Source organism: Pseudomonas sp. LH1G9 (genome assembly GCF_002949975.1).
In the GTDB taxonomy this organism is placed as follows: Bacteria; Pseudomonadota; Gammaproteobacteria; order Pseudomonadales; family Pseudomonadaceae; genus Aquipseudomonas; species Aquipseudomonas veronii.
Genome location: NZ_CP026880.1, coordinates 4,595,001 through 4,651,781, shown reverse-complemented (window position 1 = coordinate 4,651,781; position 56,781 = coordinate 4,595,001). Strand labels below are relative to the sequence as shown.

Here is a 56,781-nt window from a genome sequence, read left to right as displayed (position 1 = left end):
AGTGACGGAAGTGGCGCATGCCGGTGAAGACCATGGCGATGCCGGCTTCGTCAGCCGCAGCAATCACTTCGGCATCACGCATCGAGCCGCCTGGCTGGATCACTGCGGTGACGCCGGCCTTGGCCGCGTTGTCCAGGCCGTCGCGGAACGGGAAGAACGCGTCGGACGCCATCACCGAGCCCGCTACCTGCAAACCGGCGTGTTCAGCCTTGATCGCGGCGATGCGCGCCGAGTTCACACGGCTCATCTGGCCGGCGCCGACACCGATGGTCTGGCGGTTCTTAGCGTAGACGATGGCGTTGGACTTGACGTACTTGGCCACTTTCCAGGCGAAGATCAGGTCGTTGATTTCCTGCTCGGTCGGTGCGCGCTTGGTCACCACTTTCAGGTCGGCGCTGCTGATCATGCCGATGTCGCGGCTTTGCACCAGCAGGCCGCCGTTGACGCGCTTGTAGTCCCAGGCAGGGGCACGTTCGGCCGACCATTCGCCGCAGGCCAGCAGGCGCACGTTGGCTTTGGCGGCCACGATGGCGCGGGCTTCCTCGCTGACGGACGGGGCGATGATCACTTCGACGAACTGACGCTCGACGATGGCCTTGGCGGTCGCGGCGTCGAGTTCGCGGTTGAAAGCGATGATGCCGCCGAAGGCCGATTCGGTGTCGGTGGCGTAGGCCAGTTCGTAAGCCTGGCGGATGCCGCCTTCAGCGTCCGGGCTCACGGCCACGCCGCACGGGTTGGCGTGCTTGACGATCACGCAGGCCGGCTTGACGAAGCTCTTCACGCATTCCAGCGCGGCGTCGGTGTCCGCCACGTTGTTGTAGGACAGTTCTTTGCCTTGCAGCTGGGTCGCGGTGGCGATGCCCACTTCGGCCGGCTTGGCTTCCACGTAGAACGCCGCGCTCTGGTGCGGGTTCTCGCCGTAGCGCATTTCCTGGGCCTTGATGAACTGGCTGTTGAAGGTCCGCGGGAACTGGCTGCGACCTTCTGTGCTGAGGGTCTCGGCGGCCTGGTTCACGGTGCCCATGTAGTTGGCGATCATGCCGTCGTAGGCGGCGGTGTGTTCGAACGCCTTGAGCATCAGGTCGAAACGCTGGGCGTAGGTCAGGCCACCGGCTTTGAGGTTTTCAAGCACCTGGGCGTAGTCGCTGGCGTTGACCACGATGGCCACGTCTTTGTGGTTCTTGGCGGCCGAGCGAACCATGGTCGGGCCGCCGATATCGATGTTTTCGATGGCGGTCGGCAGGTCGCAGCCCGGCTTGTTGATGGTGGCTTCGAACGGGTAGAGGTTGACGGCCACCAGATCGATCGGCTTGATGCCGTGCTCGTTCATGATGGCATCGTCGATACCGCGACGGCCGAGGATGCCACCATGGATTTTCGGGTGCAAGGTCTTGACCCGACCGTCCATCATCTCTGCGAAACCGGTGTAGTCCGCGACTTCTACTGCGGCCACGCCGTTGTCTCGCAGCAGTTTGAAGGTCCCGCCCGTGGAGAGGATTTCCACGCCCAGGGCTTCCAGCCCCCGGGCAAATTCGAGAACCCCGGTCTTGTCGGAGACACTGATCAAGGCGCGGCGGATCGGCAGGCGGGTAGTCTGGTCGGTCATTTCAATTTCCATCAAAAGCAAAGGAGTCAGCAAAAAAGGCGACCGGTTTTACGCGGGCGCCTTTCTGGTCGGATTGAATGCTTACAGCAAATCGTATTGTTTGAGCTTTTTGCGCAAGGTGCCACGGTTGAGGCCCAGCAGCTCACTGGCTTTGGTCTGGTTGCCCTTGACGTAGTTCATCACGCTTTCGAGCAAGGGCGCCTCGACTTCGGAGAGCACGAGGTTGTACACGTCCGTGACGGAAGCGCCCTCAAGGTGGGCGAAATAATTGTGCAGCGCCTTCTCGACACTCCCGCGAAGGGTCTGGCCTTCTTCGCTCGGCGTGTTGAGGTGCTGTTTCAAATTGACGTTGTCGCTCACGGGTGTTGTTCCACTCACTAAAGTCTCGGTCATCATCGTCATGCGGCCACCCCCTCTCCGTCCCCTGTCACCAGGCTCTTGTCACGTTCGCTGAAGAACTCACGAACGTTGGCGCACTGTGCTTCCGTATCATCCAAACGATTGAAGTGGGCGCGAAACTCCCTGGCGCCCGGCAGGGTTGCGAGATACCAGCCGACATGCTTGCGAGCAATGCGTACTCCCATCACGTCTCCGTAGAAGGCGTGCAGGGCGGCCAGATGCTCTAGCAGAATACGTTCCACCTCGATCAACCCCGGTGCCGGCAACAGCTCGCCGGTACGCAGAAAGTGTTCGACTTCACGAAAAATCCATGGCCGCCCCTGGGCGGCCCGGCCAATCAACAGGCCATCGGCACCGGTCGCATGCAGCACGCGCCGGGCTTTCTCGGCTGAGTCGATATCGCCATTGGCAAATACCGGCATCGACACGGCCTGCTTGATCGCGGCAATGGTGTCGTACTCGGCTTCGCCGGTGTAAAGATCGGCGCGGGTGCGGCCATGCACCGCCAGCGCTGAAATACCCGCCTGTTCGGCGATCTTCGCCACCGTCAGGCCATTCTTGTTGTCCCGGTCCCAGCCGGTACGAATCTTCAGGGTGACCGGTACATCCACTGCGGCGACAACGGCCTGCAGGATCTCGGCGACCAACTGCTCATCCTTCAACAGCGCGGAACCGGCGGCCTTGTTACAGACCTTCTTGGCCGGACAGCCCATGTTGATGTCAATGATCTGCGCGCCCAGCTCCACGTTGGCCCGGGCCGCCTCCGCCAGCATCTGTGCGTCGCCACCGGCGATCTGTACCGAGCGGGGCTCGGGATCACCTTCGTGGATCATGCGCAGCCGCGATTTGCGGGTGTTCCACAAGCTCATGTCGCTGGTGACCATTTCCGAGACTACTAGACCCGCGCCCAAACGCTTGCACAGCTGACGAAAGGGCTGGTCGGTGACCCCCGCCATTGGCGCGAGAATCAAACCATTGTGCAATGTGTATGGGCCGATGCGTACCGCCGACATAGGACTTCCCTGTTGTGGGGCCGGATCATTAGAGTTCGAAAAAGGGTTGGCATGATACCCGCTCTCGATGACTGGATAAAGGCTGAATTGGATAAAATCTGAACAGTTATTTCTTTATCGCCACCGGTTTGGTTGCCGGCGGTCCAGTCAATAATCCGTCGTCAAACCTCGATGACCGCGCCGATTCACTCGGGCGAATGAAAGCTCAGGCTGTAATTCACCGCTTTGTTGCCGGGGTCGAGGATGTCCAGGGAGATATGGATCGGCGTCTGCGACGGCATTTCACTGACCCCGGCCAGCTCACCGCTCAGGTATTCGGCGGGCTTGAAGCGCCGGCTGGCGATCAGGTTGCCGTTCAGGTCGGCAAAGCGCAGTTCCAGCAACGGGAACGGCTGGGAGAACGTCGCGCGGTTATAGATGATTGCATCCACCACCAGCGCGCCGGCGAATTCAGGATGGCTGCGCACCACCAGGTTGCTGCTCTTGATGTGCGCGATATCGACCCGTGATGGCACCGTGCAGCCCAATGTCGGGCACAGTTGCTGGAACCACGGGCGATAGGCGTCCTGGCGCGCCAGGTCGTCGAACTGGTAGGCAATGTACTGGCCAGCGAGGCCTGCGGCGGCGATCAGCACCAGCAACAGCCAGAGCAGGCGACGGCCCCAGCTCGACGGGCGTTTGCCGGCGTACAAGTGCAGCGGGTCATCTTCGAGGTCCTGCAGCAGCTCGTCGTGGGCGCTGGCGGCGCTGCGCGAACGCTTGCGGCCTTGGGGGCGCTCGTCGGGTTCCGGCGCGTCCACGTCGTCGCTGACCGCGCTCACGGGTGGGTCGAGTTCGTCGTCTTCATCGGCAGGCGTGGAGCGCAGCGGCGGTTCATCGTCGATGTCGTCGGTGGCGAGGGACATCGACGGTTCGGTGCGCTGTTTAGTCGCAGGGGCATTTGCCGGTTCAGGTTCGTCTTCGGGCGCTTTGGCGCGTTCTTCAGGCGGTTCGCTGAAGAGGCTGGCGGCCCATTTTTCTTCCTCGGCCTTGATCGTGTCGCGGCTGGCGCTGAGGGCATCTTCCTTTTTGCGTCGGTCGGCGCTGCCTTGCCGGCGTTCCGCGCCCAGCGGCTGGGTGTGTTGAATCTCGCGGCGTTCCAGCTTGGCCAGTTCTTTGTCCAGGTCCAGGTTGTCCAGGTCCAGCTCTTGCGCGGTCCACTGTTTCTGGCTGATCGCCCGCGGCGCCTCGGCGGCGTGCTCCGCTGCGGCCGGCTGTTCAGGCTTCGGCGCTTGCGCGTGGGCGCGCTGCTCCAGCAACTGGCGCGCGGCGTTGAACACTTGCAGGCACGAGCCGCAGCGCACCACGCCGCGCGCCACGTTCAACTGAGCGTGGCTGACGCGAAAGCGCGTTTGGCAATGGGGACACTGGGTGACGAAACTGTCGGTCATGCGGCCATCCGATTCAGGCAAGCGCTCATTCTAGCGCCGACGCCCGCTGATGCGTACCCAGCCATCACGATTGGCGATCGGGTCGAGCTCGAAATCCTGGGCGTAGGCTGCAGCCACGTCTTCACCCTGTTCGGCGAGGATGCCCGACAGCGCCAGGCGGCCACCCGGCTTGACCAGGCTCGACAGCTGCGGCGCCAGGGCCACCAGCGGGCCGGCGAGGATATTGGCGACCAGCACATCGGCCTGCACCTGGGGCAATTGCTCCGGCAGGTACAGTGGGAATTTGCCTTCAGCAATGTGGTTGCGCCCGGCGTTATCGCGGGAGGCTTCCAGGGCCTGTACGTCGATATCGGTGCCGACGGCTTCCTTGGCGCCCAACAACAGGGCGGCAATCGCCAGAATCCCCGAGCCGCAGCCGAAGTCCAACACGTGGCAATCGTTCAGGTCCTGGCCGTCCAGCCATTCCAGGCACAGCGCGGTGGTCGGGTGCGTGCCGGTGCCGAACGCCAGGCCCGGGTCCAGCAGCAGGTTCACCGCGTCCGGCTCGGGGGCGGCGTGCCAGCTCGGCACGATCCACAGGCGCTGGCCGAAACGCATCGGCTGGAAGTTGTCCATCCAGCTGCGTTCCCAGTCCTGGTCTTCGATAATTTCGCTGTGGTGCTCGGGCAGCGGGCCGCCGGTGAGCAGTTCCATATGGGCCAGGACGCTGGCGGCATCGGTGCCGTCTTCGAACAGGGCCAGCAAGTGGGTGTGGGACCACAGCGGGGTGGTGTTGAGTTCCGGCTCGAAGATCGGCTGGTCTTCGGCGTCCATGAAGGTCACCGAGACGGCGCCCACTTCAAGGAAGGCGTCTTCGTAGGTTTCGGCTTGTTCTGGGCTGATGGCGAGACGGACTTGCAGCCAAGGCATGGCGGGCACCTTTGAAAAAAATGAGTGTGCAGCGGGGAGGGGCTGCGAAAGCGCGCAAGTTTACGCGAGCGTGGAGAAGAAGACGACTGTACTGACAGTACGCCGACCAAATGTGGGAGGGGGCTTGCCCCCGATAGCGGTGGGTCAGTCACCTAATCTATGGCTGAGCTGCCGCCATCGGGGGCAAGCCCCCTCCCACATTTGGACTGTGTACATCTTCAAAATGGAGGGGGCACAAACAACAAAGCCGCCCGAAGGCGGCCTGGTTGGGTGGAGCACTTACTGGTTGGCCAGCTTGTGTTCCAGGTAATGAATGTTCACACCACCTTCGCAGAAGCCTTCATCGCGGACCAGATCCCGATGCAGCGGGATGTTGGTCTTGATGCCGTCGACCACGATTTCGTCCAGGGCGTTACGCATGCGGGCCATGGCCTCATCGCGGGTGGCGCCCCAGGTGATCAGCTTGCCGATCAACGAGTCGTAGTTGGACGGAACCTTGTAGCCGCTGTACAGGTGCGAATCGACGCGAACGCCGTTGCCGCCTGGCGCATGGAAATGCTTGACCAGGCCTGGACTCGGGATAAAGGTTTTCGGGTCTTCGGCGTTGATCCGGCACTCCAGGGAGTGGCCGTGGATCTTCACGTCGTCCTGGGTGAAGGACAGCTCGTTACCGGCGGCGATGCTCAGCATCTCCTTGACGATATCGATACCGGTGACCATCTCCGAAACCGGGTGTTCTACCTGCACGCGAGTGTTCATCTCGATGAAGTAGAAACGGCCGTTCTCGTAGAGGAACTCGAAAGTGCCGGCGCCACGGTAGTTGATGTCGATGCACGCCTTGACGCAACGCGCCAGGACTTCCGCACGGGCTTTCTCGTCGAGGCCCGGTGCCGGTGCTTCTTCCAATACCTTCTGGTGACGACGTTGCAGCGAGCAATCGCGGTCGCCCAGGTGGATGGCGTGGCCCTGGCCGTCGGACAGCACCTGCACTTCCACGTGACGTGGGTTGGTCAGGTACTTCTCCAGGTAGACCATCGGGTTGCCGAACCAGGCAGCCGCTTCGGAGCGCGTCTGCTTGGCCGCTTCGATCAGGTCTTCTTCCTTGTGTACCACGCGCATGCCGCGACCACCGCCGCCGCCTGCGGCCTTGATGATCACCGGGTAACCGACTTCGCGACCGATGCGCAGCGCAGTGGTCTCGTCCTCGGGCAGCGGGCCGTCGGAGCCTGGAACGGTCGGCACGCCGGCCGCGATCATGGCGTCCTTGGCCGAAACCTTGTCACCCATCAGGCGAATGGTCTCGGCTTTCGGGCCGATGAAGGCAAACCCGGATTTTTCCACCTGTTCGGCGAAATCGGCGTTTTCCGCGAGGAAGCCGTAGCCCGGGTGGATGCCATCAGCGCCGGTCACTTCCGCAGCGGCGATGATGTTCGAGACTTTCAGGTACGAGTTCGCAGCCAGTGGCGGGCCGATGCAGATGCTTTCGTCCGCCAGTTTCACGTGCATCAGTTCGGTATCGGCCGTCGAGTAAACAGCGACGGTCTTGATGCCCTCTTCCTTACAGGCGCGCAGGATACGCAGCGCGATCTCGCCGCGGTTGGCGATCAGGACTTTTTGCAGTTTCTTCGCAGGTTTCAACATCGAAGGCGCTCCGCGGTTCAAACGATGGTGAACAGCGGCTGGTCGTACTCAACCGGCTGACCGTTTTCTACCAGAATGGATTCGATGACACCGGCTTTTTCGGCCGTGATGTGGTTCATCATTTTCATCGCTTCCACGATGCAGATGGTGTCGCCTTCTTTCACGGTTTTGCCGACTTCAACGAAGGCTGGCGAACCCGGTGCCGGGGTGCGGTAGAACGTACCGACCATTGGCGACTTGGCCACGAAGCCGTTCAGCTTGGGCGCAGCAGGCTCGGCGGCGGCGACAGGCGCAGCGGCGACCGGAGCGGCAGCGGCAGGTGCCGGTGCTTGCATCTGCGGCGCGTAGAATTGCTGGGCCGGGGTCTTGCTGTGGCGGCTGATGCGTACAGACTCTTCGCCTTCCTTGATTTCCAGCTCGTCGATGCCGGATTCTTCCAGCAGTTCGATCAGTTTCTTAACTTTACGGATATCCATGAATCGTCAACTCCCAAGGGTCGGTCAGGGGCGCTTGGCCGGTTGTTCAAGTTGTTCCAGGGCGGCCTCCAGGGCCAGTCGATAACCGCTGGCGCCAAGGCCGCAGATCACACCTACCGCTACGTCGGAGAAGTAGGAGTGATGGCGGAAAGGTTCGCGTTTGTACACGTTCGACAAATGCACTTCGATGAATGGGATGCTCACCGCCAGCAGCGCGTCACGTAATGCAACACTTGTGTGCGTAAAAGCGGCGGGATTGATCAGAATAAAGTCCACGCCTTCGCCGCGCGCGGCATGGATGCGATCAATCAATTCGTACTCGGCATTGCTTTGCAGGTACAGCAAATGGTGGCCGGCTTCACGGGCCCGTCGCTCCAGATCGAGGTTGATCTGTTCCAGGGTCACTGCCCCGTAGACGCCCGGTTCGCGGGTGCCGAGCAGGTTCAGGTTGGGTCCGTGAAGAACCAGTAAGGTCGCCATCGGCTGTTCCTTGTTATTGATGTGGGTACGGCAGAACCCGGCGACTATGCCGCAAAGCGTTTATGACTGTCCAGTTCTATGCAGTAGGCAGCACGATTAGCGAGGATTGCGCGAAATTTGTGACTGCGGCCCAAGATCCGGTCATTGGTAATACCGTCTTGAAACCTGTGGCGATCAAATGTGGGAGGGGGCTTGCCCCCGATAGCGGTGGATCAGTTACAGATATTGAGACTGGCACACCGCTATCGGGGGCAAGCCCCCTCCCACATTGGTTCTTCGCGTGGCGCTAGGTCGGGTCAGACGCGGAAGGCTTGCACGGCGGTGTTGAGTTGGCCGCCCAGCACCAACAGGTGTTCACCCTGGCTGCGGCCCTGGCCGATGCGCAGCAGGTTGTCCTCACCCAACTGATGAATCCGTTCGCTGTTATCGCGAATCTCACTCACCGCACCGCTCTGCTGCGCGGTCACATCGGCGATACGCACGGAGGTGTCGGAAATGGTCTGGATCGCCCCGACGATTTCATCCAGCGCGCCGTCGGCCGCTTGTGCTTGCTGGGCGGTGGCTTCGGCGTGTTCGACCTGCGCGCGCATGCCTTCCACCGACTGGCGGGCGGCGGTTTGCAGGCCGGCGATGAGGCCCTGGATTTCGGCGGTGGCGCCAGCGGTGCGCTGGGCCAGGGAGCGCACTTCGTCGGCGACCACGGCAAACCCCCGCCCGGCGTCTCCGGCGCGGGCGGCTTCAATGGCGGCATTGAGCGCCAGCAGGTTGGTCTGGTCGGCGATCGAGCGAATCACCGTCAACACGCCGCCGATGGTCGCGGACTCTTCGGCGAGTTTCTCGATCATCTGCGCGTTTTGCTGCACTTCGCCCACCAGCGCATGCAGCCCGGTCAGGCTCAGGCCGATCACCCGCTGGCCGTGCTTCACCGCCTGGCCCGCGCTGCGGCTGGCGCCGGCGGCCTGGCTGGCGTCCCCGGCGACTTGTTGAATGGTCGCTTCCAATTCGCCCAACGAATCGCGGATCTGCGCGGTGTCCCCGGCCTGCCGTTCGGCGCCATCATGCAGGCCGCTGCTCAGCTCGGCCAGGGCGCGGCTGCTGCCGGCGACTTCCTCGGCATTGCCGCGAATGGTGCCCACCAGGTCCACCAGGTAGGCGCGCAAGCGGTTGAGGGAGGCTTCGATGTCGCGCAGTTCGCGGTTGGTCTTGCCCAAGGCAATCGGTTGGCTGAAGTCGCCTTCGCCCCAGGTCGACAGGGCCGGTGCCAGGTTGGTCAACACCCGTGCCAGGCGCCGTTGCAGAGTATCGATCAGCAGGGCGATCAGCAGGATCAGGCCGATCATCACCCCTTGCATCAGGCGCACTTCGCCCTGGATCACGGCGTGCTGCGCACGCACGACCGGCTCCAGGCCGGCGATGGCCTGTTGCACGGCGGCGATTTTCAGTTGGGTGCCGGCGGCGAGGTCGGCGCGCCGCTGGATCTGCTCGCGGGTACGCTTGAGTTCGGCCGGGTAGCGGGTCAGCAGGCTGTTGAGTTCGCGCTTGAGGTCGACGCCGGTGTCTTGTGTTTCGGTTTTTTCGCTGTTTTCCAGGCCCATCAGCGCCGAAAAGTCATCGGTGTTCGAACCGGCGTTGGCCTTGACCCCAAGTAAGGGCAGTTGCTCCAGCAGGTCGGCCTGGCCGCGGATATTGCTGACTTCGCGCTCCACATCGTCCGCCAGTTCGGCGCGCCCGCTGCTCACCAACTTGTCGCGGGCCAGGGACAGCTTGCCCAGGTGCTGGGACGCCGCCAGCAGCGGCGGCAGGTAGCGCGCTGCGGCGGGCGAATCGACGCCGATGGCGTACTGGCTCAGTTGCTCGAGGTTCGCGCCCAGTTCGCGCTCGGCCTGCAACAGCAGCGCTTGCGGGTCGCCGGCCAGTTTGCCGGCGGCGAGCAGGTCAGTTTTGCTGAAGGTGTCCAGCTCCTTCAGGCTGGGGCGCAGGCTTTGTGCGAGGTCGGCGGGCAATTCGTCCAGGTGCTGCAGCAGGCTTTCCAGGCTCTGGCTGGCGCTGCTCAAGCGCAGGGCGTCGCCGCTGGCGAGGTAGTCGTCGATGTTGCGTGCGGCCTGGTTCTGGAAGGTCTGCGACAACCCCAGGTAGCGTTCCATCAGCAAATAAGGCCGTTCCAGCGCGCGTTGCGACCACCAGAGCGTCGCCCCGAGTGCCAGGCACACGGCCACCAGAAGGAGGGTATTGAGATTGGTCAGCAGCTTCAGGCGCATGCGTGGTTTCAACCGACAGCAAAAGTTAAGTGCCTGAAGTTATTGCGTTTCTATTACAAAGTTATGACGGAGTCGCTGGATTCTGGTGAAAAGATGGCACTTTGACTTGATGTGTGCGCGGCTTGGACCCGATTGCGTCCGGCATCCTTGGCGCGGTACAGCGCCTCGTCGGCTTGGGCGGCCATCATCAGGCTGTCGGAATCGTCGCACAACTCCACCAGCCCGGCGCTGAAAGTACACCACAAGTCATGCGGCTGTGCCGGGTAGTGAATTTCGGCAAAGCGCCCACGGATTTCATCCAGCACCTTGCAGGCCGATTCCAGGTCGGTATCGGGCATCACAATCGCAAACTCTTCACCGCCGTAGCGGCCGATGTAGTCGGTCTTGCGCAAGCGCTGTTTGAGGAACAGCGCCAGGCTCTTGATCACGCGGTCGCCCATGGGGTGGCCGTGGCTGTCGTTGACGCGCTTGAAGTGGTCGATGTCGAGCATGGCAAAGCTCAACGGCTTATTCTCGCGACGAGCGCGGAAGGTGCAGTCTTCGAGCAATTGCAGGATATGGGTGTGGTTGTACAGGCCGGTCAGGCTGTCGCGCACCATCCGCGCCTTGAGGTTGCGCGCACGGGCCGCGCGGTTGCGCACGGTGGTGATCAGGTGGCGCGGCTTGATCGGCTTGGTGAGGAAGTCGTCGCCGCCTTCGCTCATGGCGTCCAGCTGTTTATCCAGGTCGTCTTCGGCCGACAGGTAGATGATCGGCACGCTGACGTACCGGTCGTTATGACGAATCACCTTGGCCAGTTCGGTGCCGGTGCAGGCGGGCATGTACATGTCGAGGATGATCAGGTCGGGCTGGAAATCCGCCAGCTCGGCCATGGCCTGGATCGGCTCGATCAGCGTGCGGGTGATGATACCGGCGCTGTTGAGCAGGCGCTCGGTGTGCAGCGCCTGGGCCCGTGAGTCGTCGATGATCAGCACTTTATAGGGGTCGTATTGGGCGACGCAGGTCAGCACTTCGATCTTTTCCAGCAGGCTCGAGGCTTCCAGCGTGCCGGTCAGGAACTCCTCGCCGCCGGCGCGCACGGCGGCGAGGCGGGTCGGGGTGTCGGTTTCATGCAGGCTGAAAAACAGCAACGGCAGCTTTTGTTCCAGGCCTTGCTGGGCCTCGGCGGCCAGTTGGAGGCCGAGGCCCGGGCCGCAGAAATCCACGTCCATCACAATCGCCGACGGCAGGCGCTCGGCCATCGCCACGCGATACGCCGCCACGTCGTCCAGGGACTGGGCGCTCAGGCCAAAGAACTCCAGCTGCTTGGCCAGACGCTCGGCGCGATCATGATCGGCCAGCATCACGTAGATCGGCTTGCGCATCGGCGGCAGGAAGGTTTGCTCAAGCTGATCGCCCTGGCGCAGGCCGGTGCGGGACAGGCGTTGCATCAAGCGGTTGATTTCGGTGATCAGTTGACTGCTCAGGCGGCCGCGATTGGCGTCCACCGCTTTGAGCGACTCACCGATGTGCTGCGCCAGTTGGCCGTGTTCGGGCTGTTCGAAGCGTTCGGCGAAGCGCAGCAGGCGCAGGTTGGCTTCGCTGAGTTCGGAGAAGTCGGCGTCGGACCATTCGCTGCGTTGCAGGCGCTGCCAGATCTCAAGAATTTGACGTGCCTGATGAATTACCCGCTGGGCAAAGTGCTGCTTGAGACGCTCACGGCTGGGGTCTTCTGGCTCGGTCATATCCTGACTACTAGTGAAGGTGCGTGCTGAGGTCGACTGGTGGCTCTATGCTAGCACCTCTTTTCGGTTACATGAGTGTCATACGTCAATTAACTGCGAGTCCCTGGCATTCATTTAGTGACTAATTGGTCGTGCAGCGGAAAAAGCGCGCATCCTTTATAGTCGAATGCCCCCTGGGCGTCCGTTGGATCATAGTTGTAGGGCGAAAAGCCCGCATTGACGGGCACGATGGGGTAGGGTTGCTGTCGGAGTGTTTGAACGCACGCCGTCGATTGAAGTGCATGAACTCAAGTGATTGAAAGGATATCGCCATGCTGGACTGGAAAAACCGTGCAGGCAGTGCCAAAGGCCCCGCCCCTGAACCCAAGTCGGCCAACCGCAGCTATTTGCGTAGCGTGCTGATGAGCCGAGCGGTGCTTAGCGTACTCGGCTTGTATCTGTTGGTCACCGGTGCTTTGGGTTGGTACTGGAGCGAAGAGCCGGCGCTGTTCCCGGTCCAGCAGAACGCCCAGCTTGCCGCTGAAAAGGAAGGCAAGCAGATGGTGTTGGGTTACACCACCGTGGAAACCCTCAAGACCGTGGCCGGCACCTTGCTCAACAAGCCCGGTGGCTATATTTCCAACGACCGTTTCCCGCCGGGCCTGTGGATGGACAACATGCCGAGCTGGGAATACGGCGTACTGGTGCAGGTGCGTGACTTGACCCGCGCCTTGCGTAAGGATTTCGCCCGTTCCCAGTCGCAGTCGGCGGAAGACGCCGACCTGGCGAAGGCCGAGCCGCGTTTCAACTTCGACAACAAGAGCTGGGTGCTGCCTTCCAGCGAGTCGGAGTACCAGGAAGGCATCAACTCCCTGAATCGCTATGAAGTGCGCCTGTCCGACCCGAACCAGCGCGGCGCCTTGTTCTATGCGCGTGCCGACAACCTCAACAACTGGCTGGGCGATGTCGCCACACGCCTGGGTTCGTTGTCGCAACGTCTGTCGGCCAGTGTCGGCCGGGTCAAGCTGAACACCTCACTGAAAACCGAAGCGCTGGCGCCGGGTGAAGTGCCGCAGCTCGATGAAGAAGTGGTGGAAACCCCATGGCTGCAGATCGACAACGTGTTCTACGAAGCCCGCGGCCAGGCCTGGGCTTTGTCCCACCTGTTGCGCGCCATCGAAGTCGACTTTGCCGACGTGCTGGCCAAGAAGAATGCGACGGTCAGCGTGCGCCAGATCATTCGTGAGCTGGAGGCTTCGCAAGAGCCGGTCTGGAGCCCGATGATCCTCAACGGCAGCGGCTTTGGCATATTGGCCAACCACTCGCTGGTGATGGCCAACTACATTTCCCGGGCCAACGCGGCCGTGATCGACTTGCGTCAGTTGCTTAACCAAGGGTGATGATGGACGTGACTCAAAAGGAGGCCGCGCACCGCGCAGCCTCTGATGCGGAACTGATCTGCTGGGTCGACGAGCACGACAACCCGCTCGGCGCCCTGGTGCGATCCGACCTGCGCCAGCGCGGCCTGATCGGCCGTTGCACCTTTATTTTCCTGTTCAACTCGGCAGGTGAACTGTGCGTACATCGACGCACCCTGAGCAAAGCCCTGTACCCCGGTTTCTGGGACACGGCGGCAGGCGGGATGGTGGCGGACGGCGAGAGTTATGCCGAGTCGGCCGCCCGCGAGCTTGAAGAAGAGCTCGGCGTGGGCGGGGTGGAGTTGGTCGAGCATGACCATTTCTACTTCGAGGACGGTGACAGCCGACTTTGGTGCAGATCCTACTCCGCCGTGTGGGACGGTGCGCTGTGCCTGCAGCCTGAAGAAGTCATGGAAGCGCGCTTTTTACCCCTTGAAGTTGTCCTGCAGGAAGCGCAACAAAAGCCCTACTGCCCGGACGCGCAAGAGGGCTTGCGGCGCTATCTGGCCTCACGTCGCTAAAGTTGTATAAATTGGCGCGATTTGGCTCTTAGCAAGTGAGCTTTTTGTGGTTACACTGCGCGACTTTTCACCCGAACCACCCTTGTTCCACCCCCTGATTCCTGTAGGAGCGAGCTCGCTCGCGAAAACCTCAAGCGCGCCGCGGGCATCCTGAATGCCCGCGTCATCGTTGGCGATCTTCGCGAGCTCGCTCCGGCAGGAATCGGGGGCAATGACATGGGGGGTTCGGTAGCGCTGCCCCTGCCTGAGTGGGGCTTCGCGGTCGGCAACCGCCTGAGCGTTTGCCGATCAGTCTTTGTCCTCACAAGAGGATTGCCGGTGGCCAAAAAAGCCGCATCCTTCGCCGCCCTCGGTGGCCTGGTATTTTCCACCGACGCAGGTCGACACTGCCCGGACTGTCGTCAGCCCGTGGACGCCTGTACCTGCAAACAAACCCTGATCCCCGAAGGCGACGGCATTGCCCGCGTGCGACGCGAGAGCAAAGGCCGTGGCGGCAAGACGGTGACCACCATCACCGGCGTACCGCTGGCCGAAGATGCGCTGAAGGAACTCGCCACCACGCTGAAAAAGCGCTGTGGCACCGGTGGCGCGTTGAAAGACGGGGTCATCGAGATCCAGGGCGATCACGTCGAGTTGCTGTTGGCCGAGCTGATCAAGCTCGGGTACAAGGCCAAGAAGTCCGGCGGCTGAAAGCCTCTTCCCAACCAGTGTCTAAACTCTGTCCTGCGAGTGGGGTCTGACCTTACTCACAGGCAAATCGTCATTTTCATTCTTTAGACTGCGCCAGCCTCCAACGAGGGGCGGCGCCTTCGACTTCATTTATAGGGGACTTCAATGTCCGTACGACGCACACGCAAAGACGATGGCAGCCAATGGACAGTTGCGGACAGCCGCAGTGTTTACGGGATTCGTCATTGGGGGGCCGGGTATTTCGCGATCAATGATGCCGGTCGCGTTGAAGTTCGTCCGAACGGCCCGAAAAGCACGCCTGTCGACCTGTACGAGCAAGTCGACGAGCTGCGCAAAAGCGGCTTGTCCTTGCCGCTGCTGGTGCGTTTTCCCGACATCCTGCAAGACCGCGTGCGCCAGTTGACCGGTGCGTTCGATTCGAACATCGAGCGTCTGGAATACCAGAGCAAATACACCGCGCTGTACCCGATCAAGGTGAACCAGCAGGAGGCGGTGATCGAAAACATCATCGCCACCCAGGACGTGTCCATTGGCCTGGAAGCCGGCTCCAAGCCGGAACTGCTGGCCGTGCTGGCCCTGGCGCCGAAAGGCGGGACCATCGTCTGCAACGGTTACAAGGACCGCGAATTCATCCGCCTGGCGCTGATGGGCCAGAAGCTGGGTCACAACGTGTTCATCGTGATCGAGAAAGAGTCCGAAGTTGAGCTGGTGATCGAAGAAGCCGCCAACCTCAAGGTCAAGCCACAGGTCGGCCTGCGCGTGCGCTTGTCGTCCCTGGCGTCGAGCAAGTGGGCTGACACTGGCGGTGAGAAATCCAAGTTCGGGTTGTCGGCGGCGCAACTGCTGTCGGTGGTCGAGCGCTTCCGCGCCGCCAGCCTGGACCAGGGCATCCGCCTGTTGCACTTCCACATGGGCTCGCAGATCGCCAACCTGGCCGACTACCAGCACGGGTTCAAGGAAGCCATTCGTTACTACGGCGAATTGCGCAACCTCGGCCTGCCGGTGGACCACATCGACGTCGGCGGCGGCCTGGGCGTGGACTACGACGGTACTCACTCGCGCAACGCCAGCTCGATCAACTACGACATGGACGACTACGCCGGTGTCGTCGTGGGCATGCTCAAGGAGTTCTGCGACGCGCAGAGCCTGCCGCACCCGAACATCTTCTCCGAGAGCGGCCGTTCCCTGACCGCCCACCACGCCATGCTGGTGGTGCAAGTCACCGACGTCGAGAAGCACAACGACGAAATGCCGCAGATCGAGAACAAGGACAGCCTGCCGGAAACCGTGCAATGGCTGGTGGACCTGCTCGGCCCGACTGACATCGAGATGGTCACCGAAACCTACTGGCGCGCCACTCACTACATGAGCGACGTGGCCACCCAGTACGCCGACGGCAAACTGACCCTGGCGGAAAAAGCCCTGGCTGAACAGTGCTACTTCGCCGTGTGCCGCCGCCTGCATAACTCGCTGAAAGCGCGCCAGCGTTCGCACCGCCAGGTGCTCGACGAACTCAACGACAAGCTGGCGGATAAATACATCTGCAACTTCTCGGTGTTCCAGAGCCTGCCGGACACCTGGGCCATCGGCCAGGTATTGCCGATCCTGCCGCTGCACCGCCTCGACGAAGAGCCGATGCGCCGCGCGGTATTGCAGGACTTGACCTGCGACTCCGACGGCAAGATCAAGCAATACGTCGACGAGCAGAGCATCGAGACCAGCCTGCCGGTACACGCGCTGAAAGAGGGCGAAGACTACCTGCTGGGTATCTTCCTGGTCGGCGCCTACCAGGAAATCCTCGGTGACATGCACAACCTGTTCGGTGACACCGACTCGGTGAACATCTATCAGCGTGAAGACGGTTCGGTGTACAGCGCCGGGATCGAGACCCACGACACCATTGAAGACATGCTGCGTTATGTGCACTTGTCGCCGGAGGAGTTGATGACGCATTACCGTGACAAGTGCGCCAGCGCGAAGATCAGTGCCAGCGAGCGCACGCAGTTTCTGGATGCGTTGCGCTTGGGCCTGACGCGTTCGTCCTACCTGTCCTCCTAAGCACCCATCCTTGTAGGAGCGAGCTTGCTCGCGAAGATCGTCAACGATGACATGGGCTGTCTGGATGCCCGTGTTGTCTGAACGTTTTTCGCGAGCAAGCTCGCTCCTACATTGACGGTGACAGTGACGGTGACGGTGACAGTGACAGTGAGGGGTGCTTATCCCAGCCACTGATTCTGTCGGTTCAAACGCCAGGCAATCGTCCAAAGCGTAAGACTGCGCAGGGCCATGAACAGCAGGAAGCTGATCCACAGGCCGTGGTTGCCGTAGCCCTGCAACAGCCAGGCGAATGGCAGCAGGATCAGCACCGTCAGCAGCATGCCATTGCGCATTTCCCGCGCGCGCGTGGCGCCGATGAACAGCCCGTCCAGCAGATAACTCCACACCGCAATCAACGGCAGAACCGCCAGGTATGGCAGGTAGATGTCGGCGGTTTCGCGCACGCTGGGAATGTCGGTCTGCATGGCGATAAACAGGTGGCCGGCGAAGGTGAAGAGCAGGGCGAAACCGACGCTGGCGATCAGCGACCAACCGCAGGCGACCACCAATGAACGGCGCAACGCCTGACGGTCGTGCGCGCCAATGGCATGGCCGCACAGGGCTTCGACCGCATGGGCCAGGCCGTCCAGGGCGTGGGCGGTCAGCAGCAGGCCGTTGAGCAACAGCGCGTTGGCGGCCACGGTGGCGTCGCCCAGGCGTGCGCCTTGCACCGTGATCATGAAAAACACCGACTGCAACGCCAGGCTGCGGATAAAGATGTCGCGGTTCACCGCCAGCAGCGGGCGCCAGCTGTGCCAGCGTTGCAAGGCGGCCCAGGCGATATGCCCGGGGTAGGCGCGCAGGGCTTTTTGCGTGAGGGCCAGGCCGAGCAGGGCACCGGTCCATTCGGCGATCACCGAGGCGCGTGCGGAGCCGACGACGCCCCAGTCCAGGCCGAGGACGAACCACAGGTTGAGGGCGATGTTGACCAGGTTGGTGGTCAGCAGGATCGCCAGCGGTGCGCGGGCGTTTTGCGTGCCGAGGAACCAGCCGACCAAGGCATAGCTGGCCAACGCGGCGGGCAGGCCGAACAGGCGGGTGTGGAAGAACTCGCGGGTCAGTTGATTGAGTTCGGCGGAGGGCTGCATCCATTCCAGGGCCAGGTGGCTCAGCGGGATGCCCACTGTACCGAGCAACATCGCCAGGCCCAGCGCCAACAGCAAACCTTGCAGCAGGATTTGCCGCAGCGCCGCGCCATCGTTGCGCCCGGCGGCCTGGGCGGCGAAACCGGTGGATCCCATGCGCAGAAAACCCATGGCCCAGGCCAGGAAGGTATACAGGCTGGCCCCGACAGCCACGGCGCCCAGTTGGTGGGCGTGGGGCAGGTGGCCGATGACCATGCTGTCGACCAGGGCCACCAGCGGTACCGAGATGTTCGACAGGATCATTGGCGCGGCCAGGGCCCAGACGCGGCGGTGGGTTGGGCGGTGGCGCCAGTCGGTCAGTAAGGTGGACATGCAGGCTCCTTGGGGGAGCGGCATTGTAACTGTCCCCCCAGCACGCCGCAGAACCAATGTGGAATGGGGGGCTAAATGTGGGAGGGGGGCTAAATGTGGGAGGGGGCCAAATGTGGGAGGGGGCCAAATGTGGGAGGGGGCTTGCCCCCGATTGCAGTGGATCAGCTACAAATAAGCTGACTGACTCACCGCCATCGGGGGCAAGCCCCCTCCCACATTTAGCTCTCATTCCACATTTGGCCTCATTCCACATTTAGTCCCCCATTCCACATTTTGATCTTCAGTGATTTTGATTTTTTGTGATTTTGATCTTTTGTGTTTGTGGGATTTGGCTTGGATCGCGTGACGCGAAGAACCAAACTGCCCTCCGTCGGTCAATGTGACCAGTGCCACATCGGCTTGGCCGGCGCTGATATATAGTTCATCCCTCGGTTCCCTCTGACGACGAGTGCCCCATGCTTAACAAAGGACTGTTCCTGGCTTGTGCGCTGGCCCTGCTGAGCGCCTGCGATTCTTCCGATAAACCGACTGCGCCGAGCGCGCCGGCAGCTGCGAGCAGTGTGGCGCCGAAGCCGGCCAAGGCGGTGGTGGATGTGGCGGCGCTGAAGCAGCGCTATGCCGGGCGCGAGTTGAGTGTGGTGGACCTGTCCGAGGTGCAGTTGGACGGCGCCAGCACCCTGTCGGTGAGTTTTTCCGTGCCGTTGGACCCGGAGCAGAAGTTCGCCGACAAGCTGCATCTGGTGGACAGCAAGTCGGGCAAGGTCGACGGCGCCTGGGAGCTGTCGGATAACCTGATGGAGTTGCGCCTGCGCCACCTGGAGCCGCAGCGCAAGTTGGTGCTGACGGTCGACCCCGGCGTGCGCGCCGTGAACAACAACCTGTTGCCCGCCGAGTACGTCGCCCGCCTGGAAACCCGTGACCTGCAAGCCACCGTCGGCTTCGCCAGCCGTGGCACGCTGTTACCCACGCGCCTGGCCGAGGGGTTGCCGGTGATTGCGCTGAATGTCGACAAGATCGATGTCGAATTCTTCCGGATCAAGCCCGAATCCCTGCCATCGTTCCTCGCCCAGTGGGGGCGCAATACCAGCCTGCAAAGCTATGAGTCCCGCGAGCTGCTGCCGCTGGCCGATCTGGTCTACGGCGGCCGCTTCGACCTGAACCCGGCGCGCAATACCCGCGAAACCTTGTTGCTGCCGATCGCCGGCCTCAAGCAATTGCAGCAGCCGGGCGTATACCTGGCGGTGATGCGGGCGTCGGGCACCTACAACTATTCGCAACCGGCCACGCTGTTCACCTTGAGTGATATCGGCCTGTCGGTTCACCGCTACGCCAATCGCCTGGATGTGTTTACCCAGGCGTTGGACGGTGGCAAGGCGCTGGATGGCGTCGACCTCGAAGTGCTCGATGCCGAGGGCCGGGTGGTGGGGCAGGGCAAGACCGAGCAGGGCGGTCACGCCGAATTGCCGTTGCCGAAAAAGGCCCAGGTGCTGCTGGCCAAGCAGGGCGAACAAACCAGCCTGTTGCGCCTGGACAGCGCCGCGCTCGATCTGGCGGAGTTCGATATCGGCGGCCAACCGTCGCACCCGCTGCAGTTCTTTGTGTTCGGCCCACGCGATCTGTATCGCCCTGGCGAAACCGTGCTGCTTAACGCCTTGCTGCGCGACAAGGACGGCAACGCGGTCAAGCCGCAGCCAGTGAGCGTCGAAGTGCGCCGCCCGGATGAGCAGGTCAGCCGCAAATTCGTCTGGGACGCCGACGCCTCTGGCCTCTATCAATATCAACTGCAATTGGCCGGTGAAGCGCCGACCGGGCGCTGGCAGCTGGTGTTCGACCTGGGCGACGGCAAGCCGCAGTTGTACGAGTTCCTCGTCGAAGACTTCCTGCCCGAGCGCCTGGCGCTCGAACTCAAGGGCAGCGACACGGCATTGAGCCCGGCGGATAACCCGGTCATCCAGGTCAATGGCCGCTACCTGTATGGCGCGCCGGCGTCGGGCAACCGGGTCAGCGGGCAGGTGTATGTGCGTCCGCTGCGCGAGGCGGTGAAATCGCTGCCGGGTTACCAGTTCGGCTCCGTCACCGAAGAAGAGCTGAGCCAGGATTTCGAACTGGATGAAAGCGTGCTCGACGCCAAGGGCCAGGAAGCCCTGACCCTGGAAAGCAAATGGGCCGACGCCAAGTCGCCGCTGCAACTGATCGTGCAAGCCAGCCTGCATGAGTCGGGCGGGCGGCCGATCACCCGGCGCCTGGTGCAGCCGATCTGGCCGGCCGAGCAGTTGCCGGGCCTGCGCGGGCTGTTTGACGGCAAGGAAACCAACGGCGACGGCCCGGCGGAATTCGAGGTGCTGCTGGCCAACCAGGACGGGCAGAAACTCGCCGCGAAAAACCTCAAGGTCCGCCTGGTGCGCGAGCGCCGTGACTACTACTGGAATTACTCGGACAGCGACGGCTGGAGCTACCACTACAACGAGAAATTCCTCAACCTCGACGAACAGAGCCTGGACATCAAGGCCGGCGACACCGCCAAAGTCAGCTTCCAGGTGGAGTGGGGCCCGTACCGCGTCGAGGTCGAAGACCCGCAAACCGGGCTGGTCAGCAGCCTGCGCTTCTGGGCCGGCTACCAGGCCCAGGACAACACCGAAGGCGGCGCCGTGCGCCCCGATCAGGTCAAGCTGGCGCTGGACAAACCCGCCTATGGCGATGGCGATACGGCCAATGTCACGGTGACGCCGCCGGCGGCCGGTAAAGGCTATCTGCTGGTCGAGTCCGCCGAGGGGCCGCTGTGGTGGCAGGCGATCGACGTGCCGGCCGAGGGCAAAAGCTTCGCCGTGAAACTCGACCCGAAATGGGCGCGCCATGACCTCTACGTCAGCGCCCTGGTGATCCGCCCCGGCGAGCGCAAAGCCAACATCACCCCCAAACGGGCGGTGGGCCTGCTGCACCTGCCGCTGGATCGCACCCAGCGCAAACTGGGGCTGACCCTCACCGCGCCGGAAAAAATGCGCCCCAAACAAGCGCTGACGGTGAAAGTTACCGCGAAAAATGCCGACGGCAGCGTGCCCAAACAGGTGCATGTGCTGGTGGCGGCAGTCGACGTAGGCATCCTCAATATCACCGAATACCCGACGCCCGATCCGTACTCCAGCCTGTTCGGCCGCAAGTCGTATGGCGTGGACCAGTTCGACATCTATGGCCAACTGATCGAAGCCGGCCAGGGCCGCCTGGCGAGCCTGGCCTTCGGCGGTGACGCCGCATTGGCCAAGGGCGGCAAACGCCCGGACACCAGCGTGACCATCGTCGCCCTGCAAAGCGCACCGGTGACGTTGAACGCGCAGGGCGAGGGTGAAGTCAGCGTCAATATCCCCGACTTCAACGGCGAGTTGCGCCTGATGGCCCAGGCCTGGAGCGATGACCGCTACGGCATGGCTGAAGCCAAAACCGTGATCGCCGCACCGCTGATTGCCGAACTGTCGGCGCCGCGCTTCCTCGCGGGCGGCGACCAGACCAGCTTGGCGCTGGACCTGTCCAACCTGTCGGGCAAGGCGCAAAAGCTCGACGTGCAACTGAGTGCCGAAGGGCAACTGGAACTGGTCGACAGCGCCGCGCAATCGCTTGAACTGAAACAGGGCCAGCGCACCACGCTGCGCATCCCGGTGAAAGCCTGGGGCGGTCTGGGGCAGGGCAAGCTCAAGGTCACGGTGAATGGCCTGGACCTGCCCGGTGAAAACCTGCCGCCGTTCAGCCGCGAATGGACCTTGGGCGTGCGCCCGGCCTATCCGGCCTTGCTCAAGCACTATCGTGCGGTGCTCAAGGAGCAGCCGTGGAGCTTGCCGGCGGGGGCGCTCGATCAATTCGACAGCGCAGGGCGCGAGGCGTTGTTGAGCCTGTCGAGCCGGCCGCCGTTGAACCTCGGCGCGCAAATCAGTGCGCTCAAGGCGTACCCCTACGGTTGCCTGGAGCAGACCGCCAGCGGCCTGTACCCGTCGCTGTATGCCGACGATGCCTTGCTCAAGCGCCTGGGCATCAAGGGTGAGCCGGACACCGAGCGCAAACGCAAGATCGAGCTGGGCATCGAACGCCTGCTGGGCATGCAGCGCTACAACGGCAGCTTTGGCTTGTGGGGCGCCGATGGCGAAGAGGAATACTGGCTGACTGCCTATGTCACCGACTTCCTGCTGCGCGCCCGCGACCAGGGCTTCGCCGTGCCGCCGCAAGCCTTGAAGAAAGCCAGTGAGCGTCTGCTGCGGTATGTGCAGGAGCGCAACCTGATCGAAGTCGATTACAGCGATAACGCCGAGCACACCCGTTTCGCCGTGCAGGCCTACGCCGGCCTGGTACTGGCGCGCAGTCAGCAGGCGCCGTTGGGCGCGTTGCGCAGTCTGTTCGAGCGGCGCAGCGATGCGCGCTCCGGGTTGCCGCTGGTGCAACTGGCCATCGCCTTGCAGAAGATGGGCGACCAGCCGCGTGCCGATCAAGCCTTGCTCGCAGGGCTGGCGGCGCAGCGCAATGCCAAGGAGTGGTTGGCCGACTACGGCAGCCCGCTGCGCGACCAGGCGATGATCCTGGCGTTGCTCGAAGAAAACGACCTGGCCAAGGGCAAGCGTGAAGAGCGCTTGTTCACCTTGTCGGATCAATTGGCGGCCAGCCCGTACCTGTCGACCCAGGAACGCAACTCGCTGTTCCTGGCCGGGCGCCTCGGGTTCGCCGAGCCCGAGTCGAATTGGCAGGTGTCGCTCACCGGCAGCGGCGGCGTGCGCGAATTGAATAATCAACAGTCGACACTGGCGTTGACGGGCGCGCTGCTGTCCAGCGACTTGAGCCTGCGCAATCAGGGCGAGACGCCGGTGTACCAGCAGTTGACGATCTCGGGTTATCCACAAGTGCCACCGGCCGCCGGCGGCGACAACCTGAGCATCCGCCGCGAATACCTGGGCATGAACGGCCAGCCGCTGAACCTGCGTAGCCTCAACAGCGGCGACCTGGTGCTGGTGCATCTGGCGGTCAGCGCCAAGCAGCGTGTACCGGATGCCCTGGTGGTGGACCTGCTGCCGGCAGGCCTGGAGCTGGAAAACCAGAACCTCGCGCAAAGCGCCGCAAGCCTGGAAAACGCCAGCAGCCAGGTGAAGGAATGGCGTGAGTCGATGCAGAACGCCTCGCTCAAGCATCAGGAGTTTCGTGATGACCGCTACGTGGCGGCGATGAACCTGGATGGCTATGGCACCACGCACCTGTTGTATCTGGCGCGGGCGGTGACGCCGGGGACGTATCGGGTGCCGCCGCCGCAGGTGGAGTCGATGTATCGGCCGAACTGGCAGGCGGTGGGTGAGACACCGGTGGATCTGGTGATCAAGGGGCGTTGAAAGCTCGATGTGGAATGGGGACTAAATGTGCAGTGGAGACTAAATCTGGGAATGGGGCTAAATGTGGAATGAGGGCTAAATGTGGGAGGGGGCTTGCCCCCGATGGCGGTGGGTCAGTTACCTGATGCATTGACTGAAATACAGCTATCGGGGGCAAGCCCCCTCCTACAGGGATTGGTGGGGTTTTTTTGGGGTTAGTGGACTACCCAGCTGAGTAGCCACAGGCCGAGCATCAGCCAGATGATGCCCATGATGATCGATGCGCGCATGAAGGCGCGTACCGCCGAGTACAGCAGCATCAGGCCGAGGATCAGGGTAATGATGCTGATGATGGAAGTGTCCATGCCCAAGGTACGCGACAGGCCATCGATAAAGTTGCCACCGGCGTGGGTCAAGGCACCGAAGATGCCGCTGAGGCCGTCGACGATAAAACGGATGACGGAACCGAGCGCCTGGCCCAACCATTCGAAGAAGCTTTCTACCTGCATGTGTGTGTCCTGATGAGAAGGTGGGCGTGTCTGTGCCTTTGGTTGTTATTGCGACAGGCTAGTTCCCTACAAGCATAGAGGTTTGCCCGTTTGAGTTTGCGTTTAGTTGCTCGCTGGACCCTCGCGAGCCTGCTCCTGATGATTGCCCTGCTGTGGTTGGCCGACCGCATCTGGCCCCTGCCGCTGCCCAAGGACGACCTGGCGCGGGTGGTGCTGGCCGAGGATGGCACGCCGTTGTGGCGGTTTGCCGATGCCAATGGCGTGTGGCGTTACCCGGTGCAAACCGCTGAGGTGTCGCCGTATTACCTCGATGCGTTGCTCACCTACGAGGACCGTTGGTTCTACCAGCACCCCGGCGTAAACCCGTTCGCGCTGGCGCGGGCGACGTGGCAGAACCTGACCGGTGCGCGGGTGGTGTCGGGCGGTAGCACCTTGTCGATGCAGGTCGCCCGTTTGCTCGATCCCCACTCGCGCACGTTCCACGGCAAGCTGCGCCAGCTGTGGCGCACCGCGCAGTTGGAATGGCACTTGTCCAAGGCCGAGATTCTCAACCTGTACCTGAACCGCGCGCCGTTTGGCGGCACCTTGCAAGGCGTGGCGGCGGCCAGTTGGGCGTATCTGGGCAAGTCGCCGGCGCAACTGACCCACGCCGAAGCCGCCTTGCTCGCGGTGTTGCCCCAGGCGCCGAGCCGCCTGCGCCCCGACCGCCACCCCCAGCGCGCCCAGGAAGCGCGGGACAAGGTGCTGCGCCGCCTCGGCGAGTTCCAGGTATGGCCGTCATCGGCAGTGGCCGAAGCGCTGGAAGAACCGTTGCTGCTCGCGCCGCGCCTGGAGCCCAGCTTGGCGCCGTTGCTCGCCCGTCGCCTGAACCGCCCCGACAGCCCGCCGCTGATCCGCACCACCCTGGACGCCACCCTGCAACGCCGTCTCGAAGACCTGCTGCTGGGCTGGCGCGCGCGTTTGCCGGAATACACCTCGGCGGCGATCCTGGTGGTGGAGGAAGACAGCATGGCCGTGCGCGCCTACCTCGGCTCGGTGGACATCAATGATGCCAAGCGCTTCGGCCATGTGGACATGATCAGCGCCCTGCGTTCGCCGGGCTCGACCCTCAAGCCCTTCCTGTATGGCATGGCCCTGGACGACGGGCTGATTCACTCCGAATCGCTGTTGCAGGATGTGCCCAGGCGCTATGGCGATTACCGGCCGGGCAACTTTTCCATGGGCTTTACCGGCGCGGTGCCGGCGAGCACGGCGTTGTCCAGTTCGCTCAACCTGCCGGCGGTGCAGTTGCTGGAAGCCTACGGGCCGAAGCGCTTCGCCGCGCAGATGCGTATCGGCGGGGTGCCGCTGGCGCTGCCGGCGTTGGCCGAGCCGAACCTGGCGCTGATCCTGGGCGGCGCGGGCAGTCGCCTGGAAGATCTGGTGAGCGGCTACAGCGCTTTCGCTCGCGACGGCAGGAGCGCCACGATTCGATTACAGCCGGACGATACGCTTAAAGAACGGCCTTTACTGTCGCCAGGGTCCGCCTGGATTGTGCGGCGTATCCTCAGCGGCCAGGCGCGGCCCGACCGCGACCCGCGTGCCGAACTGGTGCAGCGCCCGGTGCTGGCCTGGAAAACCGGCACCAGCTACGGGTTCCGCGATGCCTGGGCGATCGGCGTGGGGCCGCGCTATTTGATCGGCGTGTGGATCGGCCGCCCCGACGGCACGCCAGTGCCGGGGCAGTTCGGCTTGGCCTCGGCCGCGCCCTTGATGTTGCAGGTACACGATGTGTTGACCAACCGCGACAGCCAGCGTGGCATCAGCGCGCCGGTCAAACCGGTGCCGGCGAACGTCGGCGTGGCGGCGATCTGCTGGCCGCTGGGCCAGCCCATGAGCCGCAGCGATCCGAATTGCCGGCGCCAGCGTTTCGCCTGGACGCTGGACAACACCACACCGCCGACCTTGCTGGCACTGGATCAACCGTTGGGTGTGGGCTTGATGGAAAGCGTCTGGGTCAACCCCAAGGGTTTGAGGGTGGACGCCCATTGCCCGGGCGCGCAGTTGAAGAACATTGCCCTGTGGCCCGCGCCGTTGGAACCCTGGCTACCGCGGGCCGAACGCCGCGACGCCCGCTTGCCGGCCGCGGACCCCGATTGCCCACCGCCGGCCCTGGCGGCGTCCTCGCCATTGTCGATTGTCGGCGTGCGCGAAGGCGATCAACTGCGCCTGCCCGCTGCCAGCCAACAGGCGCTGCGCCTGAAGATCTCGGCGCTGGGCGGCAGTGGTCGGCGCTGGTGGTTCCTCAACGGTGCGCCGTTGGGCGACAGCGCCAACCAGGACAGCATCAACGCCAGTTTCGAGCAATTGGGCCGCTACCAGCTCAGCGTTCTCGACGAGGCCGGCCAAACCGCCCGAATCGAATTCAGCGTCGTCGACTAGACCCCATCACCGCCAAACCAACCCCCACATTCCGATGTGTGAATCCATTCAAATGTGGGAGCAGGCTTGCCTGCGATAGCGCCCTAAAGTCCATCCCCCCGGATTCACTTGCCTTCATCCCTGATCCCCCCGAAGCTATACCCCTTCAGGAGCCCCTCATGAACCTCGAACACCTCACCGAACGCCTGCATCGCATCCGCGATACCAACGACTGGAAACAATTCCACAGCCCGAAAAACCTGGCCATGGCCGCCAGCGTGGAAATGGCCGAGTTGGTGGAAATCTTCCAATGGCTCACCGAAGACCAGTCGCGCCAGTTGCCCGCCGACACACTCGCCCATGCCGGCCAGGAAGTCGGCGATATCGTGCTGTACCTGCTGTTGCTGTGCAGCGAGTTGGGCCTGGACATGAACGAGGTGGTGCGCGCCAAGCTGGCCGACAGCGAACGGCGGTTTATCCATGAGTGATCGTCACTTCGACCAACTGGCCACGCGTTTTGCCGAGAAGATCTACGGCGGCGCCAAGGGCGCGATTCGCCTGGCGGTGTTGCAGGCCGACCTCACCGAAGCCCTGCCGCAACGGCCGTTGCGTGTGCTGGATATCGGCGCGGGCCTGGGGCACATGTCGCTGTGGCTGGCCGAGCGCGGGCATCAGGTGACCCTGGCCGAACCCGCCGAGCCGATGCTGAGCGGTGCGCGCCAACGCTTCGCCGAGGCGGGGCAGAGCGCGACCTTCATCCATGCGCCCTGGCAAGACCTGCTCGGCCAACTCACCGAGCCCTACGATGTGGTGCTGTGCCACGCCGTCCTCGAATGGCTGGCCGAACCCCATGCGATCCTGCCCGTGCTGCACCAGTTGACGGTGCCTGGCGGCTGGCTGTCCCTGGCGTTCTACAATCGCGATGCGCTGATTTACCGCAACCTGCTCAAAGGCCACTTCCGCAAAATGCGCAAGAACGACATGGCCGGCGAAAAACAGAGCCTGACCCCGCAGCAGCCGCTCGACCCGCGAGAGCTGGCGGCGCAACTCGAGGGGCTTTGGCAGGTCGAAAGCCAGAGCGGCGTGCGGGTGTTCCACGATTATATGCCGGTGGAATTCCAGGCCCGCGTGGCATTGCAGGATGTGCTGGAGATGGAGCTCGCCCATCGTCGTCACCCAAGCTTTGCCGGACTTGGGCGTTATTTGCACTGGATCTGCCGTCCGGTTTAAGCGGCCCAGTCAGTGGAGGTCGAAATGCGTCGTTTCGGGTTAATCCTGTTGTTCCTTGGGCTGGGCGCCTGCTCCAGCCCCAATCCCTACGTGGCCACCTCGGCGCCGATGCCGCCGGCTCCGGCCCAGGCGGCCAGGACCTTTGATGCCAGCGCCTACCCCGCGCCGGTGCGTGACTACGGCGCCTACCGCATTTGGGCCTGGCGCAACGGCCAGTTGCCAGCGGGCACGGCTTGGGCGGACTCGGCGCAGATTGCCGAAGCGGTCAGCGGCGCCCTCGACCAGCGAGGCTTGCGCCCCCTGCACGACAACCGCGCGCCCGACCTGCTGGTGAGCGCCGACGTGCATCTGGAGAAGCGCCTCAAGCAGGTCCAGGATGACTACGGCTATGGGTACGGTGGCTACAATCGTTATGGCAATGGCTACGGCATGTACAACGCGGCGCCGATCGTGCGTACCTATGAAGTTCAGGTCGTGGTGGTGCGGGTCAATCTGTTCGATGCACGCAGCGGTCAGCCGGTGTGGAGCGCCAGCGCCGAAACCGGCAGTCAGGGCAGCCTCAGTGAGCGAGCCGATGCGTTGCGCAAGGCTGTGCAAAAGGCAATGACGGCGTATCCTCCCAGTTAACAGCTATTCTCATTTAATGCCCGGGTCGCTCGTTGGAGAACCACCATGTTTGGACGTATCGCAACGCTCGCTTTGGTCGTGCTGCTGGGCGGTTGCCAGACCAGCCAGGTCAACCACGATTTTGATGCCAGCCGGGACTTCGGCGCCTACCGCAGCTGGGCCTGGAAAGACCCGGCGCTGCAATACCGTCCCGATGATCCGCGGATCAAGAGCGACCTCACCGAACAACGTATCCGCCAGGCTGTCGGCGAACAACTCGACCAACGCGGCCTGCGCCCTGCGGCGGCGGGCACCCGGGCGGACCTGAATGCGCAGGCCTACCTGATCGTCGAAGACCGCCAGCAACAAGTCAGCACCAACTACGGCGGCGCCTGGGGCGGGCCGTGGAATGGCTACTGGGGCGCGCCGATGTACAACGAAACGCGCAACATCACCTACAAGGTGGCGACCATCCAGATCGACCTGCTCGACGGCAAGGACGGCAAACTCGTCTGGCGCGGCAGCGACGAGCAGATCATGGCCAGCTCGCCCGAGCCGCAGGATCGCAGCAACGCCATTCGCAAGACGATCGCGCGAATCCTTTCCAGCTACCCGCCGCGCTGACACGCTGTTGCCCCGAGAGAGATGAGCGGCCGGTTTCAGCCAATCGGTTGCCACCGGCCGACCATGTGCTCAATCTCCCCCGAGCCTTTCAACCACAACTGGCCACTGGGACCGGCGACGCTGGCGTGCAGGATGATCTCGCTGGGCAGACGCACCGGTTTCTTGAATTCGACCTCTATTTCGATATTCGCCGCGGGCAGGTGCTCGCCGAGGGCAGCGAGGGTGCGCGCCTTGTTCCACAGGCCGTGGGCGATGGCTTGGGGGAAACCGAATAGTCTGGCGGTCAGGGCGCTCAAGTGGATCGGGTTGTAGTCGCCGGACACCCGGGCGTAACGACGGCCGATATCGGCCGGGGCTTTCCAGCGGGTCAGTTCGCTGACCTGGGTGGGCGTGGGCAAGGCGTCGTCCGCCGCTGCGCCGTCGAGCTTCACGCCACGGCAGAGCATGCGGCTCTGCGCTTCCCACAACAGGCCGAGGGCATCTTCGGCGGTGGTCACCAGCTCAAACGTCGCGCCCTTGGCGTGGGGTTTGAGATGGTGTGCGTGGACGGCGATGGTCAGCTCACTCACCGCCCCCAAGGGCCGATACACCCGGATGCGATTGCGCAGGTGGACCAGCCCCAACAACGGGAACGGAAACGATGGCGCCGTCAGCAGTTTTAACTGCAGGCCGAACGCCAGCACCTGCGGATACGTCGCCGGCAGCATCGGGCTGTCGGCAAAGCCACACACCTGCCGATACGCCGCCACCTGCTCGGGGTTGACGCTCACGCGGCAGCGAAACCCCTGCTCGGGCAAGTGGCTGCCGGTGATCCTGCGCTTGAGCGCCGCGCGCCAGTACAACGGCATAAGCTGCGGCGGGTGGTCCAGGGTGGTCCAGTCCATGCTTACGCTCCCAGTATACTTTGCCCACACACCCGCAGCGCCTGGCCGCTGACCGCGCCGGAACCCGGCTGACCGAGCCAGGCGACCGCTTCGGCGACGTCCTGCGGCAAGCCGCCCTGGCCCAGGGAACTCATGCGGCGCCCGGCCTCACGCAGGGCGAAGGGGATATGCGCGGTCATCTGGGTTTCGATAAAACCGGGAGCCACGGCGTTGATGCTGATCCCCCGCGCTTTCAACAGCGGCGCCCAGGCCTGGGCCAAGCCGATCAGCCCGGCCTTGCTCGCGGCATAGTTGGTTTGCCCGCGGTTGCCGGCGATCCCGCTGATGGAGGCCAGCAGCACCACGCGTGCGTTGTCGTGCAGGGTGCCGCTGTCGAGCAGGGCCTTGGTCAGCACTTGCGGTGCATTGAGGTTGACCGCCAGCACGGCGTCCCAGTATTCCGGGGTCATGTTGGCGAGGGTTTTGTCGCGGGTGATGCCGGCGTTATGGACGAGGATGTCGAGGCCGTCCGGCAGTTGTTCGATCAACTGGCGGGCGGCGTCTTCGGCACAGATGTCCAGCACGATGCTGCGCCCTCCCAGGCGCGCCGCCAGGGCTTCGAGGTCAGCCTTGGCCTGGGGCACGTCCAGCAGAATCACCTCGGCGCCATCGCGGGCGAGGGTTTCGGCGATGGCGGCGCCAATGCCGCGCGCCGCGCCGGTGACCAGCGCCTTGCGCGCGGCAAGCGGGCGGGTCCAGTCTTCGACGGGGGTGGCGCAGGCTTCCAGGCGAATCACCTGGCCCGAGATGTAGGCACTTTTGGGCGACAGGAAAAACCGCAACGCCCCTTCCAGTTGGTCCTCGGCACCTTGGCCGACCGACAGCAATTGCAATACGCCGCCGTTGCGCAGTTCTTTGGCCAGGGAGCGGCTGAACCCTTCGAGGGCGCGCTGGGCGCTGGCGGCGAACGGGTCGCTGAGACTTTCCGGCGCGCGGCCGAGGATCACCAGGTGCGCGCTGTGATCGAGGTTTTTCAGCAGGGGCTGAAAGAACTCGCGCAATTGCTTGAGCTGGTCGGTGTGTTGCAAGTCGCTGGCGTCGAACACCAGCGCCTTGAGCTTGGGGCCATGCCCGGGAATCCAGGCCGGTGCTTCCAGCGGCCCGGCGCCGTAGCTATAAATGGCCTCGGTGAGTTTGTGCGCAAACGCCAGCACCTTGGCCGCCAGTGCCCCGCCGCCGAGCAGCAGCGCGCCGTCGACCGGGCGCAGACGCCCGGCTTGCCAGCGCTCCAGGCGTACCGGTGACGGCAGGCCAATGGCGGCGACCAGGCGATGGCCGAGGCTTGAGTTGGCGAAGTCGATATAACGGTCAGACATGGAACGCTCTCCAAAGGCTGGGGTTCAAAGGGTTGACCACCTCGCGGCGGCAGTCGTTCGATTGAGCCTAGGCTAGTCTGAACGACTTACCCCACAACCGACAGGGAGCTTTCCATGACTCAATTGCGCCGTGTAGCGATCATTGGCGGTAATCGCATTCCTTTCGCCCGCTCCAATGGCCCGTATGCCACGGCGAGCAACCAGGCGATGCTGACTGCCACCCTGGAGGGCCTGATCGAGCGCTACAACCTGCACGGCCTGCGCCTGGGCGAGGTGGTCGCCGGCGCGGTGCTCAAGCACTCGCGCGACTTCAACCTGACCCGCGAATGCGTGCTGGGTTCGCGCCTGTCGCCGCAAACCCCGGCCTATGACATTCAGCAGGCCTGCGGCACCGGGCTGGAGGCGGCGTTGCTGGTGGCCAACAAGATTGCCCTGGGCCAGATCGAGTGCGGGATTGCCGGTGGAGTGGACACCACGTCCGACGCACCGATCGGGGTGAACGAAGGGCTGCGCAAGATTCTGCTGCAGGCCAACCGCAGCCAATCCTTGGCGGACAAACTAAAACTTTTGTTACAACTCCGTCCCCATCACCTCAAACCCGAGCTGCCGCGCAATGGCGAACCCCGCACCGGTTTATCCATGGGCCAGCACTGTGAGCTGATGGCGCAGACCTGGCAGATTCCGCGCGCCGAGCAAGACCAGCTCGCCCTGGAGAGCCACCAGAAAATGGCCGCGGCCTACGCCGAAGGCTGGCACAACGATTTGCTCACCCCGTTTCTGGGCCTGACCCGCGACCACAACCTGCGCCCCGACCTGACCCTGGAAAAACTCGCCGGCCTCAAGCCCGCCTTCGAGCGCAGCGCCAAAGGCACGCTCACCGCTGGCAACTCCACGCCGCTGACGGACGGCGCCTCCCTGGTGTTGCTCGGCAGCGAAGCCTGGGCCAGGGAGCGCGGCTTGCCGATCCTGGCTTACCTGCGCGACGGCGAAGCGGCGGCGGTGGATTTCGTCAACGGCGCCGAAGGCCTGTTGATGGCGCCGGTGTACGCCGTGCCGCGTTTGCTGGCGAGGAATGGCCTGACACTGCAGGACTTCGATTACTACGAGATCCACGAAGCATTCGCTGCCCAAGTGTTGTGTACGCTCAAGGCCTGGGAAGATGCGGACTACTGCAAGACCCACCTGGGGCTGGACGCGCCGCTGGGTTCGATCGACCGCAGCCGCCTCAACGTCAAGGGCAGTTCCCTGGCCGCCGGGCATCCGTTTGCTGCGACGGGCGGGCGTATCGTCGCCAACCTGGCCAAGCTGTTGGACGTCGCGGGCAAGGGGCGCGGGCTGATTTCAATCTGTGCCGCCGGAGGGCAGGGCGTGACAGCGATCATTGAACGCTGAATTGCGTGGAAAACTGGCATATTGGATGCATTCTTCGGTGGTCAAAGCTCGGTAGCCCCTCCCCGAGGCGAGCCGATTGCCGTATAACGAGTGCCATACGCGTGTTTGGTAATAAAGGACCCACAATAAAAGCTGATGAAGACTCCTAAACGCATTGAACCCCTGATCGAAGACGGTCTGGTCGACGAAGTGCTGCGCCCACTCATGAGTGGTAAAGAAGCAGCTGTTTATGTGGTGCGCTGCGGCAACGAATTGCGTTGCGCCAAGGTTTACAAGGAGGCGAACAAACGAAGTTTTCGTCAAGCGTCCGAATACCAGGAAGGCCGAAAGGTCCGTAACAGCCGGCAGGCCCGGGCGATGGCCAAGGGTTCCAAATTCGGTAAGAAAGAAACCGAAGATGCCTGGCAGAACGCCGAAGTCGCGGCGTTGTTCCGCCTGGCCGGCGCGGGCGTTCGCGTGCCCAAGCCGTATGACTTCCTTGAAGGCGTGCTGTTGATGGAGCTGGTGGCCGACGAGTACGGCGATGCGGCGCCGCGCCTGAACGACGTGGTGCTGGAGCCGGACCAGGCGCGCGAGTACCACGCGTTCCTGATCTCCCAGATCGTGCTGATGTTGTGTACCGGCCTGGTGCATGGTGACCTGTCCGAGTTCAACGTACTGCTCACGCCGACCGGCCCGGTGATCATCGACCTGCCCCAGGCGGTGGATGCGGCGGGCAACAACCACGCGTTCAACATGCTGGAGCGGGATGTGGGCAACATGGCTTCCTACTTCGGGCGCTTTGCCCCGGAGCTGAAGAAGACCAAGTACGCCAAGGAAATGTGGGCGCTGTACGAAGCCGGCACCTTGCACCCGGCCAGCATCTTGACCGGCGAGTTCGACGAACCGGAAGAACTGGCCGACGTGGGCGGCGTGATCCGCGAGATCGAAGCGGCGCGACTGGACGAAGAGCGGCGCCAGGCGGCTCGCGCGGCGGATGATGCGCCACCGAGCAAAACGCCTGACGAACCACCGCCACCGCCTTGGATGCAGTGACCCCCAAGCTGTTGTCGATATAAACAGTGTGGAAGTGATCTTCAAACAATTGGAGATCTAAAAAGTGTAGAAGTGATCTTCAGGTAATTGGAGATCTAAAAAGTGTGGAAGTGATCTTCAGGTAATTGGAGATCTAAATGTGGGAGGGGGCTTGCCCCCGATAGCTCCGTGTCAGTCGATACGTATATTGACTGATCCACCGCTATCGGGGGCAAGCCCCCTCCCACATTGGTTTTGTGTACACCCCTTACCCCCTTCAGACGCAACAACCACCCGACGTGTGGAAGTGATCTTCAGGCAATTGAAGATCTAAAAATATGGGAATGATCTTCAGGTAATTGGAGATCTAAAAATATGGGAATGATCTTCAGGCAATTGAAGATCTAAAAATGTTGGAATGATCTTCAGGTAATTGGAGATCTAAATGTGGGAGGGGGCTTGCCCCCGATGGCGCCATGTCAGTCGATACTTATATTGACTGATCCACTGCTATCGGGGGCAAGCCCCCTCCCACATTGGTTTCGTGTACACCCCTTACCGCCTCCCCTTTCAAGCGCAGCAACCTCCCGACGTGTGGAAGTGATCTTCAGGCAATTGAAGATCTAAAAATGTTGGAATGATCTTCAGGCAATAGAAGATCTAAAAATGTGGGAGGGGGCTTGCCCCCGATAGCGCCATGTCAGTCGATACGTGTATTGACTGGTCCACCGCTATCGGGGGCAAGCCCCCTCCCACATTGGTTTTGTGTACACCCCTTACCCCTTCAGGCGCAGCAACCACCCGACGCCAATTCCTTGAGAATCGGACAGTCCGGCCGATGATCGCCGTGGCAGTGTTCCACCAGGTCCTGCAACGTATCGCGCAACTGCCCCAGCTCCAGAATCTTTTGGTTCAGCTCCTCGATATGCTGGCGCGCCAGGGCCTTCACATCGGCGCTGGCCCGTTGCCGGTCCTGCCACAACGTCAGCAGCTTGCCGACTTCTTCCAATGAAAACCCCAGGTCCCGCGAGCGTTTGATGAACGCCAGGGTGTGCAAGTCGTCGGCACCGTACACGCGATAGCCGCTCTCGGTGCGATGGGCGGCTTTGAGCAGGCCGATGGATTCGTAGTAGCGAATCATCTTGGCGCTCAAACCGCTTGAACGCGCCGCCTGGCCGATGTTCATGCTCATGGATGTGGGTCCTCCAGATCCTTGGGTTTCCAGGTTTTCAACAACAGCGCATTGCTCACCACGCTGACGCTGGACAAGGCCATCGCCGCGCCGGCCAACACCGGGTTGAGCAGGCCGAATGCCGCCAGGGGAATACCGATCAAGTTATACACAAAGGCCCAGAACAGGTTCTGGCGGATCTTTGCGTAGGTCTTGCGGCTGATCTCCAGCGCGGCCGGCACCAGGCGTGGATCACCGCGCATCAGGGTGATGCCGGCAGCGTGCATGGCCACGTCGGTGCCGCCGCCCATGGCGATGCCGATGTCGGCGGCGGCCAGGGCCGGGGCGTCGTTGATGCCGTCGCCGACCATCGCCACCACGCCGGTTTTTTTCAGTTCGGCGACGGTGGCGGCTTTGTCGGCCGGGAGCACTTCGGCGTGGACATCGTCGATGCCCAGCGCCTGGGCGACTACCCGCGCACTGCCGCGATTATCACCGGTGAGCAAATGGCTGCTGATGTGCCGCGCCTTGAGTTGGGCCACGGCTTCCAGCGCGCCGGGCTTGAGAGTGTCGCCGAAAGCGAACAGCCCGAGTACCCGCGGTTGCGCGCCTTGCTCGATCAGCCAGGACAAGGTGCGGCCTTCGGCTTCCCAGGCCTTGGCCGAAGCGTTCAGTGCGCCCGCGTCCAGCCCGTTGTCTTCCAGCAGACGGCGGTTGCCCAGGGCCAGCGGCCGACCGTCGAGGGTGCCGGCAATGCCGCGCCCGGTCAGGGACTGGCTGGCGCTCACATCGGCCACGTTCAGCCACTGTTCGCGGCAGGCATCCAGCACCGCCTTGGCCAGCGGGTGTTCGCTGCCGCGTTGCAAGGCGCCGGCCTGTTGCAGCAGCAGCGGTTCGTTGCCGTCGACTGCCGCCAAGTGAGCGATCTTCGGCGTGCCGGAAGTGAGCGTGCCGGTTTTGTCGAATACCACCGCGCTGACGGCGTGGGCGCGCTCCAGCGCTTCGGCATCCTTGATCAGGATACCGTGACGCGCCGCTACGCCAGTGCCGGCCATGATCGCGGTCGGTGTGGCCAGGCCCAGGGCGCACGGGCAGGCGATCACCAGCACGGCGACCGCATTGATGATCGCAGTCTCCAGCGAAGCGCCGTACAGCCACCAGCCGAGCAGCGTGAGCAACGCCAGCACCAGCACCGTCGGCACGAACACCTGGCTGACTTTATCCACCAGTTTCTGGATTGGTGCCTTGGCCGCCTGGGCGTCTTCCACCAGGCGGATGATGCGCGCCAGCACGCTTTCCGCGCCGAGGGCCACGGTGCGGACCAGCAAGCGCCCTTCGCCGTTGATCGCGCCACCGGTGACCTTGTCACCCGGTTGTTTCGGCACTGGCAGGCTTTCGCCGCTGATCAGCGCTTCGTCGGCATGGCTTTGGCCGTCCACCACTTCCCCGTCCACCGGGAAGCGCTCGCCGGGTTTGACCAGCACGTGGTCGCCGAGCTTGAGCGCGTTGATCGCGACGTCTTCTTCGCGGCCGTCAATCACCCGAATCGCGCGCTCCGGGCGCAAGGCTTCCAGGGCCCGGATGGCGCTGGCGGTCTGGCGTTTGGCGCGGCTTTCCAGGTATTTGCCGAGCAGCACCAGAGCGATCACCACCGCCGAGGCTTCGAAATACAGGTGCGGCATGCTGCCGGCGGGCGCGGTGAGCCATTCGTACAGGCTCAGACCGTAACCGGCGCTGGTGCCGATCGCGACCAGCAGGTCCATATTGCCGGCGCCGGCGCGCACGGCTTTCCACGCGGCGATGTAAAAGCGCGCACCGAAGATGAACTGCACCGGCGTGGCCAGGGCGAACTGGACCCAGGCCGGCAGCATCCAGTGCAGGCCGAAGGGCTGTGCCAGCATCGGCAGCACCAGCGGCAACGCGAGCACAATCGCCAGCAGCAGCGCCCAACGCTCGTGGTGCAGGCGCTGGGCTTGATCGGCATCGGTCTTGGTTTCGCTTTGGGGCAGCGACGCGCTGTAGCCGGCCTTGTCGACGGCGGCGATCAGCACGGCGGGGTCCATCTGGCCGAGCACCTCGATATGGGCGCGCTCGTTGGCCAGGTTCACGCTGACACGTTGCACCCCCGGCACCTTGCCCAGCGCGCGCTCGACACGCCCGGCGCAGCTGGCGCAGGTCATGCCGCCGATGGGCAGGTCAAACGTGGTGGTTCCATTCATGGGGCAGTCCTCCTGAAGAAGTTGCCCCTAGGATCAACCTTGACCTGTGGGGAAGGTCAAGCGTCTTTAGTATCCCAATGTCGCAGGTTTGAGGTACATGCCTTCCGGGCCTTGTGCGATGCGTAATTTGCGCACGTCACCGACCTTCAGCGTGATGTTCTGCGCGGCTGGCGCCAGCAGGCCCGGTAGGCAACCCGGCGCTTGGCCCGGCAGCAGCTTCAGGCGCAGCGACACATTGCCGGCCGGCAGGTTGAACGCGGTGGACTGTTCCTGGAACAGGCGCCCGGCCAACTGGTCCTGGATGTACAGGCCGATCTCGCAGTTGGTCGGTACTTCCAGGCGTTCGCGGGAAATGATCAGCACCGCATAGTCTTCGGCGGCGCTGGCCATGGGCGCAGCGGCAGACAAACTCATCAGGCCGACAAGGCCAAAAAACGACCAGCGCATGGCGAATGCTCCGTGGTTCACATCAAAGATGGGTGAAGCTTGGCCGACTGCGTCACTGAATACCAGCCCGGCGGCTATTTTTGCCGCTTGACCTTGCCATCGTGGCAAGGTCGATACTGCGTCCACCCTCATTAAAGGAGTCATGTCATGCAAGTATTCAACGTTGAAGGAATGACCTGCGGCCATTGCGTCCGGGCAGTGACCCAGGCGGTGCAGAATCAGGACCCGGCAGCCGAAGTGAAAGTCGACCTGGCGGCCAAGCAAGTCAGCGTGCAAAGCCAGTTGAGCCGCGACGTGATCGCCGGCTTGATCCGTGAAGAAGGCTACAGCGTCGCCTGATTTAATAGTTAGCGAGCTATCGTAATGTTCAACGCACCCAAGCGCGGCTAGACTGTCGGGCTGCCGACATACTTGGGTGCCTGATGAACCTGCGCATACTCCTGATTTTGGGCGCCTTGAGCGCCTTCGCGCCGCTGGCGATCGACTTTTACCTGCCGGGTTTCCCGGCGATGGCGACGGCGTTCGCCACCGATGAAAAACATATCCAGCTGACCTTGGCGGTGTATTTCGGCGGCCTGGCCATCGGCCAATTGATCTACGGCCCGCTGGCGGACCGCTTTGGTCGTCGTGTGCCGCTGCTCAGCGGGGTCACGTTGTTTACGCTGGCCTCCTTCGCCTGCGCCTATGCGCCGTCTTTGGAATGGCTGATCGGCGCACGTTTCGTGCAGGCCCTCGGCGGTTGCGCGGGCATGGTGATTTCCCGCGCGGTGGTCAGCGACAAGTGTGATGTAGTGACCTCGGCCAAGGTGTATTCGCAACTGATGCTGGTGACCGGCCTGGCGCCGATCCTTGCGCCATTGGCGGGCGGGCTGATGGTCGGGGTGTGGGGCTGGCAGTCGATCTTCCTGGCCCTGACGGTGTTCAGCGTGATGGCCGCGATCGCAGTGGCGGTCGGTTTGCCGGAAACCTTTCCGGCCCATCAGCCTCGGCAACCGTTGTCCGGGTCGCTGCGCCGCTATATCGACCTGTTGTCGGACCGGGTCTACCTCGGTTACGCCCTGACCGGGGGCATTTCGATTGCCGGGATGTTTGCCTACATCGCCGGTTCGCCCTTCGTATTCATCAAACTCTATGGCGTGCCCGCCGAGCATTTCGGCTGGGTATTCGGCTCCAACGCCGCCGGCTTTATTCTGATGGCCCAAGTCAATGCGCGCTTGCTCGCCAAGCGCGGGCCGGCGTTCTTGCTGTCGCGCACGGTGTGGCTCTACATGCTGGCGGCGTTGGCGCTGCTCGGCGTCGCGGCCTTGCGCACCGATGCGTTGTGGCCGTTGCTGCTGCCGCTGTTTATCTGCATCGCCAGCCTGGGCTGCATTTTGCCCAACACCTCGGCCTGCGCCATGAGCGGGCAGGGCGCGCGAGCCGGTAGCGCCTCGGCAATGCTCGGTTGCATTCAGTTCGGCGTGGCGGCGGGGGCGGCTTCGTTGGTGGGCGTGTTGCACGACGGCACGGCGATGCCGATGGCGATGGTCATCAGCTTGTGCGGGGTCTTGGCGGTGACGATTGCACTGTCGACCCAGCGCCTGCAACGGGCACGTGCCCTACAGGCGCAGGTCTGAAAGACGTCAGCCAGCGGCGGCGGAGCGTTGCTGGTCGAGTGGGAAACGGTGGGGCGCCTGGATGCGCGCTTGCAGGGTCTCGGCGAAGGCGCGGGCTTCGGCCTCACTGCGGAAGGTGATGGCTTCGCCGTCGAGACGGACCTGCCATTTATTGCCCGGGGATTTTGCTAACGCTTTTATCAGGATCTTCATTGCTGACTTCCTCACGTAAAAGAATCGTGGCAAAGGCCGCCAATATAAACCCGAATACGTTCACAATGATGACAAAGGTCAATTCCCTGACTAGTGGTGTCGTCCATCACTTACACGAATGACGGACGACACTGACAGACCTCTTTTAGAACCCTTCCAGCACGATCTTACCCTTGGCCTTGCCGCTTTCGAGCAGCGCGTGGGCGCGGCGTAGGTTCTCGGCGTTGATCACGCCGAAGTGCTCGCCCACGGTAGTTTTCAGGGTGCCGGCATCGATCAGCTCGGCGACGCGATTGAGCAGGTTGTGTTGCTCGATCATGTCCGGCGTCTCGAACATCGAGCGGGTGTACATGAACTCCCAATGCAGCGACAGGCTCTTGCGCTTGAGTTTGCTCACGTCCAGGGCCTTCGGATCGTCGATCAGCGCCAGCTTGCCTTGGGGCTGCAGGGCTTCGACCAGTTGATCCAAATGGTGGTCGGTCTGGGTCAGGCTGGCGACGTGGGTCACCTGGGCCACACCCGCGTGTTTCAGGGCGTCGCTCAGCGGCTGGCTATGGTCGATCACCAGGTCGGCGCCAAGGGCCTTGGCCCAGGCCTGGGTTTCCGGGCGCGACGCGGTGCCGATGACCTTCAGTGCGGTGAGCTGGCTGGCCAATTGGGTCAGGATCGACCCCACGCCGCCGGCAGCGCCGACGATCAGCAGGCTCTGGCCTTCGTCCTTTTTACCCTCGCGCACTTGCAGGCGTTCGAACAACAGTTCCCAGGCGGTGATGGCGGTCAGCGGCAAGGCGGCCGCGTCGGCAAAACCCAGGCTCTTGGGCATATGGCCGACGATGCGCTCGTCTACGGTGTGCAGTTCGCTGTTGCCGCCCGGGCGTACCAGGGAGCCGGCGTAGAACACGTTGTCACCGGCCTTGAACAGCGTCACTTCACTGCCGACGGCCTTGACCACACCGGCCACGTCCCAGCCGAGCACCTTGGCGGCGCCGTTTTCCGGGGCGACGTTCTGGCGGACCTTGGTGTCCACCGGGTTGACCGAGATGGCTTTGACTTCCACCAGCAGGTCGCGCGGGCCGGCGACCGGTTCCGGCAGCTCGATGTCTTGCAGGGATTTCGGATCGTTGATCGGCAGTGAGGCGTAGTAGGCAATGGCTTTCATGGGGGCTCCAGAAGTAGGGAGTTGACTGTAGGAGCGAGCTTGCTCGCGAAAAACTCACAGGGGCCGCGCTGAATCAAAAGCGCGGCGTCATCGTTTACGATTTTCGCGAGCAAGCTCGCTCCTACAAAAAAGGGCGGTGATCAGGCAAGAAATTTCAGGCGCTTGAGTTCGAAGTGCGCGAGTACGTCGGCGGCCTTGGCGCGGAAACTCTGGATGTGTGCGCTCTGGTCGTGGTCGGCCAGGGCCGCGTCGTCGCGCCAGCGTTCGAGCATGTAGAACGTCTCGGGATGTTGCAGGTCCTGGTGCAGGTCGTACTGTTCGCAACCGGCTTCCTGGCGGGTCGGTTCCAGCAGGCCGCGCAGCAGCGACTCGAGGGTGTGTTGTTGGCCAGGTTTGGCGATCAGCGTGGCGATGACGTTAAAGGCAGCGGACATATTCGACTCCTGACACGGGCTGTATGGGATGGGCAGATGATTGGCTATTTCCGATGCAGATAAAAGCGGCTAAAACAGCAGTCTGTTTCAACAATATTTTGATAATGGGTGGAATTGGATGCTGCGCTTTGATGATTTGCAGTTGTTCGTGCGCGCAGCGGACCTGGGCAGTCTGTCGGCCGCGGCGCGGGTCATGGACCTGTCGCCGGCGGTGGCCAGCGCGGCGTTGAAGCGTATCGAACAGCAACTGGGCACGCGCTTGCTGGCGCGCTCCACTCGCAGCCTGCGCCTCACCGCTGAAGGGGACGGCTTTCTCGGATATGCGCGTGCCGCACTGAGCTCGCTGGACGAAGGGCGGCGGTTATTGGCCAGTGGCCAGGACCATGTCAGCGGTGTGCTGCAACTGTCGGCACCCTCGGATTTTGGTCGCAACCAGCTGTTGCCCTGGCTCGACGAGTTCCAGCGTGACTATCCGCAACTGACGGTGCGCCTGTTGCTGGGCGACCGCATTGCCGACCTGTTCCGCCAGCCGGTGGATATCGCCCTGCGCTATGGCGAACCGGAGGATTCCAGCCTGGTCGCGCTGCCCGTCGCGCCGGATAACGTGCGCGTGCTGTGCGCGGCCCCCAGTTATCTCGAGCGCCACGGCGAACCGCGGCATCTGGAGCAACTGGCCCAGCACAATTGCCTGCTGTATATGCTCGGCACTCGCGTGCATGACCACTGGACGTTTCATGACGGCAAACGCGAAGTCAGCCTGACTGTCGGCGGCGACCGCTTCAGTGACGATGCTGACGTGGTACGGCGATGGGCTGTCGCCGGGGTGGGCATCGCCTACAAGTCCTGGTTGGATGTGAGCAGCGACGTCCGCGCCGGACGCTTGCGCGTGATTCTGCCTGAGCTGCGCGGCGAGCGGACGCCGCTCAACCTGTTATGCGCGCATCGCGCGCAGTTGAGTAAGCCCATCAAACTGCTGCGGGAAATGCTCGTGTCCCGTTGTGCGACATTGACCGCGCAGTGGTCGGAACAATTCACCAGTGCGTAATAGCCTCCACTAAAGCCGGAAATTTCACTCAGATCCTGTCCCTATCCGCGCTGTCAGACGCCGGGGAACTGGCTGCTTGCGCACCTATACTTTGGCGCCAACCACAGCAGAGAAATGATTTAACAAGGAGTGAACACATGGAACAGGCACCTTGCATCAGTCAGATTGCCAGCTTGCTCGCCGAGCCAAAACGCACCGCCATGCTCTGGGCCTTGATGGACGGCTCGGCCAAGTCTTCCCAGGAACTGGCGACGCTCACGGGGTTGTCGCCGGCCTCGGCGAATGCCCATCTGGCGCGGCTTACCGGCGGCGGTTTGCTGCGTGTCGAAGCGCGTCGCGGCAAGCGGTTGTTTCGTGTGGCGGCGGCGGATGTCAGCACCGCCATCGATGCCTTGGCCAGCACCACCATGGCCAGTGCGGCGCGCAGCTCACCGCAGGCTTCACCGCTGACCCTGGCGGCGCCGGCCCCGCTGCGCCATGCGCGGTTATGCCATGGGCACCTCGGCGGCGAACTGGCGGCGCAACTGTATCAGCGGATGATCGCGGCCGGCTGGATCGAGCGCCACGAGCTCCGCACCCAAGTCACGGTCAAAGGCGCGCAGCACCTGGCTGGCCTGGGCATTTTCACCCAGGCGCTGGCCTTGCCGCTGGTGTGCGACTGTTTCGATTGGAGCCAGCAGCAACCGCACCTGGGCGGCGCGCTGGGAGCCGGGCTATTGCAACTGTTTTTGCAGTCGAACTGGATCCGTGCGGTCAACGAGTCCCGCGCCTTGCTCGTCAGCGACACCGGGTTGGCGGAAATCACCCGGTTGGCCGTGCCCGACGCGCTCTGACCCGGATGACGTCGTTCAGAGTTGCGATCAGGTCGCACCCAGCAATAACCCGGAAAAACCATGGCCCACACTCCCAGAGGGGATTATTCACACAGGGGATGGGGCATGGGTACGCACGGCTATAGCGCGGCAGAACGGCTGGAACGGTTGCCCATCAGCGGTTACCACCGAGTCATTTTTATCATCATCGCCCTGGCGTTTTTCTTCGACTCCATGGATCTGGCGATGATGACTTTCCTGCTCGGCTCGATCAAAGCCGAGTTCGGCCTGAGCACGGCCCAGGCTGGCTTGCTGGCCAGTTCGAGTTTTTTCGGCATGGTGGTGGGCGCGTCGTTGTCCGGGATGCTCGCCGATCGCTTCGGGCGCAAGCCGGTGTTCCAGTGGAGCATCGTGTTGTGGGGGATCGCCAGCTACTTATGTTCCACGGCGCAGACGGTGGAGACGCTGACGTTGTTTCGCATCCTGCTCGGCATTGGCATGGGCATGGAGTTTCCGATCGCGCAGTCGATGCTCTCGGAGCTGATTCCGGCCAAGGGGCGCGGGCGCTATATCGCGTTGATGGATGGCTTCTGGCCGTTGGGTTTTGTGGCGGCGGGGGTGCTGTCGTACTTTTTGCTGCCGCTGATCGGCTGGCGCGACATCTTCCTGGTGCTGGCGGTGCCGGCGGTGTTTGTGTTGGCGATCCGGTTTTTTATCCCGGAGTCGCCGCGCTGGCTGGAGCAGGCCGGGCGGCATGCGGCGGCGGATAAGGTGTTGCTGGGGATCGAGGCGAAAGTGCGCGACTCCCTGGGCCGCGCCGAGTTGCCGCAACCGATTCGCCTGCCGCGGGTGGAGAGTGTGCCGGGCAACTTCTTCTCGGCGTTCCAGCAATTATGGTCGGCGCAGTATCGCCAGCGCACGATGATGATCTGGAGTGTGTGGTTCTTCGCCTTGCTCGGCTTTTATGGGCTCACTTCCTGGTTGAGTGCCTTGCTGCAGCAGTCGGGGTTTGCGGTGACCCAGTCGGTGTATTACACGGTGATCATTTCCCTGGGCGGGATTCCCGGGTTCCTGATGGCGGCCTGGCTGGTAGAGCGTTGGGGGCGCAAGCCGGTGTGCGTGGTGACCTTGCTCGGCGGCGGGGTGATGGCGTTTCTGTATGGGCAAAGCGCGGTGTTTGGCGGCAATATCGGCCTGCTGATCGCCTCGGGGTTGTTGATGCAGTTCTTTCTGTTTGGCATGTGGGCGGTGCTGTACACCTACACGCCGGAGTTGTACCCCACCTCGGCGCGGGCGACGGGGGCCGGGTTCGCTTCGGCGATCGGGCGGGTCGGGTCGTTGCTCGGGCCGTTGGTGACCGGGCTGGTGTTCCCGATTACCGGGCAGGGCGGGGTGTTTGCCCTGGGCGCATTGTGCTTTGCGGTGGCGGCGCTGGTGGTGTGGGTGTTTGGGATGGAGACGAAGGGCAAGACCCTGGAAGAGTTGAGCGAGATTTAACCGGCAATCCACAACGAATGTGGGAGCGCGCTGGCTCCCACATTGTCAGTCGCGGTTTACGCCGTCAGGGCTTCACCAGCCGCGCATCCAGGCTGTTTTGCGCCAGGCGTTTGGCCTGGTCCTGGGTCATGCCCAGGGCGGTGTACAGCGCATGGAAGTTCTCGGTGACGTAGCCGCCGAAGTACGCCGGGTCGTCCGAGTTCACCGTCACCTTCACCCCACGCTCGAGCATGTCGAGGATGTTGTGCTGGGCCATGTCGTCGAACACGCGCAGCTTGGTGTTGGACAGCGGGCACACGGTCAGCGGGATCTGTTCGTCGATGATCCGTTGCATCAGGCGCTCGTCTTCGATGGCGCGCACGCCATGGTCGATACGCTGGACTTTCAGCAGGTCGAGGGCTTCCCAGATGTACTCGGGCGGGCCTTCTTCGCCGGCGTGGGCCACGGTGAAGAAGCCTTCGTTGCGGGCACGGTCGAACACGCGCTGGAACTTGCTCGGCGGGTGGCCCATTTCCGAACTGTCCAGGCCCACGGCCACGAACGCATCGCGGAACGGCAGCGCCTGGTCGAGGGTTTTCTCGGCTTCGGCTTCGCTCAAGTGGCGCAGGAAGCTGAGGATCAAGCCGCTGGTGATGCCCAGTTGCTGCTCGCCATCTTTGAGCGCGGCGGCGATGCCGTTGAGCACCACTTCGAACGGCACGCCACGGTCGGTGTGGGTTTGCGGGTCGAAGAAGGGTTCGGTGTGGATCACGTTCTGCGCTTTGCAGCGCAGCAGGTAGGCCCAGGTCAGGTCGTAGAAATCCTGGGAGGTGCGCAATACATCGGCGCCCTGGTAATACAGGTCGAGAAACTCTTGCAGGTTGTTGAAGGCGTAGGCCTTGCGCAGGGTGTCGACGTCGTTCCATGGCAGCGCAATCTTGTTGCGCTCGGCCAGGGCGAACAGCAGCTCAGGCTCCAGCGAGCCTTCCAGGTGCAGGTGCAGTTCAGCCTTGGGCAGGGCGTTGAGCCAATCGTACATGTCTAAAATCTCATCGGGTGCAATGGCGGCATTCTACAGGCCATGACTGAAATAATCGGCAAAACCTGACCAAGAGGAGAGTATTGGATCTATTCGCGCAGGGGCGCTGCGAACTAAGATGTAACGAAACGTTAGCGATGTACTGCAGTCTGTACCCCGTCAATGACTGATTTGCCGCACAAAAGGCCCGCAATGCTCACCTCTCTCAAGCAAGAAAAATTCATGCTGCTGGCGCTGATCGCCGCCGTCGCCGCGTACCCGCTGGAGCACTGGATGCTCCATAACGGGCAAATGGTCGCGCTGCTGGCCGGCCTGGCGCTGATTGGCTTTATCGTGGTGGCGTCGATGCGCGTCGCTCACCATGCCGAGCAGTTGGCGGAAAAGGTCGGCGACCCCTACGGCACCATGATCCTGACCCTGGCCGCCGTGCTGGTGGAAGTGGTGATCCTGGCGATCATGATGAGCAACGAACCGTCGCCGACCCTGGTGCGCGACACCATCTACTCGGCGGTGATGCTCGATATCAACGGCATCCTCGGCCTGGCCGCGCTGATGGGGGGCATCAAGCACGGCGAACAGTCCTACAATGACGATTCGGCGCGCACCTACAGCGTGATGATCCTCACCGCCATGGGCGTGTCGATGGTGGTGCCGGAATTCATCCCCGAAGAGGACTGGAAAATTTACTCGGCCTTCACCATCGGCGCGATGGTGGTGCTCTACACCCTGTTCCTGCGCATGCAGGTGGGCCCGCACAGTTATTTCTTCAGCTACAGCTACCCGGAAAAACGCCGCAAGACGTTGCCGGAAGAACAGGCGCCGCCGGTGAACCTGGCATATGCCATCGGTACGCTGGTGTTCGGGGTGGTTGTGATTGGCGCGCTGGCCGAGGTGATGTCCAAGACCCTCGACCTGGGCCTGGAAGGCACGGGCGCTCCGCCGGTGATGACGGCGATTGTGGTCGCGGCCATCTCGGCGGCACCGGAGATTCTGACCGCCTTGCGCGCCGCCCTGGCCAACCGCATGCAGTCGGTGGTGAACATTGCACTGGGCGCATCGTTGTCGACGGTGATCCTGACGGTGCCGGTGATGGAAGCGATGGCGCTCTACTCCGGCCAGCCGTTCCAGATGGCGATGACGCCGGTGCAAAGCGTGATGGTGTTGATCACGCTGATCGTCAGTGCGATCAACCTCAACGATGGCGAAACCAACGCCATCGAAGGGATGACCCACTTTGTGTTGTTTGCGACCTTTATCATGTTGTCGCTGTTAGGGGTGTAGGCGTGAGCTTGCTCGCGAACAATCTGAGAGCGCCGTGTGAATCAGAACACCTGCGTTAGCGTTGACGTTTTTCGCGAGCGAGCTCGCTCCTACAAAGGGTTGATCAGGTTACGGGAGGCCTGGCTGTGATCGGCAATCAAGCCTTTGAGGTCGAGGCCCTCGACCTGGCCGTCGATCACCCGCCATTGCCCGCCGATCATCACCCGGTCGGCCCGGTCGGCGCCGCACAACAGCAACGCCGAAATCGGATCGTGACTGCCGGAGAAGCGCAGTTCGTCCAGCTTGAACAGCGCCAGATCGGCCTGCTTTCCTACGGCTAGTTCACCGATATCCGAACGACCGAGCAACTGCGCCGAGCCTTTGGTCGCCCAGCCCAGCACGCCTTGCGGGGTGATTTTTTCCGCGCCATAACGCAGGCGCTGGATGTACAGCGCCTGACGGGCTTCGAGGATCATGTTCGACGCATCGTTGGAGGCCGAACCGTCCACGCCCAGGCCGATCGGGGCACCGGCGGCGAGCAGGTCCAGGGTCGGGCAGATGCCGGAGGCCAGGCGCATGTTCGAGCTTGGGCAATGGCAGATCCCGGTGCCGGCGGCGCCCAGGCGGGCGATTTCATCCGGGTTGAAGTGAATGCCGTGGGCCAGCCAGGTGCGGGGGCCGAGCCAACCGACGCTGTCGAGGTAGTCCACGGTGCGCAGGCCGAAGCGTTGCAGGCAGAAATCTTCCTCGTCGAGGGTTTCCGCCAGGTGCGTGTGCAGGCGCACATCGAGGCTCGCGGCCAGTTCGGCGCTGGCTTGCATGATTTGCGGGGTGACGGAAAACGGCGAGCAGGGCGCCAGGGCGATCTGGATCTGCGCGCCGTCGCCGCGTTCGTGGTACTGGCGGATCAGGCGCTGGCTATCGTCCAGAATCACCGCGCCCTGTTGCACGGTTTGCTGCGGCGGCAAGCCACCGTCGGCTTCGCCCAGGCTCATGGAGCCGCGAGTGAGCATGGCGCGCATGCCCAGTTCGCGCACCACGTCGACTTGCACGTCGATGGCATGTTCCAGGCCGTCCGGGAACAGGTAGTGGTGGTCTGCCGCCGTGGTGCAGCCTGAGAGCAGCAATTCCGCCAGCGCGACTTTGCTGGCCAGGGCGAGTTTTTCCGGAGTCAGCCGCGCCCACACCGGGTACAGGGTCTTCAGCCACGGGAACAACGGCTGATTGACCACCGGCGCCCAGGCGCGAGTCAGGGTCTGGTAGAAGTGATGATGGGTATTGATCAGCCCCGGCAAGACCACATGTTCGCGGGCGTCGAACACCTGTGTACAGGGCTGTGCAGGCGCTTGCCCGATGCCCAGCAGTTCGCTGATCACGCCGTCTTGCAGCACCAGGCCGCCACGGGCATCGAGGCCATTGGCAGTGAAAATCGCGAGGGGGTTTTTTAACCAGATACGGGTCGCAGGCATGGGCCGGCTCCTCTGAATGATGGGTTCAGGTTTGCCAGCTCAGTGTTGCCCTGTCTGCTGATCCAGGGTCGCCGGTGAAGGCGAGGTGGCTAGATTACGTGTAGTTCTAGATCGGGTCTACCGGTAGGAACGCGCTGCTTTCGAGAAGCGTGTTCCCACCTTTGATGGCGGCTTACCAGGGAATGGTATGGCCCCGGTAGTCTACGAAGTGGTGGCCGCCTTTGCCGGTGTAGGCATTCACCTGATCGAGCAGGCCGCGCACGCTGGTCTCGACGTCGATGTGTGCGTTTTCGCCGCCCATGTCGGTCTTCACCCAACCCGGATGCAGGGAAAGCACGGTCATTTTTTGCTCGCCGAGTTGGGTGATGAAGCTGTTGGTCATCGAGTTTAGGGCGGCCTTGCTTGCCTTGTAGAGCGCCAGCTCGGAACCGTCGGGGATGGTCACGCTGCCCAGGACTGAACTCATGAACGCCAGCACGCCGGAATCTTTGCGGATCTGCCCGACAAAGCGCTGGGCCAGGTTGATCGGCGCCACGGCGTTGGTGAAGAACAACTGGCCGACTTCCGCCAGGGTGGCGTGGCCAGGTTCCTGGTTCGCCGGGCCCTTGACGCCGGCGTTGACGAACAGCAGGTCGAATGTGCGTTCCTTGAGGCGCTGGCTCAGGGCGATCACAGCTTGCTGATCGTCCATGTCGAGTTTCTCGATCTGTACCGGGCCCACGGCTTTCAGGGCGTCGGCCTTGTTCGGGTCACGCACGGTGGCGGTCACGTCCCAGCCATCCTTGAGCAATTGCTTGACCAGGCCAAGGCCCAGCCCGCGTGAGGCGCCGATGATCAGTGCGGTTTTTGGCGTAGACATGCAGAGCTTCCTTTGACGTCGCGGTTCAGGGCGTTCAGCGAACAACATTAGCAGTTTCAACGTTGCAGCAGGATACGCCCCCGGCTCAGGTCGGCAAGCTGGTTTTGCAGGGTGTCGATGTGTGCTTCGCCCAGGGCCAGTTGCAGCTCCACGCCGTTGGCGGTGAAGTGTTCCTCCAGCACCAGCCCGCCGAGTTCGGCGACCCGCAACTTGACCAGGTTCAGTTCGGAAAACCCGCAGTCGCAGCTCAACGGCACGCGGCTGATCAGCTCGATGCGCTCGGCGGTTTGCAGGCATTTGTTCGCGCCGCCGCCATACGCCCGCGCCAGCCCGCCGGTGCCCAGTTGGATGCCGCCGTACCAGCGAATCACCAGCACCACCACCTGATCGAAGCCCTGGGCCTCGATGGCGGCGAGGATCGGTCGCCCGGCGGTGCCGCCAGGTTCGCCGTCGTCGTTGCTGCGGTACTGGTCGGCGAGTTTCCAGGCCCAGCAATTGTGCGTGGCGTTCAGGTCGCTGTGCTGCTCGATGAACGCTTGGGCTTCTTGCGCGCTGGTGATCGGTGCGGCCAGGGTGATGAAGCGGCTTTTGCGAATTTCTTCGCGGAATTCGCAAAGGCCGGTGAGGGTGAAAGGCATAGGCGGTGTCGTCTAGAGGGCGGGCTTGATGCCACAGCCTTTGAGAATGATGTGGATCAGGTTGGTGCCGGCGTCTTCCATATCTTGTTTGGTCAACTTGGTGCGCCCGGTGACGCGGCAGATCTGGCTGGCGAAGTCGGCATAGTGCTGGGTGCTGCCCCACAGCAGGAAGATCAGGTGGACGGGGTCGATGGGGTCCATCTTGCCGGCATCGATCCAGGCCTGGAACACGGCCGCCCGGCCGCTGAACCAGGCGCGGTAGTCCTGGCCGAAGTATTCGGTAAGGCATTCGCCGCCGCTGATGATCTCCATGGCGAAGATCCGCGAGGCCTGGGGCTGTCGTCGGGAAAACTCCATCTTGGTGCGGATGTAGCGGGTGAGGGCCACGGCCGGGTCGTCCTCGGCGGTCAGCGCGTTGAAGGTGCTGTCCCACAGTTCGAGGATATTGCTGAGCACCGCGACGTACAGGCCCATCTTGTTGGTGAAGTAGTAGTGCAAGTTGGCCTTCGGCAACCCGGCGCTGGCAGCGATGGTGTTCATGCTGGTGCCCTTGTAGCCGTGACGCGCGAACTCGTCTTCGGCCGCTTGAAGAATCGCTTGCTCGTTCTTTTGCCGAATGCGGCTGGCGGGCTTCCCGGCGTGGGTGCTGTGGGCAGGAACTTCGAGGCTCATGGAGGTTTCCGTGCTGATCGATAGAGACGATGTATGCACAGATAACCCACCCTCAAGCCTCAGACAAGTCCTGATGCAATAAAACCCTCAAAGCGGTTCCAGCGTATCGCCATGTGGCGCGCTGTTTGCTGCGGGGCTCGCTTTGGCTTCCGGCAGTAACAGGCACAATGCGATGGCGGTCAGCCCGCCGCTGGTGATGGCCGAGTCAAACAGGTTTTGCACCAGCGTCGGCATCAAGTGCAGCAGGTTCGGTTGGGCGGCAATGCCCAGGCCGACACCGAACGAGGTGGCGATGATCAGCATGCTGCGTCGGTCCAGCGGCGCCTGGGCGAGAATACGCACGCCGGCCGCCGCCACGCTGCCGAACATCACCAGGGTCGCGCCGCCCAATACCGGTTTGGGGATTTGCTGCAGCACCGCGCCGATCGATGGAAACAAGCCGAGGCAAAACAGCACCACGCCGATGTACAGGCCGACATAGCGGCTGGCCACGCCGGTGAGTTGGATCACGCCATTGTTCTGGGCGAACGTGGTGTTGGGGAACGCGCTGAAGGTGGCGGCGATCATGCAGCTTACCCCGTCGCCGAGTACGCCGCCCTTGAGCCGGTTTATATAAGACGGGCCGCTGATGGGCTGGCGGGCGATCATGCAGTTGGCGGTGAGGTCACCCACGGTTTCGATGCTGCTGATCAGATAAATCAGCGCGATGGGTAGGAAGGCGCTCCAGTCGAAGTTGAAACCATAACGAAACGGCATCGGCAGGCTGATCAACGGCAGGTCGGGCAGGGCCTGGGGCACCAGTTTGCCGCTGAACCAGGCCGCGAGGCTGCCGAGGGCCAGGCCGATGATGATCGCCGAGAGGCGTACCCAGGGTGTGTTCGAGCGGTTGAGCAGGATGATCGTCAACACCACGAACAGGCCCAGTGCCAGGTTGATGGGCGCGCCGAAATCGGCGGCATTGAACCCGCCGCCGAGGTCGGTGATACCCACTTTGATCAGGCTGATGCCGATCAGGGTAATCACGATACCGGTGACCAGCGGCGTGATCACCCGGCGCAGTTGCCCGATAAAACGGCTCAGCACGATTTGTACGGCGGCACCGAAAAAGCACACGCCGAAGATCATCGCCAGGATGTCTTCCGGGCTGCCGCCGCGTTGCTTGACCAGGAAGCCCGCCGACAGCACGGCGCCGAGAAACGCAAAGCTGGTGCCCTGCAGGCAGATCATGCCGGCGCCGATGCCAAACGGCCTACGCGCCTGGATGAAGGTGCCGACACCGGACACCATCAGCGCCATGCTGATCAGGTACGGCAGGTGAGCCGCCAGGCCCAGGGTCGAGCCGATGATCAGCGGCGGCGTGATGATGCCGACGAAGGCGGCCAATACATGTTGCAGGGCGGCCAGTAGGGCGGGCAGGGGTTTTGGGCGGTCGTTGAGGCCGTAGATCAGGTCGCTGGGGCTGGACGTTTCTGGTGGCATGGCGGGCAAACTCGAGTCGGACGGTTCTAGGTCCTTGTGCTCTTGCAAAAAGCTGTCCACTTGCTCAGCTTTTTGTGCGAGGCCCGAATTAGCGGGTTGCCGCCAGGCTGTCGAGGAAACTTTCCAGCACCAAATGAGGGCGCCGCCCCTTGCGCGTGACCGATGCCAGGCTTAAATCGTAAAAACGTGTAGCCGGTTTCAGCGCGCGTAGTCGGCCTTGTTGTACCCACAGGCTGGCGTAGTGATCGGGCAGGTAGCCGATGTAGCGGCCGGTGAGGATCAGGAACGCCATGCCTTCGCGGTCCGAAGCGCTGGCGGTGCAGTTGAGGGCCTGGTAGTGGGCCTGGATCTCGGCGGGCAGGCGGAAGGTGGGGGCGATCGCATCCTGGTCGTCGATGCGTCCATCCTCCAACTGCTTGTCGTCGGCATAGAACAGCGGGTGGCCGACGGCGCAGTAGAGCAGCGAGCGTTCGCTGTACAGCGCCTGGTATTCCAGGCCGGACAGCGCGCTGGCCTGGGGCACCACGCCGACATGCAGGCGGCCGTCGAGCACGCCTTGTTCCACTTCATTGGGGGCAATCATGCGGATCTGGATCTGCACGTCCGGGCCGCGTTCCTTCAATTGCGCCAGGGCATGGGTGATACGCATGTGGGGCAGGGTGACGAGGTTGTCGGTGAGGCCGATGATCAGTTCGCCGCGCAAATGCTGGTGCAGGCCGTTGACCTCGGTGCGAAAGCTTTCCAGGGCACTCAAGAGTTGCAGTGCCGATTGATAGACCTCGCGGCCTTCCTCGGTCAGCGAGAATCCGGCACGCCCGCGCTGGCACAGGCGCAATCCCAGGCGTTGCTCCAGATCGCTCATTTGCTGGCTGATGGCCGAGCGGCCGATGCCGAGCACGGTCTCCGCCGCCGAGAAGCCGCCACACTCCACCACACTGCGAAAGATGCGCAGCAGGCGAATATCGAAGTCGCTGACTTGGGCCAGGGGGTCGGGGCGACGGATGCTCATAGTTTAGTCGGAGCCTGACTGAAGGTTAGAAGAGTTGGATTTCACAGACTTTATCCCCGTGGCAATTTAGCTGCAAGAACGCTTTTCAATCCCGGCGCTGCTTTTTGCCTTGCGAGGTTTTGCTGATGAACATGTCCGAAAACGCCCCTTCGTCCCTGGCCAGCCAACTGAAGTTGGACGCTCACTGGATGCCTTACACCGCCAACCGTAACTTCCAGCGTGACCCGCGCCTGATCGTGGCCGCCGAAGGCAGCTGGTTGACCGATGACAAGGGCCGCAAAGTCTACGATTCGTTGTCGGGGCTGTGGACCTGCGGCGCCGGGCACACCCGCAAGGAAATCCAGGAAGCGGTCGCCAAGCAACTGGGCACGCTGGACTACTCGCCGGGCTTCCAATACGGTCATCCGCTGTCGTTTCAACTGGCGGAAAAAATCACCGACCTGACCCCGGGCAACCTCAACCATGTGTTCTTCACCGACTCCGGTTCCGAGTGCGCCGATACGGCGGTGAAGATGGTGCGTGCGTACTGGCGCCTAAAAGGCCAGTCTACCAAGACCAAGATGATCGGCCGCGCCCGTGGTTATCACGGGGTGAACATCGCTGGCACCAGCCTGGGTGGCGTCAACGGCAACCGTAAGATGTTTGGTCAGGCGATGATGGATGTTGACCATCTGCCTCACACCTTGCTGGCGAGCAATGCATTCTCGCGCGGCATGCCGGAGCAGGGCGGTATTGCCCTGGCCGATGAACTGCTCAAGTTGATCGAGTTGCACGACGCATCGAACATTGCCGCGGTATTTGTCGAGCCGATGGCCGGCTCCGCTGGCGTGCTGGTGCCGCCACAGGGTTACCTCAAGCGTCTGCGTGAAATCTGCGACCAGCACAACATCCTGTTGGTGTTCGACGAAGTGATCACCGGTTTCGGCCGTACCGGCTCGATGTTCGGCGCCGACAGCTTCGGCGTGACTCCGGACCTGATGTGCATCGCCAAGCAAGTCACCAACGGCGCGATCCCGATGGGCGCGGTGATTGCCAGCAGCGAGATCTATCAGACCTTCATGAACCAGGCGACGCCGGAATACGCGGTGGAATTCCCCCACGGCTACACCTACTCGGCACACCCGGTGGCCTGCGCGGCTGGCCTGGCGGCATTGGACCTGCTGCAGAAGGAAAACCTGGTGCAGAGCGTCGCCGAAGTCGCTCCGCACTTTGAGAATGCGCTGCATGGTTTGAAGGGCAGCAAGAACGTGATCGATATCCGCAACTACGGTCTGGCCGGCGCGATCCAGATTGCCCCGCGTGACGGTGATGCCATCGTGCGTCCGTTCGAGGCTGGCATGGCCTTGTGGAAAGCCGGTTTCTACGTGCGTTTTGGCGGCGACACCCTGCAGTTCGGGCCAACCTTCAACAGCAAGCCGCAGGACCTGGATCGCCTGTTCGATGCCGTCGGCGAAGTGCTGAACAAGATCGACTGATTTCTCCTTCTATATAGAACAACTTTTCAGGAGCCCTGCATGAGCCTTATCCAGCATTTGATCGACGGCCAGTTGGTCAGCGAATCCGGTCGCACCGCCGATGTGTACAACCCGTCCACCGGCCAGGTGATTCACCAGGTGCCGCTGGCCAGTCGCGAAACCATCCAGCGCGCGATCGACTCGGCCAAGGCCGCATTCCCGGCCTGGCGTAATACGCCGGCGGCCAGGCGTGCCCAGGTGATGTACCGTTTCAAACAGTTGCTGGAGCAGAACGAAGCGCGCATCTCGCAGTTGATCAGCGAGGAGCACGGCAAGACCCTGGAAGACGCGGCGGGGGAATTGAAGCGTGGCATCGAGAACGTGGAGTACGCGTGCTCGGCGCCGGAAATTCTCAAGGGCGAGTACAGCCGCAATGTGGGGCCGAACATCGATGCCTGGTCGGATTTCCAGCCGTTGGGCGTAGTGGCCGGGATTACCCCGTTCAACTTCCCGGCGATGGTGCCGTTGTGGATGTACCCGCTGGCGATCGTCTGCGGCAACTGCTTTATCCTCAAACCGTCGGAGCGTGATCCGAGTTCGACGCTGCTGATCGCGCAATTGCTGCAGGAGGCCGGCCTGCCTAAGGGCGTGCTGAGCGTGGTGCATGGCGACAAGGGCGCGGTGGATGCGCTGATCGAGGCGCCGGAGGTCAAGGCCTTGAGCTTTGTGGGCTCGACGCCGATTGCCGAGTACATCTACGCCGAAGCGACCAAGCGCGGCAAACGCGTGCAAGCGCTGGGCGGCGCGAAGAACCATGCGGTGCTGATGCCGGATGCCGATCTGGATAATGCGGTCAGTGCCTTGATGGGCGCGGCCTACGGTTCCTGCGGCGAGCGTTGCATGGCGATCTCGGTGGCGGTGTGTGTGGGTGACCAGGTGGCGGATGCATTGATCGCCAAGTTGGTGCCGCAGGTCAAGGCGCTGAAGATTGGCGCGGGCACCTCGTGCGGCCTGGATATGGGGCCGCTGGTCACCGGCCAGGCGCGGGATAAGGTCAGCGGTTATATAGAAGACGGTGTGGCCGCGGGCGCTGAGCTGGTGGTCGATGGTCGTGGCTTGAGCGTTGCCGGGCATGAGCAGGGGTTCTTCCTCGGCGGCAGTTTGTTTGACCGCGTGACGCCGCAGATGCGTATCTATAAAGAAGAGATCTTCGGGCCGGTGTTGTGCGTGGTGCGGGTCAATAGCCTGGAAGCGGCGATGCAACTGATCAACGATCACGAGTATGGCAACGGCACGTGCATCTTCACCCGTGACGGTGAAGCGGCGCGTCTGTTCTGTGACGAGATTGAAGTGGGCATGGTCGGCGTGAACGTTCCACTGCCGGTGCCGGTGGCCTACCACAGCTTTGGCGGCTGGAAGCGCTCGCTGTTTGGCGACTTGCATGCTTACGGGCCGGATGGCGTGCGTTTCTATACCCGGCGCAAGGCCATTACCCAGCGCTGGCCGCAACGGGCCAGTCATGAAGCGTCACAGTTTGCCTTCCCTAGCTTGTAAGACGCGTTGAAAGCCGGCCCCAAGGGGCCGGCTTTCGCGTTTTTGCGGCCTTTTTGACCGATATGACAGAATTGTGAAGAAAGGTGTTGACGGCAAATCCTGGACGTCTATAATTCGCCCCACTTCCGGCGCAGTCGAAACGGAAAACTCCTTGGTAAACAAAGAGTTACGCAAGATTCGACAGCGACCTGCTTCAGTTCATCGAAGCCTGGAAGGAGTTGGTAGGGCAGGGTTGTTTGGCTCTATTAACGTTTCGATCTTCTCGGTCGAAAGCGGAGAAAAAGAGGTGTTGACAGCAGCGTGTAACGCTGTAGAATTCGCCTCCCGCTAACGAGAGATCGGAAGCGCAAGTGGTTGAGGTTACAAAGGAAACTTTGAAAACTTCTGAAAATAATCACTTGACAGCAAATGAGGCTGCTGTAGAATGCGCGCCTCGGTTGAGACGAAAGATCTTAACCAACCGCTCTTTAACAACTGAATCAAGCAATTCGTGTGGGTGCTTGTGGAGTCAGACTGATAGTCAACAAGATTATCAGCATCACAAGTTACTCCGCGAGAAATCAAAGATGTAACCAACGATTGCTGAGCCAAGTTTAGGGTTTCTTAAAAACCCAAAGATGTTTGAACTGAAGAGTTTGATCATGGCTCAGATTGAACGCTGGCGGCAGGCCTAACACATGCAAGTCGAGCGGTAGAGAGAAGCTTGCTTCTCTTGAGAGCGGCGGACGGGTGAGTAATGCCTAGGAATCTGCCTGGTAGTGGGGGATAACGTTCGGAAACGGACGCTAATACCGCATACGTCCTACGGGAGAAAGCAGGGGACCTTCGGGCCTTGCGCTATCAGATGAGCCTAGGTCGGATTAGCTAGTTGGTGAGGTAATGGCTCACCAAGGCGACGATCCGTAACTGGTCTGAGAGGATGATCAGTCACACTGGAACTGAGACACGGTCCAGACTCCTACGGGAGGCAGCAGTGGGGAATATTGGACAATGGGCGAAAGCCTGATCCAGCCATGCCGCGTGTGTGAAGAAGGTCTTCGGATTGTAAAGCACTTTAAGTTGGGAGGAAGGGCAGTTACCTAATACGTGATTGTTTTGACGTTACCGACAGAATAAGCACCGGCTAACTCTGTGCCAGCAGCCGCGGTAATACAGAGGGTGCAAGCGTTAATCGGAATTACTGGGCGTAAAGCGCGCGTAGGTGGTTAGTTAAGTTGGATGTGAAATCCCCGGGCTCAACCTGGGAACTGCATTCAAAACTGACTGACTAGAGTATGGTAGAGGGTGGTGGAATTTCCTGTGTAGCGGTGAAATGCGTAGATATAGGAA

46 protein-coding genes, 1 rRNA gene and 1 pseudogene (2 of these 48 running past the window's edge) are annotated in these 56,781 nt (G+C 62.5%); 21 read left to right on the top strand and 27 right to left on the bottom strand.

Annotation, left to right across the window (positions count from 1 at the left end):
- The 10 genes and pseudogenes from purH to C5F70_RS21555 form a co-directional block, all read right to left on the bottom strand.
- Positions 1–1,606, bottom strand: the 5' portion of a protein-coding gene (gene purH, locus C5F70_RS21605; RefSeq protein ID WP_046384852.1) for a bifunctional phosphoribosylaminoimidazolecarboxamide formyltransferase/IMP cyclohydrolase. It extends 2 nt beyond the left edge of the window; the window shows 1,606 of its 1,608 coding nt (coding positions 1–1,606); it begins with the start codon at positions 1,604–1,606; the stop codon is cut by the window's left edge — 1 of its three bases falls inside, at position 1.
- Positions 1,607–1,687: 81 nt separating this feature from the next.
- Positions 1,688–2,008: a DNA-binding transcriptional regulator Fis gene (gene fis, locus C5F70_RS21600; RefSeq protein ID WP_002555375.1), complete on the bottom strand. Its 321-nt coding sequence runs from the start codon at positions 2,006–2,008 to the stop codon at positions 1,688–1,690.
- Complete coding sequence (gene dusB, locus C5F70_RS21595; protein ID WP_017849670.1) at positions 2,005–3,018, bottom strand: tRNA dihydrouridine synthase DusB; 1,014 nt, start codon at positions 3,016–3,018, stop codon at positions 2,005–2,007. The genes fis and dusB overlap by 4 nt, the downstream gene beginning before the upstream one ends.
- A 185-nt stretch (positions 3,019–3,203) precedes the next feature.
- Complete coding sequence (locus C5F70_RS21585; RefSeq protein ID WP_046384851.1) at positions 3,204–4,448, bottom strand: DUF3426 domain-containing protein; 1,245 nt, start codon at positions 4,446–4,448, stop codon at positions 3,204–3,206.
- A 30-nt stretch (positions 4,449–4,478) separates the two neighbouring features.
- Entirely contained in the window at positions 4,479–5,357 is an 879-nt protein-coding gene (gene prmA / locus C5F70_RS21580; RefSeq protein ID WP_046384850.1) for a 50S ribosomal protein L11 methyltransferase, read from the bottom strand.
- A gap of 279 nt (positions 5,358–5,636) precedes the next feature.
- Positions 5,637–6,998: an acetyl-CoA carboxylase biotin carboxylase subunit gene (accC, locus tag C5F70_RS21575; protein ID WP_017849667.1), complete on the bottom strand. Its 1,362-nt coding sequence runs from the start codon at positions 6,996–6,998 to the stop codon at positions 5,637–5,639.
- A 17-nt stretch (positions 6,999–7,015) separates the two neighbouring features.
- A complete protein-coding gene (gene accB / locus C5F70_RS21570; RefSeq protein WP_017849666.1) occupies positions 7,016–7,474 on the bottom strand; it encodes an acetyl-CoA carboxylase biotin carboxyl carrier protein in 459 nt (152 codons plus the stop codon).
- 24 nt (positions 7,475–7,498) lie between these two features.
- Positions 7,499–7,954 carry a type II 3-dehydroquinate dehydratase gene (gene aroQ / locus C5F70_RS21565; RefSeq protein ID WP_017849665.1) on the bottom strand — a complete coding sequence of 152 codons (456 nt, stop codon included), beginning with the start codon at positions 7,952–7,954 and terminating at the stop codon, positions 7,499–7,501.
- 296 nt (positions 7,955–8,250) lie between these two features.
- Positions 8,251–8,766: pseudogene (locus C5F70_RS31615) on the bottom strand (methyl-accepting chemotaxis protein); the annotation flags it as partial.
- Between the two features lie 1,499 nt (positions 8,767–10,265).
- Positions 10,266–11,936: a PleD family two-component system response regulator gene (locus C5F70_RS21555; protein ID WP_017849663.1), complete on the bottom strand. Its 1,671-nt coding sequence runs from the start codon at positions 11,934–11,936 to the stop codon at positions 10,266–10,268.
- Between the two features lie 401 nt (positions 11,937–12,337).
- On the opposite strand from C5F70_RS21555, the gene C5F70_RS21550 reads away from it, so the two are divergent.
- The 4 genes from C5F70_RS21550 to speA all read left to right on the top strand — a co-directional run bounded on the left by C5F70_RS21550 (position 12,338) and on the right by speA (position 16,602).
- Positions 12,338–13,315 (top strand): DUF2333 family protein, encoded by a 978-nt coding sequence (locus C5F70_RS21550; protein ID WP_370737517.1) that lies wholly within the window; start codon positions 12,338–12,340, stop codon positions 13,313–13,315.
- Between the two features lie 2 nt (positions 13,316–13,317).
- Positions 13,318–13,854, top strand: a complete 537-nt coding sequence (locus C5F70_RS21545) for an NUDIX hydrolase (RefSeq protein ID WP_104904023.1) — start codon at positions 13,318–13,320, stop codon at positions 13,852–13,854.
- Positions 13,855–14,172: 318 nt separating this feature from the next.
- On the top strand, positions 14,173–14,544 hold the full coding sequence (locus C5F70_RS21540) for a translation initiation factor Sui1 (RefSeq protein WP_017849660.1): 372 nt from the start codon (positions 14,173–14,175) through the stop codon (positions 14,542–14,544).
- A gap of 144 nt (positions 14,545–14,688) precedes the next feature.
- The gene (speA, locus tag C5F70_RS21535) at positions 14,689–16,602 is read left to right on the top strand and encodes an arginine decarboxylase (RefSeq protein WP_017849659.1); all 1,914 of its coding nucleotides are present in this window, start codon (positions 14,689–14,691) and stop codon (positions 16,600–16,602) included.
- Positions 16,603–16,760: 158 nt separating this feature from the next.
- Here speA and C5F70_RS21530 read toward each other — a convergent pair whose 3' ends face one another.
- Positions 16,761–18,098 carry an MATE family efflux transporter gene (locus tag C5F70_RS21530; RefSeq protein ID WP_017849658.1) on the bottom strand — a complete coding sequence of 446 codons (1,338 nt, stop codon included), beginning with the start codon at positions 18,096–18,098 and terminating at the stop codon, positions 16,761–16,763.
- A gap of 455 nt (positions 18,099–18,553) precedes the next feature.
- On the opposite strand from C5F70_RS21530, the gene C5F70_RS21525 reads away from it, so the two are divergent.
- Positions 18,554–23,455: an alpha-2-macroglobulin gene (locus C5F70_RS21525; RefSeq protein ID WP_104904022.1), complete on the top strand. Its 4,902-nt coding sequence runs from the start codon at positions 18,554–18,556 to the stop codon at positions 23,453–23,455.
- Positions 23,456–23,649: 194 nt separating this feature from the next.
- Here C5F70_RS21525 and C5F70_RS21520 read toward each other — a convergent pair whose 3' ends face one another.
- Positions 23,650–23,943 (bottom strand): hypothetical protein, encoded by a 294-nt coding sequence (locus tag C5F70_RS21520; protein WP_017849656.1) that lies wholly within the window; start codon positions 23,941–23,943, stop codon positions 23,650–23,652.
- Between the two features lie 138 nt (positions 23,944–24,081).
- Between C5F70_RS21520 and pbpC the strand changes: the two genes are divergently transcribed.
- The 5 genes from pbpC (at position 24,082) to C5F70_RS21495 (ending at position 28,803) form a co-directional block, all read left to right on the top strand.
- The gene (gene pbpC, locus C5F70_RS21515; RefSeq protein WP_046385357.1) at positions 24,082–26,364 is read left to right on the top strand and encodes a peptidoglycan glycosyltransferase PbpC; all 2,283 of its coding nucleotides are present in this window, start codon (positions 24,082–24,084) and stop codon (positions 26,362–26,364) included.
- A 158-nt stretch (positions 26,365–26,522) separates the two neighbouring features.
- Positions 26,523–26,831 carry a MazG-like family protein gene (locus tag C5F70_RS21510; RefSeq protein ID WP_017849654.1) on the top strand — a complete coding sequence of 103 codons (309 nt, stop codon included), beginning with the start codon at positions 26,523–26,525 and terminating at the stop codon, positions 26,829–26,831.
- Positions 26,824–27,573: a methyltransferase gene (locus C5F70_RS21505; protein WP_017849653.1), complete on the top strand. Its 750-nt coding sequence runs from the start codon at positions 26,824–26,826 to the stop codon at positions 27,571–27,573. The genes C5F70_RS21510 and C5F70_RS21505 overlap by 8 nt, the downstream gene beginning before the upstream one ends.
- 24 nt (positions 27,574–27,597) lie before the next feature.
- On the top strand, positions 27,598–28,200 hold the full coding sequence (locus C5F70_RS21500) for a DUF4136 domain-containing protein (protein WP_104904021.1): 603 nt from the start codon (positions 27,598–27,600) through the stop codon (positions 28,198–28,200).
- A 45-nt stretch (positions 28,201–28,245) separates the two neighbouring features.
- Entirely contained in the window at positions 28,246–28,803 is a 558-nt protein-coding gene (locus C5F70_RS21495; RefSeq protein WP_046485731.1) for a DUF4136 domain-containing protein, read from the top strand.
- Positions 28,804–28,838: 35 nt separating this feature from the next.
- On the opposite strand, the gene C5F70_RS21490 is transcribed toward C5F70_RS21495, so the two are convergent.
- Together C5F70_RS21490 and C5F70_RS21485 are read right to left on the bottom strand one after the other, a co-directional pair.
- Positions 28,839–29,687 (bottom strand): MaoC family dehydratase, encoded by an 849-nt coding sequence (locus tag C5F70_RS21490; RefSeq protein ID WP_104904020.1) that lies wholly within the window; start codon positions 29,685–29,687, stop codon positions 28,839–28,841.
- 2 nt (positions 29,688–29,689) lie between these two features.
- On the bottom strand, positions 29,690–31,042 hold the full coding sequence (locus tag C5F70_RS21485) for a 3-oxoacyl-ACP reductase (protein WP_104904019.1): 1,353 nt from the start codon (positions 31,040–31,042) through the stop codon (positions 29,690–29,692).
- A 114-nt stretch (positions 31,043–31,156) separates the two neighbouring features.
- On the opposite strand from C5F70_RS21485, the gene C5F70_RS21480 reads away from it, so the two are divergent.
- Entirely contained in the window at positions 31,157–32,434 is a 1,278-nt protein-coding gene (locus C5F70_RS21480; protein ID WP_017849648.1) for an acetyl-CoA C-acetyltransferase, read from the top strand.
- Between the two features lie 135 nt (positions 32,435–32,569).
- Complete coding sequence (locus C5F70_RS21475) at positions 32,570–33,469, top strand: PA4780 family RIO1-like protein kinase (RefSeq protein WP_017849647.1); 900 nt, start codon at positions 32,570–32,572, stop codon at positions 33,467–33,469.
- Positions 33,470–34,232: 763 nt separating this feature from the next.
- On the opposite strand, the gene cueR is transcribed toward C5F70_RS21475, so the two are convergent.
- From cueR to C5F70_RS21460, 3 genes are all read right to left on the bottom strand, one after another.
- Complete coding sequence (gene cueR, locus C5F70_RS21470) at positions 34,233–34,634, bottom strand: Cu(I)-responsive transcriptional regulator (RefSeq protein ID WP_026140370.1); 402 nt, start codon at positions 34,632–34,634, stop codon at positions 34,233–34,235.
- 2 nt (positions 34,635–34,636) lie between these two features.
- Positions 34,637–36,838 carry a cation-translocating P-type ATPase gene (locus C5F70_RS21465; RefSeq protein ID WP_104904018.1) on the bottom strand — a complete coding sequence of 734 codons (2,202 nt, stop codon included), beginning with the start codon at positions 36,836–36,838 and terminating at the stop codon, positions 34,637–34,639.
- Between the two features lie 66 nt (positions 36,839–36,904).
- Positions 36,905–37,285 carry a hypothetical protein gene (locus C5F70_RS21460; RefSeq protein ID WP_017849644.1) on the bottom strand — a complete coding sequence of 127 codons (381 nt, stop codon included), beginning with the start codon at positions 37,283–37,285 and terminating at the stop codon, positions 36,905–36,907.
- Positions 37,286–37,432: 147 nt separating this feature from the next.
- Here C5F70_RS21460 and C5F70_RS21455 point away from each other — a divergent pair, with 147 nt between their 5' ends.
- Together C5F70_RS21455 and C5F70_RS21450 are read left to right on the top strand one after the other, a co-directional pair.
- Positions 37,433–37,624, top strand: coding sequence for a heavy-metal-associated domain-containing protein (locus tag C5F70_RS21455; protein ID WP_017849643.1), 192 nt, complete (start codon positions 37,433–37,435; stop codon positions 37,622–37,624).
- Between the two features lie 83 nt (positions 37,625–37,707).
- Positions 37,708–38,901 (top strand): multidrug effflux MFS transporter, encoded by a 1,194-nt coding sequence (locus C5F70_RS21450; protein WP_017849642.1) that lies wholly within the window; start codon positions 37,708–37,710, stop codon positions 38,899–38,901.
- A 6-nt stretch (positions 38,902–38,907) separates the two neighbouring features.
- Here C5F70_RS21450 and C5F70_RS21445 read toward each other — a convergent pair whose 3' ends face one another.
- The 3 genes from C5F70_RS21445 to C5F70_RS21435 all read right to left on the bottom strand — a co-directional run bounded on the left by C5F70_RS21445 (position 38,908) and on the right by C5F70_RS21435 (position 40,686).
- Positions 38,908–39,093, bottom strand: coding sequence for a hypothetical protein (locus tag C5F70_RS21445; protein ID WP_017849641.1), 186 nt, complete (start codon positions 39,091–39,093; stop codon positions 38,908–38,910).
- Between the two features lie 145 nt (positions 39,094–39,238).
- Positions 39,239–40,252: a zinc-binding alcohol dehydrogenase family protein gene (locus tag C5F70_RS21440; RefSeq protein ID WP_017849640.1), complete on the bottom strand. Its 1,014-nt coding sequence runs from the start codon at positions 40,250–40,252 to the stop codon at positions 39,239–39,241.
- 140 nt (positions 40,253–40,392) lie between these two features.
- Positions 40,393–40,686 carry a putative quinol monooxygenase gene (locus tag C5F70_RS21435; RefSeq protein ID WP_017849638.1) on the bottom strand — a complete coding sequence of 98 codons (294 nt, stop codon included), beginning with the start codon at positions 40,684–40,686 and terminating at the stop codon, positions 40,393–40,395.
- Positions 40,687–40,804: 118 nt separating this feature from the next.
- Between C5F70_RS21435 and C5F70_RS21430 the strand changes: the two genes are divergently transcribed.
- The 3 genes from C5F70_RS21430 (at position 40,805) to C5F70_RS21420 (ending at position 44,040) form a co-directional block, all read left to right on the top strand.
- A complete protein-coding gene (locus C5F70_RS21430; protein ID WP_104904017.1) occupies positions 40,805–41,731 on the top strand; it encodes a LysR family transcriptional regulator in 927 nt (308 codons plus the stop codon).
- 137 nt (positions 41,732–41,868) lie between these two features.
- Positions 41,869–42,564 carry a helix-turn-helix transcriptional regulator gene (locus C5F70_RS21425; RefSeq protein WP_017849636.1) on the top strand — a complete coding sequence of 232 codons (696 nt, stop codon included), beginning with the start codon at positions 41,869–41,871 and terminating at the stop codon, positions 42,562–42,564.
- Positions 42,565–42,669: 105 nt separating this feature from the next.
- A complete protein-coding gene (locus C5F70_RS21420; protein ID WP_102651116.1) occupies positions 42,670–44,040 on the top strand; it encodes an MFS transporter in 1,371 nt (456 codons plus the stop codon).
- A gap of 64 nt (positions 44,041–44,104) precedes the next feature.
- Here the strand turns inward: C5F70_RS21420 and C5F70_RS21415 are convergent, their stop codons facing one another.
- Complete coding sequence (locus C5F70_RS21415; protein ID WP_017849634.1) at positions 44,105–45,058, bottom strand: adenosine deaminase; 954 nt, start codon at positions 45,056–45,058, stop codon at positions 44,105–44,107.
- A 192-nt stretch (positions 45,059–45,250) separates the two neighbouring features.
- On the opposite strand from C5F70_RS21415, the gene C5F70_RS21410 reads away from it, so the two are divergent.
- Positions 45,251–46,339 carry a calcium:proton antiporter gene (locus C5F70_RS21410; protein WP_104904016.1) on the top strand — a complete coding sequence of 363 codons (1,089 nt, stop codon included), beginning with the start codon at positions 45,251–45,253 and terminating at the stop codon, positions 46,337–46,339.
- Between the two features lie 89 nt (positions 46,340–46,428).
- Here C5F70_RS21410 and C5F70_RS21405 read toward each other — a convergent pair whose 3' ends face one another.
- The 6 genes from C5F70_RS21405 to C5F70_RS21380 all read right to left on the bottom strand — a co-directional run bounded on the left by C5F70_RS21405 (position 46,429) and on the right by C5F70_RS21380 (position 52,444).
- On the bottom strand, positions 46,429–47,787 hold the full coding sequence (locus C5F70_RS21405; protein ID WP_104904015.1) for an 8-oxoguanine deaminase: 1,359 nt from the start codon (positions 47,785–47,787) through the stop codon (positions 46,429–46,431).
- Between the two features lie 172 nt (positions 47,788–47,959).
- Positions 47,960–48,646 carry an SDR family oxidoreductase gene (locus C5F70_RS21400; protein WP_017849631.1) on the bottom strand — a complete coding sequence of 229 codons (687 nt, stop codon included), beginning with the start codon at positions 48,644–48,646 and terminating at the stop codon, positions 47,960–47,962.
- 56 nt (positions 48,647–48,702) lie between these two features.
- The gene (locus C5F70_RS21395; protein WP_017849630.1) at positions 48,703–49,284 is read right to left on the bottom strand and encodes a YigZ family protein; all 582 of its coding nucleotides are present in this window, start codon (positions 49,282–49,284) and stop codon (positions 48,703–48,705) included.
- A gap of 12 nt (positions 49,285–49,296) precedes the next feature.
- Positions 49,297–49,956 (bottom strand): TetR/AcrR family transcriptional regulator, encoded by a 660-nt coding sequence (locus tag C5F70_RS21390; RefSeq protein ID WP_017849629.1) that lies wholly within the window; start codon positions 49,954–49,956, stop codon positions 49,297–49,299.
- 87 nt (positions 49,957–50,043) lie between these two features.
- The gene (locus C5F70_RS21385) at positions 50,044–51,435 is read right to left on the bottom strand and encodes a uracil-xanthine permease family protein (RefSeq protein ID WP_017849628.1); all 1,392 of its coding nucleotides are present in this window, start codon (positions 51,433–51,435) and stop codon (positions 50,044–50,046) included.
- 88 nt (positions 51,436–51,523) lie between these two features.
- Positions 51,524–52,444, bottom strand: coding sequence for a LysR family transcriptional regulator (locus C5F70_RS21380; RefSeq protein WP_017849627.1), 921 nt, complete (start codon positions 52,442–52,444; stop codon positions 51,524–51,526).
- A gap of 125 nt (positions 52,445–52,569) precedes the next feature.
- Between C5F70_RS21380 and C5F70_RS21375 the strand changes: the two genes are divergently transcribed.
- The 3 genes from C5F70_RS21375 to C5F70_RS21360 all read left to right on the top strand — a co-directional run.
- On the top strand, positions 52,570–53,919 hold the full coding sequence (locus C5F70_RS21375; protein WP_017849626.1) for an aspartate aminotransferase family protein: 1,350 nt from the start codon (positions 52,570–52,572) through the stop codon (positions 53,917–53,919).
- Positions 53,920–53,958: 39 nt separating this feature from the next.
- The gene (locus tag C5F70_RS21370; RefSeq protein ID WP_017849625.1) at positions 53,959–55,452 is read left to right on the top strand and encodes a CoA-acylating methylmalonate-semialdehyde dehydrogenase; all 1,494 of its coding nucleotides are present in this window, start codon (positions 53,959–53,961) and stop codon (positions 55,450–55,452) included.
- A gap of 623 nt (positions 55,453–56,075) precedes the next feature.
- Positions 56,076–56,781, top strand: a 16S ribosomal RNA gene (locus C5F70_RS21360); it runs 831 nt beyond the window's last position.

What these genes read in the sequence shown, in the direction of transcription:
- fis (WP_002555375.1), bottom strand. Translation starts at nt 2,008, where the DNA reads ATGACGATGATGACCGAGACTTTAGTGAGTGGAACAACACCCGTGAGC.
- dusB (WP_017849670.1), bottom strand. Translation starts at nt 3,018, where the DNA reads ATGTCGGCGGTACGCATCGGCCCATACACATTGCACAATGGTTTGATT.
- C5F70_RS21585 (WP_046384851.1), bottom strand. Translation starts at nt 4,448, where the DNA reads ATGACCGACAGTTTCGTCACCCAGTGTCCCCATTGCCAAACGCGCTTT.
- prmA (WP_046384850.1), bottom strand. Translation starts at nt 5,357, where the DNA reads ATGCCTTGGCTGCAAGTCCGTCTCGCCATCAGCCCAGAACAAGCCGAA.
- accC (WP_017849667.1), bottom strand. Translation starts at nt 6,998, where the DNA reads ATGTTGAAACCTGCGAAGAAACTGCAAAAAGTCCTGATCGCCAACCGC.
- accB (WP_017849666.1), bottom strand. Translation starts at nt 7,474, where the DNA reads ATGGATATCCGTAAAGTTAAGAAACTGATCGAACTGCTGGAAGAATCC.
- aroQ (WP_017849665.1), bottom strand. Translation starts at nt 7,954, where the DNA reads ATGGCGACCTTACTGGTTCTTCACGGACCCAACCTGAACCTGCTCGGC.
- C5F70_RS21555 (WP_017849663.1), bottom strand. Translation starts at nt 11,936, where the DNA reads ATGACCGAGCCAGAAGACCCCAGCCGTGAGCGTCTCAAGCAGCACTTT.
- C5F70_RS21550 (WP_370737517.1), top strand. Translation starts at nt 12,338, where the DNA reads ATGAGCCGAGCGGTGCTTAGCGTACTCGGCTTGTATCTGTTGGTCACC.
- C5F70_RS21545 (WP_104904023.1), top strand. Translation starts at nt 13,318, where the DNA reads ATGGACGTGACTCAAAAGGAGGCCGCGCACCGCGCAGCCTCTGATGCG.
- speA (WP_017849659.1), top strand. Translation starts at nt 14,689, where the DNA reads ATGTCCGTACGACGCACACGCAAAGACGATGGCAGCCAATGGACAGTT.
- C5F70_RS21530 (WP_017849658.1), bottom strand. Translation starts at nt 18,098, where the DNA reads ATGTCCACCTTACTGACCGACTGGCGCCACCGCCCAACCCACCGCCGC.
- C5F70_RS21525 (WP_104904022.1), top strand. Translation starts at nt 18,554, where the DNA reads ATGCTTAACAAAGGACTGTTCCTGGCTTGTGCGCTGGCCCTGCTGAGC.
- C5F70_RS21520 (WP_017849656.1), bottom strand. Translation starts at nt 23,943, where the DNA reads ATGCAGGTAGAAAGCTTCTTCGAATGGTTGGGCCAGGCGCTCGGTTCC.
- pbpC (WP_046385357.1), top strand. Translation starts at nt 24,082, where the DNA reads ATGATTGCCCTGCTGTGGTTGGCCGACCGCATCTGGCCCCTGCCGCTG.
- C5F70_RS21510 (WP_017849654.1), top strand. Translation starts at nt 26,523, where the DNA reads ATGAACCTCGAACACCTCACCGAACGCCTGCATCGCATCCGCGATACC.
- C5F70_RS21505 (WP_017849653.1), top strand. Translation starts at nt 26,824, where the DNA reads ATGAGTGATCGTCACTTCGACCAACTGGCCACGCGTTTTGCCGAGAAG.
- C5F70_RS21500 (WP_104904021.1), top strand. Translation starts at nt 27,598, where the DNA reads ATGCGTCGTTTCGGGTTAATCCTGTTGTTCCTTGGGCTGGGCGCCTGC.
- C5F70_RS21495 (WP_046485731.1), top strand. Translation starts at nt 28,246, where the DNA reads ATGTTTGGACGTATCGCAACGCTCGCTTTGGTCGTGCTGCTGGGCGGT.
- C5F70_RS21490 (WP_104904020.1), bottom strand. Translation starts at nt 29,687, where the DNA reads ATGGACTGGACCACCCTGGACCACCCGCCGCAGCTTATGCCGTTGTAC.
- C5F70_RS21485 (WP_104904019.1), bottom strand. Translation starts at nt 31,042, where the DNA reads ATGTCTGACCGTTATATCGACTTCGCCAACTCAAGCCTCGGCCATCGC.
- C5F70_RS21480 (WP_017849648.1), top strand. Translation starts at nt 31,157, where the DNA reads ATGACTCAATTGCGCCGTGTAGCGATCATTGGCGGTAATCGCATTCCT.
- C5F70_RS21475 (WP_017849647.1), top strand. Translation starts at nt 32,570, where the DNA reads ATGAAGACTCCTAAACGCATTGAACCCCTGATCGAAGACGGTCTGGTC.
- cueR (WP_026140370.1), bottom strand. Translation starts at nt 34,634, where the DNA reads ATGAACATCGGCCAGGCGGCGCGTTCAAGCGGTTTGAGCGCCAAGATG.
- C5F70_RS21465 (WP_104904018.1), bottom strand. Translation starts at nt 36,838, where the DNA reads ATGAATGGAACCACCACGTTTGACCTGCCCATCGGCGGCATGACCTGC.
- C5F70_RS21460 (WP_017849644.1), bottom strand. Translation starts at nt 37,285, where the DNA reads ATGCGCTGGTCGTTTTTTGGCCTTGTCGGCCTGATGAGTTTGTCTGCC.
- C5F70_RS21455 (WP_017849643.1), top strand. Translation starts at nt 37,433, where the DNA reads ATGCAAGTATTCAACGTTGAAGGAATGACCTGCGGCCATTGCGTCCGG.
- C5F70_RS21450 (WP_017849642.1), top strand. Translation starts at nt 37,708, where the DNA reads ATGAACCTGCGCATACTCCTGATTTTGGGCGCCTTGAGCGCCTTCGCG.
- C5F70_RS21445 (WP_017849641.1), bottom strand. Translation starts at nt 39,093, where the DNA reads ATGAAGATCCTGATAAAAGCGTTAGCAAAATCCCCGGGCAATAAATGG.
- C5F70_RS21440 (WP_017849640.1), bottom strand. Translation starts at nt 40,252, where the DNA reads ATGAAAGCCATTGCCTACTACGCCTCACTGCCGATCAACGATCCGAAA.
- C5F70_RS21435 (WP_017849638.1), bottom strand. Translation starts at nt 40,686, where the DNA reads ATGTCCGCTGCCTTTAACGTCATCGCCACGCTGATCGCCAAACCTGGC.
- C5F70_RS21430 (WP_104904017.1), top strand. Translation starts at nt 40,805, where the DNA reads ATGCTGCGCTTTGATGATTTGCAGTTGTTCGTGCGCGCAGCGGACCTG.
- C5F70_RS21425 (WP_017849636.1), top strand. Translation starts at nt 41,869, where the DNA reads ATGGAACAGGCACCTTGCATCAGTCAGATTGCCAGCTTGCTCGCCGAG.
- C5F70_RS21420 (WP_102651116.1), top strand. Translation starts at nt 42,670, where the DNA reads ATGGGTACGCACGGCTATAGCGCGGCAGAACGGCTGGAACGGTTGCCC.
- C5F70_RS21415 (WP_017849634.1), bottom strand. Translation starts at nt 45,058, where the DNA reads ATGTACGATTGGCTCAACGCCCTGCCCAAGGCTGAACTGCACCTGCAC.
- C5F70_RS21410 (WP_104904016.1), top strand. Translation starts at nt 45,251, where the DNA reads ATGCTCACCTCTCTCAAGCAAGAAAAATTCATGCTGCTGGCGCTGATC.
- C5F70_RS21405 (WP_104904015.1), bottom strand. Translation starts at nt 47,787, where the DNA reads ATGCCTGCGACCCGTATCTGGTTAAAAAACCCCCTCGCGATTTTCACT.
- C5F70_RS21400 (WP_017849631.1), bottom strand. Translation starts at nt 48,646, where the DNA reads ATGTCTACGCCAAAAACCGCACTGATCATCGGCGCCTCACGCGGGCTG.
- C5F70_RS21395 (WP_017849630.1), bottom strand. Translation starts at nt 49,284, where the DNA reads ATGCCTTTCACCCTCACCGGCCTTTGCGAATTCCGCGAAGAAATTCGC.
- C5F70_RS21390 (WP_017849629.1), bottom strand. Translation starts at nt 49,956, where the DNA reads ATGAGCCTCGAAGTTCCTGCCCACAGCACCCACGCCGGGAAGCCCGCC.
- C5F70_RS21385 (WP_017849628.1), bottom strand. Translation starts at nt 51,435, where the DNA reads ATGCCACCAGAAACGTCCAGCCCCAGCGACCTGATCTACGGCCTCAAC.
- C5F70_RS21380 (WP_017849627.1), bottom strand. Translation starts at nt 52,444, where the DNA reads ATGAGCATCCGTCGCCCCGACCCCCTGGCCCAAGTCAGCGACTTCGAT.
- C5F70_RS21375 (WP_017849626.1), top strand. Translation starts at nt 52,570, where the DNA reads ATGAACATGTCCGAAAACGCCCCTTCGTCCCTGGCCAGCCAACTGAAG.
- C5F70_RS21370 (WP_017849625.1), top strand. Translation starts at nt 53,959, where the DNA reads ATGAGCCTTATCCAGCATTTGATCGACGGCCAGTTGGTCAGCGAATCC.